The organism is Bradyrhizobium sp. 956_D2_N1_4 (assembly GCF_052076025.1).
GTDB classification, from domain to species: domain Bacteria; phylum Pseudomonadota; class Alphaproteobacteria; order Rhizobiales; family Xanthobacteraceae; genus Bradyrhizobium; species Bradyrhizobium barranii.
The window spans coordinates 1,668,099-1,725,769 of record NZ_CP197237.1 but is presented as its reverse complement, the minus strand read 5'-3'; the positions used below and the strand labels follow the sequence as shown (position 1 = coordinate 1,725,769).

Sequence of the window (57,671 nt, the reverse complement as noted above, 5' to 3'; positions counted from 1 at the left end):
TCGCCCGACGGGGCTCGTGGCGCCGCCAGGCGCGGCGCTGGCTGGAAGCTTTGCGCTCGGTCTGTCCGAGGACCAGGCAACCAGCGCCGTCGCGATCGCGGCCAATACGTCCAGCGGGCTGAACGAGTGGCCGCATGCCGGCGGCTCCGACATGTATTTTCATCCCGGCTTTGCGGCCAGCAACGCGATCAAGGCGATCGGTCTTGCGGCAGCCGGCGCTTTCGGCTCGGAAACCATATTAGAGGGTGAAGCCGGCCTGTTCGCCGCCTATCGCCGCCAGGCCGCGCCCGACAGCATCACGCTCTTCCCCGATGGCGAGAGCGAGATCATGGCCGTCTACAACAAGCCGGTCCCGGCCTGCAATTTCGCGCAGACCGCGGCCCAAGCAGCGCTTCGCGTCTCGCACGAGCTCGCCAGCACTGAGGAGATCGACCGCGTCATCATTCGCGCACCCGATGCCGCCGTTCGCTATCCCGGCTGCGACTCCATGGGGCCCTATCGCAACGCGCTCCAGGCCAAGATGAGCATTCCCTTCAGCGTCGCCGCCACGCTGGCGCGGGGCGAGATCGAGGAAGAGAACTATTCCGAACTCGATGATGCCGACATCATTCGCCTGGTCGCGGTCACCGATCTCGGGGCAGATCCAGGCTTCACCGCCGCCTTCCCCGGCAAGCAGGGCGCGGAGGTGACCGTGCATCTGCGCAGCGGCCGGACCATCCGGCACGCTTTGCCCGACGTCATCGCCGCAACGCCTTCAGAGATTCGTGCGCGCTTCCGCGCCGCCGCCATTCGCGCCCTCGGCGAGGACCGCGCGCACCGGCTCGAGCAACTCATCGACGGCTGCGAGCAGCTCGGCAATGCCGGCGACATCGCAGCGCAGTGTCGTCTGGATGCGCCAGAACGAGTTTTACGATCGGCATCATAAGAAATGCCAAACAATACGGGGGAAACATGGTCGACCGGGAGACCAGCCTAGCAGTGCCGACGACGCACAATCGCCAGCAAGCCGGCGCTCGCGCCGCGCGGAGGCGGGGCTGATGGAAGGCTTCTTTCAAGCGCTCGCTGCGGGCCTTTTGATCGGCGCCGTCTATGGCCTGATGTGCGTCGGGCTCGGCCTGATCTTCGGCGTCATGCGCGTCATCAACTTCGCCCATGGCGATTTCATGATGCTCGGCATGTATGCCGCCTTCTATCTCTTCACCGCCGCCGGCATCCAGGCGCTGTTCGGCAACACAGTGGGGCCGTTCGTCGCCATCCTGCTGGCTGGTCCCGTGCTCGCCGTGTTCGGCTATTTCGTCCATCTGGCCCTGATCTCGCGCGTCTCGGGCACGCGCACCGCCTCGCTTGAAGGCGAAGGCCATTACGCCCAGCTCATCCTCACGCTCGGCATCGCGCTGATCCTGCAGAATGGCGGCCTCATCGTTTTCGGATCGGTGCTGGCCTCGATCCGCACGCCGCTGTCGAGCTCGGCCTGGGAGTTCGTTCCCTTCTTCGACATCAGCATCTTCCTCAACAAGGCGCGCAGCATTGACGCGATCGTTTCGCTCGCGATCATGATTCTGCTCTCGCTGTTGATCACACGGACCCGGATCGGCAAGTCGCTCCGCGCCGCCGCCGACAATCCGACCGCCGCGACCTATATGGGCATCGACGTCGACCGTGCGCACCGCACCGCTTTCGCGCTCGGCTGCGGCATCACCGCGATTGCCGGCGGCCTGCTCGCGACCAACTATCCGTTCCACCCCTTCGTCGGCCTCGAATACGTGATCGTCATGTATGCCGGCGTCGTGCTCGGCGGCATGGGCAGCATCATCGGTGCCTTCTGGGGCGGCATGACGATCGGCCTCGTGCAGCAGATGTCGACGCTGATCCTGCCGACGCAGTTGCAGAATGCCGCGATCTTCGCCGTCTTCCTCCTCATCATCTTCTTCCGTCCGCAAGGTTTCTTCGGGCGCATGGTCGAGAGGACGTGACCATGCTCCGGATGCGTTCACTGCTGCCTCCCCTGCTCTTCACGCTCGCTTACGCCGGGATCTCACTCGGCGTCACCAACTCCTACTACCAGCTCATCCTGACGCTGGTGCCGGTGTGGGCGGTGTTCGGCCTGTCCTGGAATCTGCTCAGCGGCTACACCGGGCTGATCTCGTTCGGCCACGCAGCCTTCTTCGGCATCGGCGCCTATGCGACCGCGCTCGGGCAGATCTATTTTGATATCTCCCCCTGGCTGCTAATCCCGGTCGCCGCCATGCTCGGCGGCATTGCCGGGCTTCTGATCGGATTTCCGACCTTCCGCCTCCAGGGCCACTACTTTGCGCTCGCGATGCTCGCCTACCCGCTCGCGATTCTCTACGTGTTCGAGTGGCTCGGCTTCCAGGAGGTGACGCTTCCGATCAAGCGCGACGCGCCGATCGCCTATATGCAGTTCTCTGATCCCCACATCTACACGCTGCTGGGGCTGGCCATCATGCTTGCCACCATCGTGCTGACGCAGGTGATCGAGCGATCCCGCTTCGGCATGGCGCTGCTCGCGATCAAGCAGAACGAGGCTGCGGCAGAAGCGGCCGGAATCAACACGCTGGCTTGGAAGCTGCGCGCGATCACGTTGAGCGGCGCGATCGCCGCCGCCATCGGCGGATTCTATGTGCAGGTGCTGCTGGTCGTAACCCCGCAATCGGTGTTCGGCATGCTGGTGTCGGCGCAGGCGCTCACGGTCGCGATGTTCGGCGGCGTCGGCACGGTCTGGGGGCCGGTCATCGGCTCCGTGATCCTGATCCCACTCGCCGAGATCCTGCACGCAGAGGCCGGTGCACGGATCCCCGGCATTCAGGGCGTCATCTTCGGCCTTGCTATCGTCTGCGTCATCCTGCTCGCGCCGGAAGGCCTGTTCTGGAAACTGCGCGATCTCCTGCGCAAGCGAAATGCATCCAAGGCCACGGCGAGCGACACTCCGGAAACGGCCGTCGCCAACGTCACGGCGCTGAAGCCCGCCGCGCGGCAGCGTGCGGCCACCGGCGAGGTGATGCTCGAGGTTCGCAATCTCTCGCGCTCCTTCGGCGGACTCAAAGCCGTTCAGGACGTCAGTTTCAAGCTGCACAAGAACGAGATCCTCGGCATCATCGGCCCGAACGGCGCCGGCAAGACCACGCTGTTCAACCTCCTCAACGGTTTTCTGAAGCCGAGCGAGGGCGAGGTGCTGATCGACGGCCGCAACATGTCCGGCCAACGGCCGCACGTGATCTGCGAGGCCGGCATCGGCCGCACCTTCCAGGTGATGCGGCCATTCCTGCGCATGTCGATCCTCGACAATGTCGTGGTGGGGGCCTATGTGCGCGCCCGCTCCGATGCGGAGGCACGCAAGCTTGCCGCCGACGCAGTCGCCCGCGTCGGGCTCTCCGCCGTAGCCAACCATGTCGCCGGCGAACTCTCGACCAAGGAGCTGCGGCTGATGGAGCTCGCCCGCGCGATCGCCGGCCAGCCGCGCATTCTGCTGCTCGACGAAACGCTTGCGGGCCTCGGCCACGGCGAAGCGGACGAGGTCGTCGCCGTGATCCAGCAGCTCGCACGCGACGGCATGACCATCGCCATCATCGAGCACACCATGCAGGCGATGGTCCGCCTGGTGGACAGATTCCTCGTGCTCGACCATGGCGCCGTCATCACCGAGGGCCTGCCCGAAGTGGTGACGCGCGACAACCGGGTGATCGAGGCCTATCTCGGCAAGAAGTGGGCGGGCCATGCTGCGAATTGAGGGATTAAGCGCGGGCTATTCGGCCAAGCCCGTCCTGAACGACGTGTCGATCAATGTCGGCGCGGGCCAGTTCGTCGCGATCGTCGGGCCCAACGGCGCCGGCAAGACGACGCTATTCAAGACAATCTCCGGCATCGTGAAGCCGAGCGGCGGGAGAATTACGTTCGACGGCGTCGATCTCCTCGCGGTGCCGCCGCCGCAGCGCGCCCATCTCGGCATCGCCCATGTCCCCGAGGGCCGCCAGGTGTTCCCGTCGCTGACGGTGATGGAGAACCTCGAAATGGGTGCAATGACCGAAAGCGGCCGGCGCGACTGGCAAACCAACATCGAGCGCATCTTCGAATGGCTGCCGGTGCTGAAGGAACGCCGCAACCAGTTCGCTGGCACGATGTCCGGCGGCCAGCAGCAGATGCTAGCGATCGGCCGCGGCCTCGCCTCCTCGCCGAAGCTGTTGATGCTGGACGAGCCCTCGATGGGGCTCGCACCGTCGACCGCGGACTTCATCTTCGAGCGGCTGATCGATATCCGGCGTCAGTCCGGGCTGACCATGCTGCTGGTCGAGCAGCGCGTGGCGGAAGCACTGGAGTCCGCCGACCACGGCTACGTCCTCGAAGCCGGACACGTCGTGCTCGAAGGCAACAACGACACGCTGCGCGCCGATGATCGCGTGCGCAAAGCCTATCTCGGCATGTGACGAACAAAAAACAAAGAGCAGGGAGACAACAAGGTGAACAAGACATCGAAGGGCAGCATATCAAAAGGACTGACGCGCCGGACCGTGCTGTCGGGCGCCGCCGCCGTCGGCCTCGCCGGCGTGGCACGTGCGCAGGCGCCGGCCGAGGTCAAGGTCGGACTGATCGTCCCGCTGTCGGGCATCTACACCCGCCCCGGCCAGGTGATGAAAATGGGCGCCGAGATGGGCATCGAGCACATCAACGCGCAGGGCGGCATCAAGGCGCTCGGCGGCGCCAAGCTGAAGCTGGTGGTGATCGACTGCGGCGACACCACCGAGAAGGCCAAGAACGCGGCGCAGCGCATGGTGGCACAGGAGCCCGATCTGGTCGCCGCCACCGGCTCTTATCTCTCGTCCTTCACCCTCGCCGTCACCGAGGTGACCGAGCGCGCCGAACTTCCGGTGCTGACACTGTCCTATTCGGACCTGCTGACCGACCGCGGCTTCAAATACATCTTCCAGACCGCCGCGACCGCGAGCCGTCAGTCCGAGCTGGGCCTGCCGACGCTGATGAAGCTCGCCGAGAACGCGTCGGGCAAGAAGCCCAAGACCGTGGCGATGCTGATGGACAACACCGCGACATCCGTCGCCACCGCCAAGGCACTCAAGGAAAAGCTGCTCGCACAGGAAGGCCTCCAGCTTGTCGTCGAGGAAGTCTGGACCCCGCCGCTGTCGGATGCCACCCCGCTGATCCAGAAGGTCCGCTCGGCCAAGCCAGACCTGCTGCTGTTCATGCCGAATGCAGTGTCGGACGCCAAGCTCGGGCTGGAGAAGATCAGCGAGTTCGGCCTCGGCCAAGGCAAGATCCCGACGGTGTCCTTCAGCATCACCATCGCCGAACCCGACATGCTCCAGAGCGTGAGCCCGGAGACCGTGCAGGGCATCATGACCATCGTCGCCAACTGGGGCTCGAAGGGCCACGAAGCGCTGATCGCCGAGCTCAAGGCCAAATACAAGGAGCCCTGGATGACGCAGAACGTCATCTCGACCTACGGCGACATGTGGCTGATGAAGGAAGCGCTGGAGAAGGCCGGCAAGGCCGACCGCAACTCGGTCGCGCAGGCGTTCCGCACCATGGATGCCGGCCCGTCGAAATACTATCCGGGCGGCCAGCTCAAATTCGACGAGAAGGGCCGCCGCGTCGGCGCCGGCGTCGTCATCGTGCAATGGCAATCGGGCGTGCCTGTCACCGTCTATCCGCCCGATCTCGCGCAAGCAGAGCCGTTCTGGCCGAAGAAATCCTAAGCGCCGCGCAATTTTTCAGGGAGGAGAATTGTCATGACTGCAAGAAGCAAGTTCACGATCTCGCGGCGAGCGCTATTGGCCGGCGCGTCCGGCACGCTGATCGCATCTCGCGCCTGGGCGCAGCAACCTTCAGAGGTGAAGGTCGGCCTGCTGGTGCCGATCTCCGGTCTCTACGCCCGCCCGGGAACGGTGATGCGTGAGGGCGCCGAGATGGCGGTCGACCACATCAACGCGCAAGGCGGCATCAAGGCGCTCGGCGGCGCCAAGCTGAAGCTGGTCGTGCTCGATTCCGGCGACACCACGGAGAAGGCCAAGAACGCCGCCCAGCGCATGGTCGCCCAGGAGACCGATCTGGTCGCGGCCAGCGGCGCCTATCTGTCCTCGTTCACGCTCGCGGTGACCGAAGTCACCGAGCGCGCCAGCCTGCCCGTCCTCACCCTCTCCTATTCCGACCTGATCACCGATCGCGGCTTCAAATACGTGTTCCAGACCGCGGCCACTGCAGGTTCGCAGGCACGGCAAGCGTTGCCCCAGATCATCAAGCTGGCGGAGACGGCCTCCGGCAAGCGGCCGAAGACTGTCGCGATCCTGACCGACAACACGGGGGCCTCGATCGCCTCCGCAAAGACGATGCGCGAGGGCCTGCTGGCGGAGAATCAGTTGCAGCTGATCGTGGACGAGACGTTCACGCCGCCGCTGGCGGATGCGACCTCGCTGGTGCAGAAGATCCGCTCGGCGAAACCCGATCTGCTCTTCTTCCTGCCGACGGTGATCTCGGACGCGAAGCTGCTGCTCGAGAAGATGAACGAGTTCGGCCTTGGCCAGGGCAAGGTGCCGACGATCTCGTTTGGCATCGCGATCGCCGAGCCGGACATGCTGCAAACCGTCAGCCCCGAACTGCTCCAGGGCGTGCTGACCTGCGTCGCAAGCTGGGGCGCCAAGGGCCACGAAGCGCTGATCGCCGAGTTGAAGACCCGCTACAAGGAGCCGTGGATGACGCAGAACGCGATCTCCACCTATGGCGACATGTGGGTGATCAAGGACGCGCTCGAGAAGGCCGGCAAGGCCGACCGCGTTGCCGTCGGCGAGGCGCTGCGCACCATGGATGCCGGCCCCTCGAAATACTATCCGCTGGGCGAGATCAAGTTCGACGAGAAGGGCCGCCGCGTCGGCGCCGGCATGACCATCGTGCAGTGGCAGTCCGGCGTGCCGGTGACGGTGTTCCCGCCCCAGCTCGCGCTGGCGCAGCCGTTCTGGCCCAAAAACTGAACTGAGAACTGACCTGAGAACTGACAACGCCCGAAAGAGAAACGGAGAACAACATGGACAAGGCGACTTACGACCGCGGGCTCGAAATCCGCAAGAGCGTGCTCGGCAACGAGTTCGTGGACAAGGCGATCGCATCCGCGGACGAGTTCAACCGTCCGATGCAGGACCTCACCACGGAGTATTGCTGGGGCTACGTCTGGGGCCGCGACGGCCTCACGCGCAAGACGCGCAGCTTCCTCAATCTGGCGATGCTCTGCGCGCTCAACCGCCCACACGAGCTGAAAACCCATGTCCGCGGCGCGCTCGCCAACGGCGCCACCAAGGAGGAGATCCGCGAGGTGTTCATGCAGGTCGCGATCTATTGCGGCGTTCCGGCCGGCGTGGATGCGTTCCGGAACGCGAAGGAAGTCTTCGCCGAGCTCGACAAGAAATAACGGAGCGTGACGACGATGAAGGGCAAATGGGCACTCGTGACCGGTGCGACCGCGGGCCTTGGCCTCGCGGTCGCGGAAGGCCTTGCCGGCGCGGGCGCCAACATCGTCCTTCATGATCTCGTCGCGCCGAAGCAGGCCGCGGATGACCTCCGCGCCCGCTTCGGCGTCGAGGTCGTCGCGGCCGGCGCCGATCTCGCCCAGCGCGAGGCGATCGAGGCCATGATGGCCGATCTGCTCGACTGCTGCGGCGCCATCGACATCCTCGTCAACAACGCTGTGATCAGGCATTTCTCCGCCATCGAGCAATTTCCGCCCGATTGCTGGGAGCAGGCGCTGGCGGTCAACCTGTCGGCGCCGTTCCATTTGATCCGCCTGGCGCTGCCGGCGATGAAGCAGCGCGGCTGGGGCCGGATCATCAACATGGGCTCGATCTATTCGAGCCGCGCGGTCGAGGATCGCATCGACTACGTCACCACCAAGACTGCGATCCTCGGTATCACCCGTGCGGTGGCGATCGAGACGGCGCGGAGCGGCATCACCTGCAACACGCTGTGCCCGGGCACGCTGCCAACGCCCGCGATCCTGAACAAGATCGCAACGATCGCGTCGAACAGCGGCCGTCCGGTCGACGACGTGACCAAGGAATATCTCGGCGAGCGCCAGCCGACGCAGCGTTTCGTCGAAATGAATGCGGTCGCCGCCATGGTCGTCTTTCTCTGTGGGCCCGCGGCAAACGATATCACCGGCGCCAGCCTGCCGATCGACGGCGGCTGGTCGGTCGCATGAAAGCATTGGGAGTGTTACGATGACTGAACAATCGAGCCAGAGCGTCGTGCTGACGGGCGCCGCCGGCGGCATGGGACGCGCCATCACCAAGGCCTTGCTGGAAAGCGGCCGCCGCGTCGTGCTGGTCGATCGCGACGCCAAGGCGCTTGAGGAACTCGCGTCCACGGCGGGCAACGCGGTGTTTCCGATCCAGCTCGACATTAGCAATGGGCAGGCCGTAGATCGCCTGCCGGACGCCATTCCCGCGCAGTTCAAGCCGGTCGACGTCCTCATCAACAACGCCGGACACGATATCGGCGGGCGGACGCGGTTCGATGCCGGCTCCGCCGACGACTGGTCCAACATCATCCAGACCAATCTGATCGGCCTGATGCGCGTCACCCGCGCGATCCTGCCCGACATGGTCAGGCGCAACGCCGGCCATGTCGTCAACATCAGCTCCATCAACGCGGTCCGGATCGTCCCCGATATGGCCGCCTACAGCACCAGCAAGGCGGGCGTCCACATGTTCACCGAGACGCTGCGGGGCGAGCTGGCGGAAACCGCGATCCGGGTCACCGAACTCCAGCCAGGCCTGACCCGGACCAACATCATCCTGACCCGCTACCGCGGCGACAGGCAGAAGGAAAAGGACTATTTCGACCAGTTCAGGATGGCGCTCGAGCCTGCCGATATTGCCCGTTCGATCGTCTTCGCCCTGGACCAGCCCGCGCACGTTCAAATTGCCGAAATGATGATTCTGCCTGTAAACCGGTACTGACTTTTCCCAACCAGGGTCCGGACATGGAAAGACGTAGCGAATTGCAGTCGACACTCCGCATCGAGGACGTCCCGACCGTCCGGGCGATGGTCGCGCAAAAGCTGCGCGAGGCGATCATGTCCGGAACACTCAAACCGGGCCAGCGCCTGGTCGAGCGCGAGCTCTGCGAGATGATGGGCGTCAGCCGGCCTTCGATCCGCGAAGCCCTGCGAGCCCTCGAAGCCGACGGCCTCGTCAACATCGTCCCCCACCGCGGCCCCGTGGTCTCCACGATCAGCCTCGAAGAAGCCCGGCAGCTCTACGCGGCCCGCGCGGTGCTCGAAGGTTTCGCCGGCCGCGAATGCGCCAGACTCCACGATCCGGAAGTGGCTCGACGGATCGGGGAAGCCCTGGCCCGGCTGAAGGCGGCCGCAGCCAAGCAGGACCTCGTCGGGAGCCTCGAAGCCAAGACCGACTTCTACGCCGCGCTGATCGGCGGCTGCCGCAACGCCTTCATCGAGCGCATGCTCAAGCCGCTGCACGACCGGATCCAACTGTTGCGGATCACGTCGATGTCGCAGCCGAAACGGATCAACAAGAGCCTGCGCGAGGTCACCGCGATCTGGCGTGCGATCCAGAACGGCGATCCGGATCTCGCCGAGCGCTGCTGCGTCGATCACATCAATGCGGCTGCGGTGGCCGCGCTCGACATGATTGAACGAAACGCCGCCAAGGAGGCGGCGCCTTCCGACGACTAGAAAAACAAGAATTCAGGGAGTGTTCGATGTTGTCTCTGGTACGATCGCTGATCCTGTGTCTCCTGCTCTTGCCCTGTGGCGCGGCAATCGCAGACGACTACCCCACCCGCCCGGTCACGATGATCGTGCCGTTCTCCGCCGGCGGCCCCGGCGACGTCATCGCGCGAATTCTCGGCAACGCCATGAGCGCGACGCTGAAGCAGTCCATCGTCATCGAGAATGTCGTCGGTGCCGGCGGCACACTCGGCACCGACCGCGTCGCCAAGGCCGCGCCTGATGGCTACACGCTGCTCCTGATGCATGTCGGCCAGGCCACCGCGCCCGCGCTCTATGCCAAGCTGCCGTTCGATCCCGTCGGCGACTTCGCCATGATCGGGCTCGTCACTGATGTCCCGATGATCCTGGTGGCCCGGCCGAATTTCCCGGCCAAGGATCTCGGCGAGATGATCGCCCGCATCCGCAGCGAGGGCGACAAGATGACTTTCGGCAATGTCGGTCTCGGCTCAGCCTCGCAGCTCTGCGGCCTGATGTTCATGAGCACCACCGATACGAAACTCTCGCAGATCTACTACAAGGGCGGCGGGCCCGCGCTGAACGATGTCATAGCCGGCCATATCGACGTCTATTGCGATCCCGCGACGGGACCGACGCCCTATATCCAGTCGAACACGATCAAGGGCTACGCGATCACCAGCAAGACGCGCGTCGCGACACTGCCTGGCGTGCCGACCTCGGCCGAGGCCGGCGTTCCCGAATTCGATGTGACGACCTGGTATGGCCTCTACGCGCCGCGCGGCACGCCGAAGCCCGTGGTCGACCAGCTCGTCGGCGCACTCCAGACGGCGCTCAAGGACCCTGCGTTGATCAGCCGCTTTGCCGAGCTCAGCATGGCTCCGGTTGAAGCCGAGCGCGCGACGCCGGCTGCGCTCGAAGCCTTCCTGAAGGCGGAGATCGCCAAATGGGGGCGGATCATCAAGGCAGCCGGAATCGAGCCGCAGTAGGCCTGCTTCACTCGTCCAGAAGCTCCAGGAATTCCTCGATCCGGCCGAACGGGTCCGCGTGCCCGCGGGCGGCGCAGACGACGCGATCGCCGTCTCGCTGGAGCGATCGCGCCCTGGATTTCCGCAGCCGCCCGGGGAGGAAAGTGGCAGCGACGGCCTCGGGCCCGACATCGAGCCTGACGATGCCACGCCGCTTGCAATCGATCCGGAGCCTCGCGGCCGCAAAGAAATCACGCGCCTCCGGCGGCAGCCTGCCGAAACGCCGCGAAGTCTCCTCCTCCAGGTCTTCCAGATCGTCGTCGCTCCGACATCTGGCGGCGCGGCCATAGATCTCGAGCCGCATTGCTTCCGATTGCACATAACCTTCAGGCAACATGTCGCCGACAGGCAGATTCAGATCCGGCACCCACAGAAAGGCGCCCGAGTCGTTCACTCTTTCCGAGGCGAGCTTCAGGAGATGACTGTAGAGCACCGGCCCGAACACCTGCACGTGCCCGGACTGCTGTTCGGAAAACAGATCGCCGGCGCCCCTGAGGTCCAGGTCGCGCTCGCTGATGGCAAAGCCGGCGCCGGGCTTGCTGAACTCCTCGAGGACGGCCAAACGCTTCTCGGACTGTTCCGAGGTCGACTCCGTCAGCAGATAAGCGAAGGCGCGCGTTCCGCCGCGTCCCACCCGCCCCCTGAGCTGATGGAGCTGTGCGAGGCCGAACTTTTCGGGCCAGCACACCACGATGGTATTCGCGCGCGGGATATCGAGACCGCTTTCCACGATGTTGGTCGCCAGGAGGACGTCCGCTTCGCCATCGACGAAACTCATCATGCGGTCGTCGAGGTCGTCGACGGGCATCTTGCCATGAAGGCAGACGATGCGGAGGTCGGGCGCCAATGATTGCACGCGCGCCAGCATCGGCTCCAGATCCTGGATGCGCGGGCAGATCAGAAAACTCTGTCCATGCCGCCGCCGTTCGCGGAGCAATGCTCCGGCAATGGCCGCATCCGACAGCGGAGCGATCTTGGTCACGATCGGAAGCCGGTGAACCGGCGGCGTTGCGATCACGCTGAGATCCCGGAAGCCCGCAAGACCAGCAGCGAGCGTGCGCGGGATCGGCGTCGCGCTCATCCAGAGCGTATGGGCATTCTTTGCCAGGCCTGAAAGCTTCGCCTTCTCCGCCGCTCCGAAGTGCTGCTCTTCGTCGATGATGACGAGGCCAAGATCGGCGAACTTCACATCCTTTGCAGAGAGCGCCTGCGTGCCGACAACGACTTTCAGCCTGCCGCTTCGCAGGCCCTCCTTGATCCCTCGCGTCTCCGGGCCGGAGGTCGCTCGCGACAGGCTTCCGACGTCGATACCGAGAGGACCGAAGCGCTTGCGGAAGGTTTCGACATGCTGCCGCGCCAGGACCGTGGTCGGCACCGCGATCGCCACCTGTTTCCCGGACAGCGCCACAGCAGCTGCCGCGCGCAACGCGACCTCGGTCTTTCCAAATCCGACGTCGCCGCACACCACCCGGTCCATGGGATGACCTGCCGCGAGATCATCGAGCACGTCCTGAATGGCCTTCGCCTGATCGACGGTCGGGAAATACGGAAAACGCGCAACGAACCTTTCATAGAGCGGCCCGGGTGCGACCAGTTTCGGCGCGCGGCGGCGGTGGCGCTGGCTGATGTGCTTTGCGAGCGCCTTGGCGGCGACCTGAATCTCCGCCTCGGCCTCGGTCCGCCGCGCCCACCATGTGCTTCCGTCCGCCTTGTCCCGCGCCAGCTTGCCGGGCTCGGCCGCATAGGGCCAGATCAAGGCAAGGTCGGCCGGCGGCACGAGAACGGCATTGTCTCCCGCGAACGCAAGCCTGACCATCTCGCGCCGCGATCCCGTCCCCATGGCGAGGGTCTGCAAGCCGTCGAGCAGAGCGAGCCCACGCTGCAAATGGACCACCGCCGCGCCGCGTTCCGGAACGTCAGGATGGTCGAACGCGGCCGTCCAGGCTCTCGCCATCGGCTGCGGATGATGGGCTCTGCTGCCGAGCACGTCGGACGCGGTGACGATGACGAGAGGCTTGCGGCCGGCCCCGACGAAGCCGGCATCGAAGTCGGCCAGGAACGCCGTTTCGCGCTCCCGTCCCTCCGTCGCCTCGCTCCAATCGGCACAGCGCTCCGCCTTGATGCCGCTCATCCGCTCCATCGCGCGAAGGTCATCCTCGACGGCCGCGACGAACAGCACCCGCGACCCGGCGCGTTGCATGTCGTCAATAAATGCGCGGAGGATCTTTCTTGGCGAAGAGGCCTTCGAGAAATCGGGCGTCGGCGTGAAGGCCGATTTTTGCGGAAGTACGCTGATGCTCTTCTTCAGCCGCTTCCAATCCGCCCGTCCGAGATACTCGCGCTCCGCATCCCTGCGGCCAGCGGCCTCCTCGATGGTGCCCAGCCAGATATCGGCGTGGCCCGGTACGCCGGCATCCACGATCCACCGCGCGCGAGCGCAATAATCCGGCAGCGTCGCCCGCTGCCCGCGCTTGCCTCCGAGCGCAATCTGTTCGGACATCGGATCGATCAGCAATTCCCTGGTCTCGTAGACGACCTCATGCTCGACCGGATCGACGGCAACGATCTTACGGATAACACCGTCGGAATGTTCGATCCTGAAAGGACCAAGTCCGCCCGCGGGAAACACCTCGAACGTCTTGCCGTGGAACAGGACGCCGCCCGGATATTCCGCCTCTTCGTCGAGGTCGTAGCCGAGAGCTTCCAGGCGGCGCTCCAGCTCGGCTTCCGAATAGGCCGCGCCCACTTTCAGGCTGAGGCTGGTCTTTGACCAGCTCGCCGGCAGTGGCAGCCGCTCCATGATGGCTTCTGCGGTCGATACGAGGAAGACCGGCTTCCTTGCCTTGGCGAGGCGCCGCAACACCGAGCTCCGCCTGCCCGCGATCTCGCGCGACGGCTCCAGACCATCGAATGGCAGATTGTTCAGTCGCGGGAACACCAGCACGTCGACCGAAGGGTCGAGCGCGTGGATCACGCCACCCAGCCGCTCCGCCCTGTTCTCATTGTCGCAGAGGAACACGAGGCCGTCGCGGCCAGACTTCTCCCACTGCTCGCGCAGATGCAGCGCCAGCATGCCGAGCGGCGATGAGGACGAGACCGTAGAACGCGACGCGCTCTTGCCTTTCGAGCCTTTGCTCTCTGTGCTCTTCGAACCCTTGCTCTTTGAACCCTTGCTCTTCGAGCTCTTGGTCTTCGGGCTCTCGCCTTTCGAGCTTTTGGCCTTGGTCTTTTTCGCGCCGGTCGCGGCCCGGGCTTTTTTGGTGGACGCCAATGTGTATCCAACTTTGTTTCAGAAATAGAGTCGCGCGCCGACGAGCCCTGCCGTAGAGCTCGGTCGACAACGCGGACTGGGCCTAAGCGCCCAAGCACGTCATTACAATTTCACGATTGCGTTGGAAAGCATGGATGCAAGCCCGGGAGGCCGCTTGCACGGCAAAATAAGGCCTACTGCAGGACCTTCGGCAGCACCACGACCACGTCGACGCTCTGCCCGAGGACTTGAGTCGCAACCACCGCGAGGTGATGCGAGAACTCGTCCTCGATCTCGCTCGCGCAGTCTTCGTCCCTGGCAATGGCGAACAGCAGATTGCCGTCGATCTCGTCGAATCGGATGCCGGCGAAGATGCGATCGAACGTCTCGGCGCCCGCGATGCCCGCGATTCGCGCCTGGATGGCCTGGTCTTCGATGAGGGACAGTTTCATCATAATCGGGAACATGGGGGCGCACCTCCCAAATGCAAGAGCAGAAGCGTGCTGGCGCGACCCGCCGGGCGAACTATATTAATCGTGTCGTCCCGCCTGCCCCCGTCTGCCCTTGAGGAAACTCTTGATTCTCTTCCTGCTGCTGGTCTCCGTGCCGATAGGACTGTCGGCCGGACGCTATTATCTGTTCGGCGATGGCCGGGGCAATTGGCAGACGGCGGATCGCTCGAGCGCCGGCCTGTTGCCGCCGGCATCGGCCAATCCGGACGCGCTGATCCGGGTCTTTGCCGCGCGCACGGTGCGGTGGCGCAGCATTTTCGCCGTCCACAGCTGGATCGTCGTCAAGGAGAAAGGTGCCAGCACCTACAGCCGATACGACTACACGGCGTGGGGCGACCCGATCCGGAGCAACGGATTTGCACCCGACGGCCGCTGGTTCGGCGCCATGCCCGAAACCGTCGTGGCGGTCGACGGCGCGCGGGCCGAAGCGCTGATCCCCAAGATCCGCCACGTCGTCGAGACCTACAAGTTCCGCGCCTACGGCGATTACAGCGCCTGGCCCGGACCGAATTCCAACACCTTCGTGCAGGCGGCGCTGGACGCCGTTCCCGAGCTTCGTGCCGTCCTTCCACCCACCGCGGTCGGCAAGGACTATCCGTACAGCGGACGCTGGGCCGGCATCACCCCTTCCCGCACCGGTCTCTACGCCTCGCTGTCGGGTTACCTCGGCATGACGGTCGGCTGGGTCGAAGGGTTCGAGATCAATTTCTTCGGCGCGGTGCTGGGCATCGACATCCGGCGGCCGGCGCTCAAGCTCCCCGGCATCGGCCGCCTGGGCGTCGCCGCCGGCCTGTAGAGCGCCTGCCGACGCCTCGCCAAACAAAAAACTGAAAAACAACCCCATGCACAGTAGAACCGCCCCTGGCCGGTTGGTCGCGGTGGCGCGGCTTAAGTCGAGATGAGGCTTGGGTGAATTGCCTTGCGCGCGCAGAACGAGAGGCATCTCTCCTGCAACGCACGTTGAGCTGCTCGACGAGCCCGATGTCTTCAGACGCCGGTCATTTGACTCGTCGGGCAAAACACCGGCAAAATTGCATCGTGCCCAATCAGGCCATGGATGCGCTCGACCAGGCCGGCCATGGGTCCAGCAAGCCGCCTTGGATCCTAGCCCCCAAGCGCCGGAATATTTTCGCGAAAGATGATCTCGCTGCGCGGCGCCTCGATGCCGTGCATGGCGCTGCGGCCGGCGCGCAGATTGTCGAAGATGCCGACACAGCTCATCATCGTGTTGAGCTGATTTTGAGTGATGACGGCATCCATCGTCCCATCGAGCAGAAAGCTGCGCGTATCCGAGGTCAGACCATGGCCAATGAAGACCACGTCACGCGCCCGGTTCATTTCGTTCAGGGCGCGAGCGACACCATCGGCGGCGCCGCCGATGTTGTAGATTCCGGCAAGATCCGGATGCTGGCCCAGCAGCATGCGCGTCTGGCGATAGTTGCGGTCGGCGTCATCATGGCCTTCGCGCAGGCCCACGACCTTGATGGCCGGGAATAGTTCTTCGAAGACGTGCAGAAAGCCCATTTCGCGTTCTTCGTGCGCGCGGTAGCTGCGGCTGCCCGCGATCATCGCGACCTTGGCCGGACGCTCGCCCAGAAAGCGCGCGATCAGATAGCCGGCGGTGCGTCCGATCGAGCGATTGTCCAGTCCGATATAGGCCGCGCGGCGCGCATTCAGGATATCCGAGATCAGCGTCACCGTCGGCACGCCGTGCTCCGCCAATCGGTCGACGGCTTCCCTCACGACGGGATGCTCGAGCGCCATGAAAGCGATGCCGTCGGCCTTGTCGCGGGCCCGCCAGAGCTGACGTGCCAGCAGGTCGGGATTGAAGCCCTTGATGGTGTCGACCTGACAATGGACGTTGAAGGGCGCGAGCCGGCCGTCGGAATGCGCGATCAGCTGCCCGAGCGTGGACAGGAAGCGGTTGGTGCCGGCCGGCAGCAGGAACAGCAGCCGCATCGGCTTGGGCCGCATCGCCGCCAGGATGTTCTCGGCCGGCATGTAGTCGAGCTCGGACGCGGCGGCGAGCACCCGCTGCTGCGTAATCGCCCGCACACCGGGCCGACGATTCAGCACGCGGTCGACCGTCGCCGTGGAGACGCCGGCCCGGCGCGCCACGTCAACGATGCGGCTCAGCGAAGGAGCCACTGGTTTATTCATTCCGGGGCCCAATCGTCGAATACATCAAAAACCATCATCTTTATCGTTTGACATGCTAGCTCAAAGTCGCAATTTTCGCATCAACATTGTCGCAGAAACATCAAATAACATCAAATCGCTGTTGGAGGAGAAGCCCATGTCCCTGACCCGTCGGCGCGCCTTGCAAGCCCTGTCCGTCCTCCCCGCCGCGGGCTTGATGGGCGGTCTCTCGCGCCCGGCCCGGGCGGCCGAGTTCTCGCTGAAATACGGCAACAACCTGCCGCTGACGCATCCCCTCAACATCCGCGCCCAGGAAGCCGCCGACCGCGTCGCCAAGGAGAGCAATGGCCGGGTCGAGATCGCCATCTTCCCGAACAACCAGCTCGGCGGCGACACCGACATGCTCGCCCAGGTGCGCAACGGCGCGCTGAACTTCTTCACGCCCTCCGCGCTCGTGGTCGCGACCCTGGTGCCGATCGCCGCGATCAATGCGGTCGGCTTTGCCTTTGCCGATTACGATCAGGTCTGGAAAGCAATGGACGGCGGGCTCGGCGCGCATATCCGTGCCGCCATGGCCAAGGTCGGCCTCCATACGTTCGAGAAGATGTGGGACAACGGCTTCCGCCAGATCACCAGCGGCGCCAAGCCGATCGAGAGCGCCAAGGACATGGACGGCCTCAAGATCCGCGTGCCCGTGTCTCCGCTCAGCATCTCCATGTTCAAGGCGCTATCGTCGTCGCCGACCAGCCTGCAATTCAGCGAGGTCTATTCGTCGCTCCAGACACGCATTGTCGACGCGCAGGAAAATCCGCTGCCGATCATCCAGGTGGCGAAGCTCTACGAGGTGCAGAAGTACTGCGCGATCAGCAACCACATCTGGGACGGCTTCTGGTTCATCGCCAACGCCCGCGCCTTCAACGCCCTTCCCGCCGATCTCAGGACCATCGTCAGCAACGCCATCAACGATGCCGGCTTGAAGCAGCGCGAGGACATCAAGACCTTCAATGCGACCGTGCAGGCCGATCTCCAGAGCAATGGAATGAAATTCACCACGCCTTCACCGGACTCGTTCCGCGCAAAACTGCGCGACTCCGGCTTCTACGGCGAATGGAAGGGCCGCTTCGGCGACGAAGCCTGGGCGCTGCTCGAAGGCGCCGTCGGCAAGCTGGCCTGAGCGCGATGACGATCGCAGAGCATCAGATGACGGACTATCTGGCGGCGGCCGGCCACCCTGCTTCCGCTGCGGGCACGCGCAAGCTTGCGAGCGCCTTTGGCACCGTCGACCGCTGGCTCGGTGCGGTGGTCGAGACCGCCGCGGCCGCTGTCGTGCTGGTCGAGATCGGCATCATGCTCGCCGGCGTCATCATGCGATACGTCTTCCACAGCCCGCTGATCTGGTCGGACGAACTGGCCTCGATCCTGTTTCTCTGGCTCTCGATGCTGGGCGCGGTGATCGCGCTGCGCCGGGGCGAGCACATGCGCATGACAGGGCTCGTCAGCCATGTCGGCCCGGGCGCAAGCGCCTTTCTCGACACGATCGCGGCGGTGGCGCCGCTAGCCCTGCTGGCGCTGATCCTGCATCCCGCCTTCGATTATGCGAGCGAGGAACAGGTCATCGTCACCCCGGCGCTGGAGATCAGCAATGCCTGGCGCGCAGCCGCAATTCCCGTCGGGATGACCCTGATGGCCGTCGTCGCCGCGATCCGGCTCGCGACGCATCACCGCCCCGCGCTGATCGTCGCGGCCTTCATCACCATCGCCGTCCTGATCGCCGTATTCTGGCTTGCCGGACCGCTGCTCGCCCCGCTCGGACGCTACAACCTCATCATTTTCTTCGTCGGCGTGGTCGCAGCCAACGTGTTCGCCGGCGTACCGATCGCCTTCTCCTTTGCGCTCGCGACCTTCGGTTATCTGGCGCTGACAACCAGCGTACCGATGATGGTGATGGTCGGCCGTCTCGATGAAGGCATGTCGCACCTGATCCTGCTCGCGGTGCCGCTGTTCATTTTCCTCGGCGCGTTGATCGAGATGACCGGCATGGCGCGGGCCATGATCCAGTTTCTGGCAAGCCTGCTCGGACATGTCAGGGGCGGACTGTCCTATGTGCTGATCGGGGCCATGTATCTGGTCTCCGGCATCTCCGGCTCGAAGATCGCCGACATGGCCGCGATCGCGCCGGTGCTGCTGCCGGAAATGCAGCGGCGTGGCGCCAAGCCTGGCGACCTCGTCGCGCTGCTGTCGGCCACCGGCGCGCAGACCGAGACCATTCCGCCGAGCATCGTGCTGATCACCATCGGCTCGGTGACCGGCGTCTCGATCGCGGCGCTGTTCACGGGCGGGCTGCTGCCGGCCCTGGTCGTGGGCACCGCGCTTTGCGTGGTGGTATGGCGGCGCTACCGGAACGAGGATCTGAGCCATGTGCGGCGTGCCTCGAAGCGCGAGATCGCAAAGCTCACAATGATCGCTCTGCCCGCCATCCTGCTGCCCTTCGTGATCCGCACTGCCGTGGTCGAAGGTGTTGCCACTGCCACGGAGGTCTCGACCATCGGCATCGCCTACGCCGTGCTGATGGGCCTTGTGGTCTACCGCCAGTTTCCCTGGCGGCGGCTGAAATCCATGCTGGTCGAGACGGCCTCGCTGACGGGCGCGATCATCTTTATCATCGGCTGCGCCACGGCGATGGCCTGGGGACTGACGCAATCGGGCTTCTCGCAACAGCTGGCGAAGGCGATGGCGGCGATCCCCGGCGGCGCCTACGGCTTCCTCGCGATCTCGATTGTGGCCTTCGTCGTGCTCGGCAGCGTGCTCGAAGGCATTCCGGCCATCGTGCTGTTCGGCCCATTGCTGTTTCCGATTGCCAAGCAGGCCGGCGTGCATGAAGTGCACTATGCGATGGTCGTGATCCTCGCGATGGGCATCGGCCTGTTCGCGCCGCCGTTCGGCGTCGGCTATTACGGCGCCTGCGCGATCAGCAAGATATCGCCGGACGAAGGCCTCAAGCACATCTGGGGCTATGTCGCGGCGCTCTTCATCGGCCTCGCCATCGTCGCGGCCGTGCCGTGGCTGTCGATCGGCTTCCTCAAATTCTGAAGATCATGGGAATCATGCAATGAGCCGTTTTTTTGGTGAGATCCGGCAAGCCGGCTACGTCGTTGACGACATCGAGAAGGCCATGGATTATTGGAGCCGCGAGCTCGGCATCGGGCCGTGGTTCTATAATCCGCGGGTTCCAATCGTGAACTACCACTATCGCGGCAAGGCCTATGAGCCGCACAATTCGGTGGCGCTGGCCAATTCCGGGCCACTGCAGATGGAGCTGATCCAGATCCGCAACGATGCGCCGTCGATGTATGCCGACTTCCTGAAAGCCGGGCATAAGGGTCTGCAGCACGTCGCCTACTGGACCGAAGACTACGACGCCGATCTCTCCCGTCTCGAAGCCGAGGGTTTCAAGCCGGTCATGAGCGGCGAAGTCGGCGCGCGCGGTCGTTTCGTCTATTTCGACACGGAGTATCATCCGGGAACGGTGATCGAACTGTCTGAAGTCTCCGGACCCAAGGGCAAGATGTTCGACCTCATCCGCGCAGCCGCCAAAGGCTGGGACGGACGCGACCCCGTGCGGCCGTTCCCCGATCTTACCAAGCTCTAGATTGTCTGCACTCCCGTGACGCAAAATCCCGTTCGCATCGAAGCCGACTATCTCATCGAAACGCCGGAAGATCCGCGTCTTGCCGCGGAAACCATGGCGGGCGAGCAGTCGAGCGGCACGTTCGTTGCGGTGCCCGGCGAAACGCCGGAGCTGAAGGCGCGTGCGGCCGCCCGAGTCGAGAGCATCGAGTTGCTTGATGCAATCTCCGCGCCGTCGCTCCCGGTCGCCCGCCCGATCAACCCCGATGGCCCCTGGAATCGCGCGCGCGTGACGTTGTCATGGCCGCTCGACAATATCGGCGCATCACTGCCCAATCTCGTCACGGCGATCGCCGGCAATCTCTGGGAGTTGCGCCAGCTGACCGGCCTGCGGCTGCTCGACCTGCGCCTGCCGCTCGCGTTTGCCGCCGCCTATCCCGGACCGAAGTTCGGCGTCGCCGGCACGCGCGAGCTGACCGGTGTCAGCGGTCGCCCGCTGATCGGCACCATCATCAAGCCGAGCATCGGACTCAGTCCGGCCGAGACGGCCTCTCTCGTCGCCACGCTGTGCGAGGCCGGCATCGACTTCATCAAGGATGACGAGCTGCAATCGGACGGCGCCTATTGTCCGTTCGACGCGCGCGTGCGCGCCGTGATGCGCGTCGTCAACGACCACGCCGATCAAACCGGCAAGAAGGTCATGATCGCCTTCAACCTCACCGGCGAGATCGACCAGATGCGCCGCCGGCATGATCTGGTGCTCCGCGAAGGCGGCACCTGCGTGATGGCGAGCATCAACTCGGTCGGACTCACAGGCATGGTCGAGATCGGCCGCCACACGCAGCTTCCCGTTCATGCGCATCGCAACGGCTGGGGCGCGCTGAACCGTCATCCGGCACTGGGCTGGGACTATACGGCCTGGCACAAGATCTGGCGGCTGGCCGGCGCCGACCACATGCACGTCAACGGCATCGGGAACAAGTTCAGCGAGACCGATGACAGCGTGGTCACATCCGCAAAGGCGGCGCTGACCCCGATGTTCGCGCACAAGCCGTGCATCGCGATGCCCGTGTTCTCCTCGGGCCAGACGCCGGCGCAGGCTGCACCGACCTGGCGCGCACTCGGCTCGACAGATCTGATCTTCGCAGCAGGCGGCGGCATTCTCGCCCATCCCGACGGACCGGCCGCCGGCGTTGCCGATTTGCGCGCAGCATGGGATGCCGCGATGGCGAGTCCGCAGCCGTGAGCGGCGCGTCCGCCCTGCCCGACGGTCCACTCGTTGCCTTCTATGGCGACGATTACACCGGCTCGTCCGCGGCGATGGAGGCCCTCACCTTCGCGGGCCTGCCGACCATCCTGTTCCTCGAACCTCCGACGCCCGAACGTCTCGCTTCTATCGGGCAGTACCGCGGCATCGGCATCGCCGGCACGGCGCGCGCGAAGGATCCGGCCTGGATGGAGCAAAACCTGCCGCCGGCTTTCGCGGTGCTCGCAGGTATCGGCGCGCCGATCGCACACTACAAGGTGTGCTCGACCTTCGACTCCTCGCCGCAGATCGGCTCGATCGGGCGTGCGATCGATCTCGCCGTGCCGCAGCTCGGCGGAAGCTGGCATCCACTGCTCGTGGGATCGCCGGCGATGGGCCGCTATCAGATGTTCGGCCATCTGTTCGCGGCCGTGAATGGCGTCGGCCATCGTCTCGACCGGCACCCGACCATGTCGCGTCATCCAGTGACGCCGATGGACGAGTCCGATCTCGGCCGGCATCTTGCAAAACAGACGGCGCGATCGATCGGACTGATCGACTTCGTCACCATGGCCAATGGCGGCGCGGATCTGGCGCTGATGCGCGCGAGGGGCGCTGGCACCGAGATCATCTCGCTCGACGTGCTCGACCAGGCATCGCTGATCGAAGCCGGCCGCCTGATCTGGGAATATCGCGGCGAACGTCTCTTTGTCGCCGGCTCGCAAGGTGTCGAGCAGGCCCTGGTCGCCTATTGGCGGTCGGCGGGCCTGATTCCCGACAGCAAGCCCGATCTGCGCCTTGCCGGCGTCGAGCGCATCGCCTGCGTCTCCGGCTCCTGCTCGCCCGTCACCGCCGCGCAGATCGCGCATGCCGCGGACAACGGCTACGACGTCGAGCGGCTCGATGCGACGCGCGCCGTCGACGCGGCGGAATGGACCAGGGAGATCGGCCGCGCTGTCGCGCGTGCGCTCGCAGCACTCGCGTCGGGGCGCGATGCGCTCCTGATCACCGCAAGCGGACCGGACGATCCCGCCATCGGCGCACTCAACGCGGCCATCGAGGCGAGCGGCGCAACGGCGAGTGCAGTAAACGAGCGCATCGGCGCGGGGCTCGGCCAGGCGCTGGACTCCATTCTGAAAACCGCGCGGCTCCCGCGCGCCGTGGTCGCCGGCGGCGACACGTCCGGCCATGCGCTGCAGGCAATGGGCATCTATGCGCTGACCGCGATCGCCCCTCTCGCGGAAGGCGCGCCACTCAACCGCGCATCATCGGATCGCGCGCATGCGAACATCGAGATCGCGCTCAAGGGCGGACAGGTCGGCGGGATCGATCTGTTCTGCCGTGCCAGAGACGGCGGTTAGCCGTCACTGCAAGGCGATCGCGATCTGGCCGATATTGGCCGTGAACCGCGGCTTCATCGGGCCGGCGGGATCAGGGCGCGCAGGATGTCGGGCTTCCAGGCCTGACGCGCGCTGTCAAAGGCCGCGAAATCATGGTCGAACTGCCAATAGGCCCATGCCCAGCCACGTCTGTCGGCGCTTCGCGCCACGAACGACAGGTATCTCTGGCGACTCTCGGATGGAGCCCGTTCGTAGACCCCGAACTCGCCGAGATAAACCGGGCGTTTCTCTCGCTCCGACCACCGGCTGACCTTCTCGAAATCAGCGGCCGCCTTGGCTTCATCGTCCGGACTGCCCCAATCCAGCGGCCCGATGCGCGCGAACGTCTCGGACCATGGCGCACCCTGATGCGTGAAGCGTATCGGCGCGTAATAATGAAAGGCGACGATGAGATTCCTGTCGCCGGCGGGGAGAGCCAGATCGTCGATGGGAATCTCGTCCGTGTTGAGAACGGCAGCAATGACCCGCCGCTCGGGGTTGGTGCGGCGGATGATGCCGATACATTCGTTGAGGAGCGAATTCCAGCTGGCGGACGTCATCTGTCCCCCCGGCTCGTTCAAGACCTCGAAGACGAGCCCGGGATATCTTCCGGCATAGCGCTCCGCGATCTGCCGCCAGAATGCCCTGAGCTTCTCGCCGCATTCGGATACATCACGCTGACAGACATGCGTGTCGTGCTCGTCGACGATGGGAACGAGGTTCCTGGCGAGGATTTCCTCGATGACGGCATCAAGCCTTCTCAGCACGGCCTCATCCAGCACATTCCCGCGATCCATGAACTTGAAGCCGAAGAAATTGATCCTGACGTGCGAGAATCCGGCCTTTCTGATCGCCGTCAAATTGTCCAGACGGAACGGCGCGTTCTGACCGCCCTCCCAGATTCCGTCGTAACCGAGAATGTTGATCCCGCGTCCCAACTTTGCCGCATCACGAGGCACGGCCGGCCCGGCGCCATGGGCGTCGGAGCAGAGCGATGCGAAGACGAAAGCCGCTGCGGCAAGATTGAAGCTTCTCGACCAGCGAGCGCGGGGGGCGGTCATCCTGCTTCCATTCCGTAAGGGTTAGAAATCGGTCTCCGGCACCGGCCTGCACGTTGCAAGGAGGAACGCCACGAGGAGCACCGACGTGAACATGGTCGAGCGAAGGAACGTCGTCTCGGTGAAATTGGTCTGAAAGCTGAGGGCGACAAATCCGATGATGAGGGCACAGTGCGCCCGATGGATCGATCGTGCGGAAATCAAATAGAGCACCTTGTTCGAGAACAGAAGAACACTCGCGGCGAAAAGCACGTAGCCCAGAAACCCTGTTTCCATCAGAATCGCGATATAGCCGCTATGATAGTTGTCGAGCACCCAACCGTGGTTCTGCTCGAAATAATCGTAGATCGACGGGATCGTCCAGAAGCCGTTGATTCCGAAGCCGAGCAGCGGCGCATCGTCGAAATGGCTTATCGCGTAGTGCCAGATGAAGGTCCGCTCGGTAAAGTTGACGGTCGCATCGCCAATGTGGATGGCGTCGTATCCGGTCGCATAAAAATAGACGATCAGGAAGCCGGCCATAACGCACATGACGAACGGCAGGATCGCATAGAGCCTCATGCAGCCGACCGACCACATCGAGGTCACGAGCAGCGCACAAGCCGCCAGGGCGACAGCACCGGCGCCGCGCGATTCCGACGCGAGGACGCAGGTCGACGCCAGCAGGAACGCGACGAGGAACGCCAGCCACCCCTGCCCCGTCATCTTCCGGTAGCAGGAGAAAAACATCAGATATGCGCCGACAAAGCCCAGCGTCTGCTTCGATTCATAGACGCCCTGCCATTGACCATTGTGCATCCAGCTATGGTCTACCCCGATATCGGGCACGGCGAGCGCGCAAAGCGCCGATGCGGCGACCAGTATGAAAAGCCCGGAGGATGTCGCCTTCACGACATCGTCGATATCGATCCGCGTGATCATACAGAACGCGCCAAACGTCGTCATTGCAAGAGCGGCGCTCTTCATGATGGCTGCGGCATTCAGAGTGGTCCACAACACCGAGACGACCGCCAGCGTGTAGAATGCGAGGAGCGCGATCAGATCCGGGTTGAACGCCAGCTGCAGACGCGGGCGCACGAACGCGCTTGCGTAGATCAGCACGCTCCACATCAGCAGAGCGACCGCCTGTTGCAGATAAGTCAGTCCAGCCGGCAGTATCGCCGTATTGAATGTCCCCATCGACGCGACGACATTGACGGTGATCGATACGCAGATGACGAGCCTGGCGATCTTCTCGACGCCGGCACTGCGCGTCTTCCAGATCGCGCTCGTGAGTGCCCCGGAGTCTCTCTCGGTCTGCAGGATGGTCATGCGGTGACTTTCCCTTAAGCTTGGTTAATTATCTGCTACTGCGGGTTGATCTGCCGGGCCCCGGCACCACGAAATCTCGAAGCTTCGGGCATTGATAACGATACGGCCCCTGCTCGATGCGTTAATGCAAATCGCACCCCGCTGGTGCCTCGGCCGTCACGACCCTGCTATACAAGCGCGGGATCCGGCTCGATCGACTTCTCCGGACTATCTGGTTTCCGTGGTCACGCATGAATAAGCCGAGCAATACATTCGATATCGCCATCGAGCAGGCGTTCGACTTCCTGTCTCCGGAATACGCGGCGCTGTTCGACAGCTCTGCCGCGACCGCGTTTCAGCATCCGCTCTGGCTGGACAGCCTCTACGCCAGGCTCGCATCCCATGCAGGCGCGACGCCGCTGGTCGTCGTGGTCCGCCGTCGTACGACGGGGGCACTGGCGATGGTGCTGCCGCTACTTCGAATCCGCCGCGGCCCGATCCGCACCATCGAATTCGCCGATCTGCGCGTATCCGACTATCTGGCGCCGGTCTGCAGTCCCGAGGTGTTTGCCAGCCTGCTGGAGGACGAAGCGGCCTGCGCGGAGATCCGGCGCCTCGTCCGCCCGTTCGACCTGCTCCGCATGACCAAGCTGCCCGACGGACGGCTTCCGATCGAGAGCTTACTCGGCGCGCCACGCCGCGTCTCGATGGAGACGAACGCCTACGCGACCGTTCTCGTCGTCCCGTTCGAGCAATGGCGTGCCAGCGCGCTGGATCGCTCCTATCAGAAGGAGCTCGCCAAGAAATATCGCCAGCTCCAGAAGAAGGGAGCATTGAGCTTCTCATGCTGCGACGACAGCGCCTCGATCTCCGAGGCGATGGACGCGATGAAGCAATATCGCGGCCCGCGCTTTCACGCCCAGGGCGACGGCGACCTGCTCCAGCGCCCCGAATATTACAGCTTCTATTCCGACGTGGCGGCCCGCGGTCTCGGCTCGTTCGTCCGACTCTACGCCATGAAGATGGACGGCGGCGTGATCGCCGCCGTGCTCGGACTGCGCCATCGCGGCAGCTTCCTCGTCATCATGAGCGCCTTCGATATCGACGGGTACAAGAGCCAATCCCTGGGCTCTCTGATGTTCGAGCAAGTGGCGAGGGATTGCATCGAGCGCGGCGATCAGATGCTCGACTTCACGATTGGCGACGAGCCGTACAAGAAATTGTTCGGCGGCCAGCCTTCGCCGATGTGGATGGTCACGCAGGCCGGCAGCACCGCGGGCGCCATCAGCCTGTTCGCGCTGAAGCAGGCTCCCTGGCTCAAACTGGCGGCCAAGCGGCTGTCGGATTTCAGGCTCCTGCCGGCCCGCACCCCGACGCCCACGCGCTAACCGAAACGCAAGCGAGCGGGCGCAGAGCTCACGCGCGGAGCGCGCCGCGGACGCGTCCGAGCCAGCCCGGATGCATCTGATCGACACGATGCGTGAGACTGCGCCGCAGGAAGTGCAACCGGCGTCGCACATCCCATTCGATATCGTTGCGGGACGTCAGGGCCTGACGGAAGCGCGCCATTTTCAGCGACCGCTGGTCTGCCGCGAGCTTGTCGGGATCGGAATAGAACTGCGAGATCTTCTCCGTGCCCATGCCGGCGCTTGCGAGCCAGCGCGGTGCGTACTCCGTGCAAAGGCGATCGACGTCCACCAACAGGCGGGCGACGCCCGTGCCGGCGGCGGGACAATTGGTCTGGAACGCATCGCCGATGAGGACGATTCCGGGCTGAAGGTGTCCCTCCACCACGGTCAGATCCATCACCCAGTTCTGCACCTTGTCGGTCACGTGGAAATCGCCGAGGTAAGGCCGCAGTCCCGGCAGCAGCCGCAGGACGGTTGCTTCCGGTTCGCGGCGCAGCTCGCGCATGATCGGATCGGTCGGGTCGCGGAACATGAACAGATTGGCCCGCATGCCTGATGGCACCGGGAACAGGCTGAGATAGTCGATGCCGTCAGCGGTACGCTCGCCGTAACAGGTCAGCGCCTCGAAATCGAACGGCGTGCCATCGCGGCGCGCGATCGTGAAGCCGAACGACACCGAATGGCGCTCGGCCAGCACGCGCCGCTTGATGCCGAGCTTGTAGCCGAGAGCTCCCGCCATGCCTGTGGCGAGCACGACGAGCCGCGCGTCCAGGCGTCGTCCCGACGCAAGCTCGATATGCTGGACATCGTCGCTGGGGCTGATTGCGGTGACTTCGTCGACGATCAGATTGGGCGGATCGGGCAGCTGGCTGCGCGCCACGGCAACGAGGCCGGCATAGGAAAACCCGTAAGCCTGGCCGACGCTGACATCGACGACCTTGCCTTCCCGGATATTGAGCACCCGGTCATACCGGCAGGCGACGTTCGCGAGCGCATGGAGGAAACCCAGCTTGCGGAACATCTCGAGCTGCTGGCCACCGAGCTTCTCGACCCGGAATTCGTCCGGATGCACCGCGCGCTTGTCGACGAGTGCGACGCGATGCCCCGCCCGCGCAAGCACGGACGCGGCGAGCGACCCCGCAAGGCCGCCACCGACGATCGCGATGTCTGCGACGATGGCCGCAGTCGCAGCTGCATCGCTCGGCTCGGTCACGGGTCTATCCGTCGTCATGGTTTAGGGCTCCACGGTTAACGGTGGTTCCATGTGCAATTCCCTCGCCTGATGTCGTATCGCAGAGCCAAACGCGATCATTTCCGGCGATTGAGGTTAACGGGTCGCCGGACACATCCGTCCCGGCACGCGCCTTGCTCAGAACGACCTCGAAATACTGCTGTCTCGTCAGACCAAGCGTCCGAATTCGTTCCAGAGAGGCCATTCCAATGCTCGAACAGCCGCAGGCCGGCCGGCTTCGCCCCGCATCTTGCACCGGCACGACATCGCGCCGCTTTTCGATCGAGCCGGTGCCCGGTCAATCTGGCACATCGGGGACGCGGCTGTTCCGCAGTGAAGCAGCGGCGTACGACCTTCGTCGACGACAGACGACGGGACCTCAAGACCGCGCATTAACACTCGCATTTTTCCGGCATGCTAGGCTCTCGCCGTCCTTGCAACGCCCATCTTCGGGGAACGCTCCGCATCTTCGATGATCGATTCCATTGTTCAATTTCTGCGGCGTGACGTCACGCGCGGTGTCGTCGGGACCATCCTTCTGAAGGTTGGCAGCGGCGCGCTCGCGTTTGCGTTGTTCTCGCTGGCAGCGCGAACGATGACGCCCGATGGATTCGGTATCTTTGCGACCTGGCTTTCGGTTGCCCAGATCGCCGCAGTCGTAGGACTGGTCGGTCAGGAAGCATTGCTGGTGCGATTCCTGAACGAGTATGAGGTCGGCGACAGGCCAGACCTCACCAAGGGCCTCCTGCTCTCCAGCTTCAGGATTTCCGCCGTCGCGATGCTGATCGCGATCGCCGCGGTTGCGTTGGTTGCGCACTTCAGAGGGGATTTGTGGCTGCTGATCCTCGCCGTCTCGGCCTACACCGCCGTGAGCGCCGGATTGATGCTCGGCAGCCAGATCGCGCGCTCGCTGGTCAGCATTATCATGGGCGAAGGCAACCGCGAGTTCTTCTGGCGGGTTTTCGTCGTGCTGTTTCTGCTCGCCATGCTGTTCGGGCATCGGCAGCTCGATCCCGCCGAGCTGATCGCCGCAATGACGATTGCGATGTCGGTGGGCCTCGTCGCACAGATCATTGCGATCGTGCGGGCGCTGCCGGATTTGCGCGCGACCGCAGCGAATTCCGAAGCAACGCGCTGGCGATCGAGCGCGCTGCATTTCTGGCTTGCGTCCATCCTTGAAGTCGCGAACCAGTATTTCGACGTCATTCTGGTCTACTGGATGCTGGATCCGGCGACCGCCGGCATCTACTTCGCGGCGTCACGCCTCGCCAACATCTTCGCCATGCTTTCCGCCGCGCTGTACTCGTTCGGCGCGCGCCGGCTTCCTTCGCTCTACTTCAGCAAAAATCACCACGAATTCGAGCGGACGCTGCAGCTCATGGCGGAAGTGACCGCGCTTTGCGTGGTCGCAGGCCTCGCGATGATCTGGATCGGCGGCCCCTATCTCCTCAACCTGTTCGGGCCTCATTTCACCGAGCAGCACTCGGTGCTGATCGTGCTGGCGATCGGAACGGCCATCCAGGCCGCGGGCGGTCCGTCGGCGGCGATCCTGCAGTTGACCGGCCATGAACGCATCTACGTCCCCGTCGTCGCCGCAAATGTCGCATTGAGACTGGCCGGATTCCTCGTCCTGATCCCCTGGCTCGGCGTGCTTGGCGCGGCGATTGCGGCCACCGTGTCGCTGGCGCTCACGACCATCGCGCTCAATATCTTGTGTCGCCGGCGAACCGGGGTCGATCCCTCGGTTCTCGTGCTGTTGCGCTTCTCGGCGTGGCGACGCGGCCGCTATGCGGTGCGCAGCGCCGACTCCGCCGAATAGGCGTCAACCGTACGATCGGCCTGGTTGATCCGCGACGGCGCGCAGGTCCCGTTGGTTAACGCGCTCGCTGCGCACCACCCGGGAACCAGCAGAATTCCCGCGAGAACGCGGCAATCGGCGGCTCGCGCATTAACTCCGTTTGTTGCTAGTCGGTGTCTGCCCGATGCCTGCATGATAGGTACGGGGTTAAGAAGGTGAAGATTTCGTTTCTTTAGCGGTCGGGATCCGTGCTCCACTACCAGCCGAACAAGGAATTGGGCGAGACGACCGCGACAGAACTGGCGCGGCTGAACGGCAGCGAACGAAAGCTGCACGTCCTTCTCGTACAGACCCAGGCCGAGAACGCGGGTGCGCAGGAGATCTCCAGGCTTCTCGGCGCCGGCCTCTCCGCGCGCGGCCATCGCGTCTCCAACCTGTTTTTCTTCCGCAAATCGGATTCGTTCGACGAGCCGCCCGAGACGTTCTATTGCGCATCGAGCCGGCCGGGCAATCCGGTTGCGCTGCTGCGGATGCTGTGGACGCTTGGCGGTCATATCAGAGCTACGCGCCCCGACGCCGTCCTGACCTTCCAGCATTTCGGCAACGTCATCGGCGCGGGCGTGACGCGCCTCGTCAGCCGCGCCCCTGTCGTCGCCAATCAGGTTTCATCCGCGCTGTCGATGAGCTGGCCGATCCGCACGGCCGACATCGTCATGGGCAGCGTCGGCTTCTTCGACCGCATCACGCTGAACTCAAAGGACATGGAGCGCGAGTATTCGCGCTACCCGCAGGCCTACCGGTCGCGCATGGTGCATGTCCCGCACGGCTTCGAGGACAAGGCTCTCATCCTGCCGAAGGGCGCCGCGCGACAGAAATTCAACCTGCCGCCGGACCGCGTGTTGCTCGGCTGCGCGGCGAGGCTGCATCCGCACAAGCGGCTCGATGCGGCGATACGCCTCCTGCCGGACGAACCGTCGTGGCACCTTGCACTCGCCGGCCAGGGCGCCGACGAGGCACGACTGCGGCAGCTCGCAGACGATTTGAAGGTCTCGGACCGATTGCATCTGCTCGGCGAAATCGCGCCACGCCAGATCGCGGATTTTCTCGCCTGTCTCGACATATTCGTGTTTCCTACGCAGGCCGAGACCTTTGGCCTCGCCGCCGTCGAAGCCGCCAACGCCGGCGTTCCCTCGGTCGTCACGGATCTTCCCGTGCTGCGCGAGGTGCTGTCCTTCGAAGGAAAGCCCACTGCCCTCTTTGTCGATGCTTCAGATCAAGCGAAGCTGTCGGCTGCCGTCTCCAGACTTCTGACCGACCAAGCACTGAGCGACGAACTGCAAAAGAACGCCAAAGGCCTGAGGTTGCGCTATTCGGTCGATGCGATGGTTGAGGAATACGTTCAAATCCTCAACCGGGTCGTCTGAGCCGATGCGTTGGAATAGGTTAGCTCGACATGATCATCGAGTTTCGCTGCGAACGTGACCATGCGCGGCGGTGGATGCACCGCCAGACGCTGTCGATCGACGGCCGGGACGTTCCGGTTCAAATCGCGTTGACTGCAACGGCGGAGCCACGGCCCGCGGGGCTCGACGCCCTGTTCGAGCTCGAGCGCGTGGTGCTGCGTAAAGGCAGGCATAGCGGCGCCGACGGGCTGAAGATCGATCCGGAACAGACGCAGGCCCGCACCGGCACGGCCGATGTAATCGTCGATTTCACGAGCGCCGCGCGCGATCCGGACTGTTCGGCCCGGCTGTATCTCCGCCCGTTGTTCAACGGAACTGCGGGTGAAAACGCGGCACTCGCGGCGATTCTCGCCGGCGACCTGCCCGTCATCGAGATCGTCAACGAGGTCGACGGCGCGGTGCTCGATCGCGGCCATCCCTCCGCAGAGATCGCGGCCGGTTTGAGCGGTGGGCTCGAAACGGTCATGGCGCGAACCCTGACCATGGTGGCGGCCATCCTGTCGGGACGGCCGCGTATCGTGCCGCAGCTGGCACGCCAGGCCCGAGCCGGCAACGGCCGGCCGCCGGCGGCCTATGTCGTGCGCGGCCTCGCCGTATCGATCGCCAAGGAGATCTACCGCCTCTGCTGCTATGCGCCGCATTGGCATGTCGGATGGCGCTTCAATGATGGCGCGGGTGTCTGGCAGACGGGAGATCTCTCCGGGCCTCGCTGGAACGTTCTCGCCGATCCCGGAAATCATTTCTACGCCGATCCCTTCCCGATCACCTGGCAGGGACGAACATTCGTCTACTTCGAAGATCTCGATCATCGGGTTGGAAAAGGCATCATTTCGGCCGTCGAGTTCGGCGACGCCGGCCCGGTCGGCGACGTCGTGCCCGTGCTGGAGGAGCCCTGGCACCTGTCCTATCCGTTCCTGATCGAGGACGATGGCGAGTTGTGGATGATCCCGGAGAGCTCGCTCCACGGGGACGTCGCGCTCTACAAATGCATTCGGTTTCCGGACAAATGGGAGCGACACGCTACGCTGCTCTCGGGCCTCGAACTGGCCGATGTGACCATCACGCAGCACAACGGTCTGAACTACCTGTTCGGAGCCTGGCGAGACGGAACCGGCGGCTATTCGGATTCGCTTGCGATCTATCACGCCGAGCACCTGCTCGGCCCCTGGTTGCCCCATGCCAGCAACCCCGTCCTGATCGATCGCGCAAGTGCGCGACCCGCGGGGAATTTCGTCACCATCGATGGCAAATTGTGGCGGCCGGTGCAGGATTGCGCCGACGGATATGGCGCCGCGCTCGGCCTCGCGGAAGTGGTCGAACTGTCTCCGTCGACGTTCAAGCAGGTCGTGCGCCACTCCCTCAGGCCCGGACCGGCATGGCCCGGCAGAAAGCTGCACACGCTGAACCGCTGCGGCCGGCTCGAGGTGATCGACGGATCGCGCGTTCAACCCAAGACCCGGGCCTTCGCAAGCAAATTTCCATCGCTCGTCTTGTCCCCGCGAACCAGTCCCCACACCGCCTGTTAGCGCGTGGCACGACGGACGGCGTGGATCACAACGCCGCCCGTCATCTCGCGTTTCGACCGCTCCCGCGGGAGGCGACGTTCTACTGAGAACGATCCGAGGTCCAGCCCTTGTAGTCGGCGACGTTGTCCCGGGTCACGAGCTTCGAGGGCAGGAGTTCGACGGTCGAGGCCGGCTTCTGGCCATTGAGAATGCCGACGCCCACCTGCACCGCGCGCCGCGCCATGAAGAACGGGTCCTGCGAAGCGGAAGCCTGGACCTGCGGCGCTGCCGGATCCTTCAGTGCCGCCTCGATGTCGGGCGCGCCATCGACCGCGGTGATGACGATGCCGCTGCGGCCTTGCTGGCGCGCCGCGAGATCGGTGCCGATCGCCTGCGGATCGTTGATGGCGAAGATGGCATCGATCTTGGAAAAGCGCGTCAGATAGCCCTGCGCGATGGTGAGACCGCCTTCACGCGAGCCTTTGCCGTCCTGGTCGCTGGACAACACCTTGATCCCGGGATTCTTCGAGAGAACGTTCTTGCAGCCGACGACGCGGTCGATCACGGCCGAGACCTGCGGCCCGTTCTCGATGATGACGTCGCCGTTGCCCCCCAGCTTGTCGACGATGTACTGGCATGAGATCTCGCCGGCCTGCACGTTGTTCGTGGTTATGGTGGCGTCGGCGCCTTCGGCCGCGGTGTCGACCGCGACGACCACGATGCCCGCCGCCTGCGCCTTCTTGATCGCCGGCCCGATCGCCTTGGGATCGCCGGGGTTCAACAGGATCAGGTCGACGCCGGCGGCAATGAAATTGTCGATCTGGGTGACCTGCTTGCCGAGGTCGTATTCGAAGCCGACTGTCGTGATCTTCACATTGGGGTTGGTCTTCCTGGCCTCGAACTCGGCGCCCTTCGACAGCGCGACGAAGAACGGATTACCCATCGAACCCAGCGAGACGCCAATCGACTTGAGTTCCTTGGCGAAGGATGGCGCGGTGCTTAGGGCAAGCGCCATCGCGGCGCCGGCGAGCGTGATCGTCTTCAACATTGGCTTCCTCCCTGGTCTGTATTCTTATCCGGCACGGCAGACCAGTTGCCGCAGCGGAACCTCGCATCACACCATGCGCACTCAGGTGCGCGCCGAACCCTTTCAGGTTCTGGCGGAGCCTTGCAGCCGATAGCGGTCCAGCGCCACGGCGCCGATGATCACCAGGCCCTTGATCACATATTGCCAGATGTCCGAGACGCCGACGAGGATCAGGCCGTTCGACAGGACGGCGATGATCAGCGCGCCGACCAGCGTGCCCCAGATCGAGCCGATGCCGCCGACGAACGACGTGCCGCCCAGGATCACGGCGGTGATCGCATCGAGCTCGTAGGACTGACCGAGCTGGAGACCGTTGGCCGCATAGAGCCGCGCTGCCTGCATGGCGCCGCCGAGCCCGGCGAAGAGTCCCGAGATGCCGTAGACGAAGATCAGCACGGCCCAGACCTTGATGCCGGCAAGCCGCGCCGCGCTTTCATTGCCGCCCACCGCATAGATGTGCACGCCGAGCACGGTCCGGCGCAGCACCAGCCACGAGACGAGGATGACGAGCAAGGCGATCACCGAGAGCCACGGGATCGACGCGACGCCGGGAACGAGCGTCAGCGAGCCGTTGCCAATGAAGGCATAGGGAATGGAAGGATTGAAGACGGTGGTGTCGGCCCCGAGCAGTCGCGCCAGGCCGCGTACGGCGGTGAGAGAGCCGAGCGTGACGATGAAAGGCGGCAGGCGAAGGAGTGCAATCAGCGCGCCGTTGATGACGCCGAAGCCGAGGCCCGTGAGCAGCGCGGCCGGCAGCCACAGCATCCCGAGCTCCGGCAGCTTGGAGAGCGTCAACCCGGCCATCGCGGACGCCGCCAGGATCGAGCCGACCGAGAGGTCGATGCCGCCGGTGAGGATGACGAAGGTCATGCCTGCGGCGAGCACGGTGTTCACTGCGGCCTGCTGCAACACGATGCCGAGATTTTGTCCGGTGAAGAAGCGGCCCTCCGACAGAAAATGGAAGCCGCCGCACAAGATCAACAACACCGGCAGCATGCCGGCGGCGCGGATCAGAAGCCTTATGCGCTGACGCTTCGTCTCTTGTGCGGCCGCGAGGCCCGCGGCGGCGGCGGTGTCCGTTTTTGGAGAGCCGTCATGCATCGAGTTGCTCCATCCCCGTGGCGAGCGCCATGATGTCTTCCTGGTTCAGGGGCGACGTCGCGCCACGCTCGATTTCACCGGCGATATGCCCTGCCCGCATAACGACGACGCGGTCGCAGATGCCGATGATCTCGGGCAGATCGGACGAGATCACGAGGATCGCGGTGCCGGATTTGGCAAGATTGTCGATGATCGAATAGATCTCGGACTTGGCGCCGACATCCACGCCGCGCGTCGGCTCATCGAGGATCAGGACCTTTGGCGTGGTCGCAAGCAGGCGCGACAGCAGCACCTTCTGCTGGTTGCCGCCGGACAGCGCGCCGACGGTAACGTTGATATCGGCGGCACGAATGCCGAGCGCGGCGAACGCCCTGTTGGCGCGGTCGCGGGCCTTGTCGCGGTCGAGGATGTAACCGATCCGGGCATCCCGGCCGAGCACCGCGAGGTTGATGTTGTCCAGGCATGACATGTCCAGGAACAGGCCGAGCGCCTTGCGGTCCTCGGTCAGATAGGCGACGCCGATGTCGAGCGCCTCACCCGGCGTGCGGATATCGACCAGGCGTCCTTCCAGCTCGACACGGCCGGAGGTCCTGGGCGCTGCGCCAATGATGAGATGCGCAAGCTCGGTGCGACCCGCGCCGATCAGGCCGGCGAGGCCGACCACCTCGCCCGCATGCACGGTCAGCGAGCAGCCCTTGACGCGCCGGCCATCGGCCATGTCGATCGCTGCGAGCACGGGATGCCCCCGCCCCGCCTCCGGATCATGATCCTTCTTGTAGAACGAGGAGACGTCACGCCCGACCATTAGCCGAACGATGGTGTCGGCGCGGATGTCCTGCTTGTCGAGCGCCCCGACCAGCCGGCCGTCGCGCAGCACGGTGACGCGGTCGCCGAGCGCGTAGACCTCGTCCATGCGATGCGAGATGTAGATGATGGCAAGCCCCTCGGCGCGAAGCTGGCGGATCAGCGCGAACAGCCGCGCGCTCTCGCCGGCCGACAACGCCGTGGTCGGCTCATCCATGATCAGGATTTTTGATCTGACGTGCAGCGCACGCGCGATCTCGACCAGTTGCCGCTGGCCCATGGAGAGGTGCGCCACCAGCGTCGACGGCAGGAAGTCTGCGCCCAGCCGTTTCAGGATGGGGCCGACGCCCTCGCGCATGGCGCCGCGTGCCAGCAAACCTGCTCGCGATAGCTCCCGGCCGAGATAGATATTCTCGGCAACAGTGAGATTGGGAGCCAACGACAGCTCCTGGTAGATGATGGAGATGCCCGCCGCGCGGCCGCCGAGCGGACCTTCGATCCGTACCGGGCTTCCTTCGATCCGGATCTCGCCGCCGGGATCGGGCCTGTAGGCGCCGGACAAGATCTTCATCAGCGTCGACTTTCCGGCGCCGTTCTCACCCATCAGGGCATGAATTTCGCCGGCATAGACGGTGAGATCGACGGAACGCAGCGCCTTGATGCCAAAGAAGGATTTTGAGACCCCACGCATCTCGAGGATCGGATCGTTCATCGTGCCTCCCGACGCACAATGCGTTTCCTACCCGCGTCTCAATCATTTTGTCAGCGCGGTTCACGCATTAAACAAAAGGCCGCGGCACAGAGCAATACCGAACACACGGGAATGCAACGTCGAGGCGATGCTAGTGGCGCGGCCGATACAGTTCGCGCCAGGCGGGAAGCCGCTCGGCATAGGCATCGACCAGTCTTGCGTCGGGTTCGAACGTCTCGATGCGCTGCGGCCGCGTGCACACGGCGGCGATCGCCTCACCGGTGACAGCAAGCCGCCCCAATCTCGCCGCACCGAACGCCGCGCCGGTCTCGCCTCCGGCAAAGCGATGGACCGGAACATTCAGCACGTTTGCCAGCACCGAGAGCCAGAACCCGGACCGTGAACCACCGCCAATGGCGTCGGCTTCCGTCATGGCGATGCCGGCATCCGCGAGCGCGTCGCGGCAATCGGCAAGCGCGAAGGCAACGCCCTCGAGCACCGCCTGCACGATCGACCCGCGATCGGTGCCATGGCTCAAACCATCCAGCATGCCGCGCACGGCGGGATCATCGTGCGGTGTCCGCTCACCCGCCAGATAAGGCAGGAAGCTCACAGGCGACGGCGCCTGCGGGCGCAATCCAAGCGGCGCCAGCAACTCGGCCTCGGTGGCGCCGAACAGGCGCGCGATCCAGGCCAGGCAGGAGGCGGCCGAGAGGATCGCGCCGGCCTGAATCCACATGCCGGGAATGGCGTGGCAGAACGTATGCACCGCGCGGTCCGGGTTGGCAGCGATTCTGCTGGTCGGTGCCAGCAAGGCACCCGAGGTTCCCAGAGACACGAACGCGGTTCCCGGCCGGATCGCGCCGATGCCGACGGCGCCTGCCGGATTGTCGCCGGCACCGCCCGCGATCACCGGCTGTCCGGTCATGCCCCAACGCCGCGCCAGCTCGCCGCGCAGCGTGGTCGCGGGCGCGCATCCCTCGACCAGACGCGGCATGTGATCGCGCGACAGGCCGGTCGCTGCGAGTGCTGCGTCCGACCAGTCCCGGCGCGCGGCGTCGAGCCACAGCGATCCCGATGCATCCGAGACGTCCTCGATGGCCTCGCCGCTCAGCACCAGGCGCAGATAGGCCTTTGGCAGCAGAACGAGTTTCGTCGCCGCAAAGATTTCGGGCTCGTGCGTCGCGATCCAGAGCAGCTTCGGCGCGGTGAATCCCGGCATCGCCTTGTTGCCCGATGTCGCGCGCAAGGCGGGCCAGCGTCGCTCCAGGACACGACACTCGGCGGCGGAGCGTCCGTCGTTCCAGAGGATGCAGGGCCGCAACGGTCTTGAGCTCGCATCGAGCAGCGTGGCGCCATGCATCTGGCCGGACAGTCCAATGCCCTCGACGGCCGCCAACTCGCCGGCATGCGTCGCCTTCAAGGCATCCAGCGTGGCGAAGGTTGCATCGATCCACTGCGCGGGGTCCTGCTCGAAATAGCCTGATAGCGGCGACGCCGTCGTCAACGGCCGGCTCTCGCTCGCAATCACACGCTGGGCGCCGTCGACGAGAACGGTCTTGACCGCCGAGGTGCCGAGATCGATGCCGAGATACATGGCTGCTACCCGCTCACTTCGTCGCGTCCATCCAGATGCCCGGCTCCGAATGCTCGCGGATGTGGGTGACGAGGAAGTCGGAAAAGGCCCTGATCTTGGCGGGCAGCCCGGCGCGGTTCTGGTATGCGATGTTCATGGTGAGCAGTGGCAGCTCCCAATCCACCAGCACCGGGACGAGACGGCCCGCCGCGATGTCGCTTTGAACGATGTAGAGCGGCTGGATGAGGATGCCGAGCCCTGCCAGCGCCGCGCCGCGAATGACCTGGCCGTCATTGCTGTCGAGCGTCGGCGTGATGCGGACGGTCTGCGCGCCATGGCTTTTGCGCAGGCGCAGCGAATAGGGATCGTTCGCGAGATTGTAGACCAGCATGTTGTGACGCGCGAGATCGGCGGGCTGCTCCGGCTCGCCGGCGCTTGCGAGATAGGAGGGCGCGGCGGCAAGCACGCGCCTCATCTGGCCGATGCGGCGGACGATGATGTTCGAATCCGGCTCCTGCTCGCGCGTCCGGATCGCCACATCGATGCCGGCCTCGATGAAATCGGGATAGCGGTTGGCGGTCGTGATCTGCATGTTGAGCTTCGGATAGCGCGCGCGGAAGGCCGGCAGCATCGGCGCCAGATAGATCACCGCAAAGGACAGCGAGCTCGTGACCCGCAGCGTGCCCTGCGGCGACAGCGCACGATCGCTGACGATGTCCTCAGCCTCCGCCAGTTCGCTCAGCACCCGGCTGGAGCGCTCCAGCAGCTCCTGCCCCGCCTCCGTCAACCACAGCCTGCGTGTGTTGCGCTCGATCAGCCTGACCGCAAGGCGTTCCTCGAGCGCGCTGAGATGGCGGCTCGCCGCCGCATTCGACATGCGCAAGGCCTCGGCGGCTTTTGACAGGCTGCCGAGCTCGGCCGTCTTGGAGAACACCTCCAATTGCAGCAGGCGATCCATTTTTCCACTTTTAGAAAAAGAGACTTACAAATATTGACCTTTATTTCCACATCCCGCAAGTCAAAATGGCCAGAACACAAGCAAGATAGCAGGCGAGGAAACAGGGAAATGTCGGGCCCGATCAGGCACATCGTGATGTGGCGGCTGCGCGGGGAGACCCCCCAAGAGCGGTCTGCCGCCCGGGTGAAGGTCAAGACCCTGTTCGAGGGCCTGCGCGGCCGGATCGACGGCCTCACCCACATCGAGGTCGGCGTTGACGTCAGCGATGTCGATTACGCCTGCGACGTGGTGCTGTTCTCCGAATTCACCGACCAGGCCGCACTCGCCGCCTATGCCACCCACCCCGAACATTTGCGCGTCCGCGAGGCGCTGGGCGACTTGCGGATCGGACGCTTCCAGGTCGATTATCCCATCAAAGAGACCGGCGCATGATCGGTTCGTTCACCTTTGAAAACCTGCCCTGCCGCGTCGTGTTCGGCAGCGGAACGCTGGCCTCCGCCAGGGCCGAGGTCGAGCGGCTCGGCGGCAAGCGCGCGCTGGTGCTGACGACGCCGCAGCAGGAGGCGCAAGGCAAGAGCCTGGGGGCCGCACTCGGTTCGCTTTTTGCCGGCATCTTTCCCGGCGCGACCATGCATACGCCGGTCGAGGTCACGGAGCGCGCGCTCGCGGCGATGAAGGCATGCGAGGCCGATTGCGTCGTCTCGCTCGGCGGCGGCTCGACCACCGGCCTTGGCAAGGCGCTGGCCTTGCGCACCGGCGTCAACCAGCTCTGCATTCCCACCACCTATGCCGGCTCGGAGATGACGCCGATCGTCGGCCAGACCGAGAACGGCCTGAAGACCACGGTACGCGACGCAGCCGTGCTGCCCGAGACCGTGATCTACGACGTCGATCTCACCCTGACGCTGCCGGCGAGCCTCGCTGCAACATCCGGCATCAACGCGATCGCGCATGCGGTGGAAGCGCTCTATGCGCGCGACACCAATCCCGTGACATCGCTGATGGCGGAAGAAGGCATCCGCGCGCTGGCCCGCGCCCTGCCCGCGATTGCGGCCAAAAGCGATGACCGCGAGGCTCGCACCGAGGCACTCTACGGCGCCTGGCTGTGCGGCGTCTGCCTCGGCACCGTCGGCATGGCGCTGCATCACAAGCTCTGCCACACGCTCGGCGGCACCTTCGATCTGCCGCATGCCGAAACCCACACCATCGTGCTTTCGCATGCGGTGGCCTACAACGCACCGGCGGTGCCCGATGCCATGGCGCGGATCTCGCGCGCGATCGGCGCGGCCGACGCGCCCCAGGGGCTCTACGACCTCGCGAAGCGGCTGGGTGCGAAGCTGGCGTTGCGCGACATCGGCATGCCCGAAAGCGGCATCGACAAGGCGGCTGATCTCGCCGTCACCAACGCCTACTGGAATCCGCGCCCGCTCGAGCGCAACGCGATCCGCGAGCTGATCGCCCGCGCCTGGGCCGGCGAGCCGCCTGTTACCACCAAAGCGGCGGCCTGAAGCGATGCGGCGCACGCTGATCAAATCCGCGGTCATCATCAGCATGGATGATGCGATTGGCGATCTCAACACCGGCGATTTGCTGGTCGAGGGCGGCCGCATCGTCGATGTGCGCCCATCGATCGAGCTCGGCAGCGGCGCTTCCGAAACCGAGATCGTGGACGGCAACGGCCGGATCGTCATCCCCGGCCTGATCAACGCGCATATGCACACCTGGCAGACGGCATTGCGCGGCTATGCCGCGAACTGGACGCTGCTGGAATATTTCCGTCGCATGCATGCCGGGCTCGCGACCGTGTTCCGGCCCAGCGACATCTACATTGCGACCCTCGTCGGTGCGCTGAACCAGATCAATTGCGGCACCACCACGCTGGTCGATTGGTGCCACAACAATCCGACCCCCGCTCATACCGACGCCGCCGTGCGCGGCCTGATCGAGAGCGGCATCCGTGCCGCCTTCTTCCACGGCTCGCCAAAACCCGAGCCGAAGCCCGGCGAGCCGCATTTCTCCGAGATTCCGCATCCGCGCCGCGAAGTCGAGCGGCTGCTGGCAGGTCCCCTCGCCGACCGCGACGGCCTCGTTACGCTCGGGCTTGCCATTCTCGGCCCGCATTATTCGACGCTCGACGTCGCGATGCACGACTTCCGCCTGGCGCGCGAGCTCAACCTGATCGCATCCATGCATCAAGGCGGCGGTCCGGCCAAGACACCCGGCGGCTGGGAGAAGCTGATCGAGGCCGGCCTCGTCGGCGCCGGCATCAACATCGTTCATGGCAACGATCTGCCCGACGATCTCCTCGACAAGATGGTCGACCTCGGCGTCTCCTTCTCGGTGACGCCGGAGAACGAGATGATCCAGGGCCACGGTTTTCCGATCACCGGCCGGCTGCTCAAGCGCGGCGTGCGCCCGACCATCGGGATCGACCTGGAATCCGTGTTGGCCGGCGATCTCTTCTCCGTCGCCCGCGTCGCGCTGTCGATGCAGCGAGCGCTCGACAATGCGGAGTCGCGTCAAGTGAGCGGCACCATTCCGGCGACGACCACGATCCCCGTCCGCGAAGCGCTGCGCTGGATCACGACCGAAGGCGCCCGCATGCTCGGCCGCGAAGGCCAGATCGGCTCGCTGACGCCGGGCAAGCTCGCTGACCTCGTCATCATCAACGCATCCGATCTCAACCTTGTCCCGGTGCACGATCCCGTCGCGACGGTCGTGATGCAGACGAGCCTCGCCAATATCGAGGCAGTCATGATCGGCGGCACCTGGAAGAAGCGGCACGGCCAGCTGCTGATCGAGGGGCTGGAGACGAAGAAGGACCTGCTGGCCCAATCCGGCCGGCGGCTGGTGCAGGACATCGAACGACAGGGACGCGCCGCCTGAAGGCGCCAATGGATGAGATCAATGACCGACGCTTCAAGGAATGTCACTTTCATCGGGATCGGCAAGATGGGCCTGCCGATGTCGGCGCTCGTCGCCAAGGCCGGCTACGCCGTGACCGCATTCGATCAGAGCGCAGCCCGGGTCAACGAGGCGCGTGCGCAAGGCATTTCGATTGCCGCTTCGCCGGCCGAGGCCGTGAGCGGCAAGGCCGCGATCATCACGTCCCTGCCCGATGACGCAGCCTTGCGCGGCGCGTTGCTCGACCCAGCCGGCCTGATCGCCGCGATGGCTGCTGGATCTGTTCTGATCGAGACCAGCACCGTGAGCGTCGAGGCCTCCACCGAAGTTGCGGCCGCTGCACAGGCGCGCGGCATTGCCTATCTGCGTTCGCCGGTCTCGGGCAATGCCAGCATCGTTCATACCGGTGCCCTGACCTGCTTCGTCTCCGGGCCGAAGGATGCCTTCGAGAACGCCAAGACGCTGTTCGCCGCCTTCACCCGCGCCCAGACCTATCTCGGGCCGGCCGAGGAAGCCCGCTACGCAAAGCTCTCGGTCAATCTGATGATCGCGGTCTCGGCGGCGATGATGGCCGAGAGCCTGGCGCTGGCGCGCAAGGGCGGCATCGCCTGGCAGGACATCTTGAAGGTGCTCGACGATAGCGCGGTGGCCTCGCCGATGGTGAAGTACAAGACCGAGCCGCTGCGGACACGCGACTTCGAGTCGACTTTCTCATGCAAGCAGATGGCCAAGGACCTCGATCTCATCCTCGGCGCCGGCCATGCCGTAGGCGTACCCTTGCAGCTCGCAGCGCAGGTGCGCGAGACCTATGGCTCGCTGGTCGCGCAGGGCGACGGCGACACCGACTTCATCGCGACCGTCAAGCACCTGGAACGTCTGTCCGGGCTTGGCGAACCCAAACTCTGATCGCGGAGACACCTATGCGCAACTTCAACGAGACTACGATAACGGACGCGGTGCTGGAGCGGATCAAGGACGCGACCGATCCGCGCATCAAGGAGGTCAGCGAAGCGCTAGTGCGCCACCTTCATGCCTTCGTCCGCGAGGTCCGGCCGACCCAGAAGGAATGGGAATACGGCATCGATTTCCTGACCCGCACCGGGCACATGTGCGACGACAAGCGCCAGGAGTTCATCCTGCTATCCGACACGCTCGGCGTCTCCATGCTGGTCGACGCGATCAACCATCCGGTGCCGGAAGGCGCGACCGAGACGACGGTGCTCGGCCCATTCTTCGTCCAGGCCGCGCCGGAGAAGGACAGCGGCGCCGATATCTCCGGCCCGATGGAAGGCGATCCGATGCTGGTCACAGGCTCGGTCTCGACCGTCGACGGACAACCGCTTGCGGGCGCCATCGTGGATGTCTGGCATTCCGACGATGACGGCTATTACGACGTGCAGCAGCTCGACGACATCGGCGATCTCGCGATGCGCGCGCGCTTCCATACCGACGCCAACGGCCGTTTCCATTTCTGGTCGATCAAGCCGGCGGCGTATCCGATCCCGCATGACGGCCCTGTCGGCGAGATGCTGGAGGTCCAGGGCCGCCATCCCTGGCGTCCCGCGCATGTCCATTTCATGATCTCGGCGCCCGGTTTCGAGCAGCTCGTGACCCATGTGTTCGTCGCCGGTGACAAATACCTCGACAGCGATGTGGTGTTCGGCGTCAAGGACAGCCTGATCCGCGAATTCACAGGCCATCCTGCCGGCCGTGCGCCGGATGGTCGCATGGTGGAGCGCGACTATTTCCACCTCAATTACGATTTCGGCCTGAAGCAGGTCGCGAGCAACGCGAGAGCCGCCTAAGCTTGAGCGACGGCGGACCGAACAAGAGTCCGACGACAGGGAGCAGACGGGAGCTGAGGATGGGACCGCGGGTCAGCACGAGCATATTGGCCGATCGCCTCACCGGCATGATCGGCCCGCGCGCGAGCGTTGCGCGCGGCGTGCTCGATCAGCACGGGCAGAGCGAATCGCATTATCGCAATTTGCCGCCTGATATCGTGGTCTTCCCTGAAACGACGCAGGAGGTCGCCGAGATCGTGAAGCTCTGCGCCAGCGCGGGCATGCCGATCGTTCCGTTCGGCGCGGGCACCTCGCTCGAAGGCAATGCGGCCGCAGTCGCCGGCGGCGTCTGCTTCGACTTCGCGCGCATGAACAAGGTGCTGACGGTGCATGACAGCGACATGGACGTCGTGGTGCAGCCGGGCATCACCCGAAAACAGCTCAATGCCGAGCTGCGCGGCACCGGACTTTTCTTTCCGATCGACCCCGGCGCCGACGCCTCGATCGGCGGCATGACGTCCACGCGCGCGTCCGGCACCATGGCGGTGCGCTACGGCACCATGAAGGACAACGTCATGGCGCTCGAGGTAGTGCTGGCCGACGGCCGCGTGATCCGCACCGCCAGGCGAGCACGCAAGTCGGCCGCCGGTTATGACCTGACGCGGATGTTCGTCGGCGCGGAGGGCACCCTTGGCATCATCACCGAGATCACCCTGAAGGTGCATCCCGTTCCGCAGGCGATCTCGGCCGCGGTCTGCAGCTTCGACACCCTGCACGATGCCGTGAACACCGCGATCTCCGTGATCCAGTCCGCGATCCCCGTGGCACGCATCGAGTTGCTCGACGACGTCATGATGCGCGGCATCAACGCCTACGCAAAGCTCGGCTATCGCGAAGCCCCCACTTTGTTCTTCGAATTCCACGGCTCCGAGACCTCAGTTGCCGAGCAGGCCGAAGCCGCGCAGGCGATCGCGGCCGACCATGGCGGCCATGGTTTTGCCTGGGCGAAGGCGCAGGAAGACCGCAGCCGGCTCTGGCATGCCCGCGACAACACGCTTTATGCGGGCCTGGGCTTGCGGCCCGGCGCGCGCGCCGTGATCACCGATGTCTGCGTGCCGATCTCGCGGCTGGCGGAGTGCCTGACCGAGACCAGACGCGACGCCGACGAGCACGGTTTTACCGCCCCGATCGTCGGCCATGTCGGCGACGGCAATTTCCATATGCTGATCCTGATCGACCCGGCCAAGCCGGATGAGGCCGAGGGCGCCAAGGCGCTTCAGGCCCGCATGGTCGCCCGGGCCATCGCGATGGACGGCACCTGCACCGGCGAGCATGGTATCGGGCTCGGCAAGATCGATTATCTCACCGACGAGCTCGGCGAAGCCGTCGATGTGATGCGATCGATCAAGACCGCGCTCGATCCTGATGGACTGATGAATCCCGGAAAGATCTTCGCGAGCGGAGTGCACGCATGAGCAGCGCCGCATTGGCTATCGAGCCCGCCTCACCCGCGCCTCTGCTGGAGCTGCGCGGCATCAGCAAGGAGTTTCCCGGCGTCAAGGCGCTGGATGATGTTTCCTTTGCCGTCTTCCCCGGCGAAGTCCATATGCTGTTGGGGGAGAACGGCGCCGGCAAGTCGAGCCTGATGAAGGTGCTGTGCGGCGCCTACCGCGCCGATGCCGGCGAGTTCTACTACAAGGGCGACAAGGTCGCGATCTCTTCGACCGCGGATGCGCAGAAGCTCGGCATTGCCGTGATCTTCCAGGAATTCTCGCTGGTCCCCCATCTCGATATCGCCCAGAACATCTTCCTCGGCCGCGAGCCGAAGGGCCGCATTCCCGGCACCATCGACCGCCGCAAGATCCTGGCCGACGCCAGGCGCGTGCTCGGCACGATCGGGTTCGACATCGATCCCTCCACCACCGTCGACAAGTTAGGGGTGGCGCAGCAGCAGATGGTCGAGATCGCGAAGGCGATCAGCCAGGACGCGCGCATCCTGGTCATGGACGAGCCGACGGCGGCGCTGTCCGACCGCGAGACCGAGCTGCTGTTTGCTCTGATCGCGCGGCTGAAGGCCGACGGCGTATCGATCGTCTATATCTCGCACCGCATGGCGGAGGTGTTCGCGCTCGGCGACCGCATCACGGTGATGCGCGACGGCCGCCGCATCGACGGCGTTCGCCCTGCCGACGTCACGCCGGACCAGCTCGTCCGCATGATGGTCGGCCGCAACGTAGACATGACTTACCCGCGCAATTTTGCCGACAAGCCCGGCGAGCTGCTACTCGAGGTCAAGGGCTTGAGCTCGTCGACCGGCATTTCCGACATCAACATCGAGGTGCGCCGGGGCGAGATCGTCGGCCTGTGCGGCCTGGTCGGTTCCGGCCGCAGCGAGGTCGCCCGTGCCATCTTCGGCGCCGATGCCGTGACGTCAGGCGAGATCATTTTCGACGGCAAGGCCATCTCCGGCGAGCCTGATCTTGCCGCCCGCCGCGGCATCGCGCTGATCCCGGAGAGCCGCAAGAGCGAGGGCCTCGCCCTGCTGCGGTCGGTGAGCGACAATCTGGTGGTGTCCGCGCTGCGAAAACTGTTCCCGAGCGGCCTGTTCGACCAGCGCAGCGCGCAGCGCACCTCCGACGGCCTGATCCGGCAGCTCCGCATCGCAACGCCAAGCGCGCGCCAGATTGTCGGCCTGCTCTCGGGCGGCAACCAGCAGAAGGTCGTGATCGGCAAATGGCTGGCGGCCGGCTCAAAGCTCTTCATCTTCGACGAGCCGACGCGCGGCATCGACATCGGCGCCAAGTCCGAGATCTTTGCGCTGATCGACCGGCTGGTCGCCGAAGGCGCGGCGGCCTTGATGATCTCGTCCGAGCAGGTCGAGATCTGCCATGTCTGCGACCGTGCCTATGTGATGCGGGAGGGTCGCATCGCCGGACACCTGACCCGCAGCGAACTGACCGAGGAGAACATCGTGCGACTGGGGATGCATCATGCGTGAAGCCGCGGTCGTCTCTCAACCCAATCCGCTGCAACGCATTCCCGGCGTTGCCATCGTCTTGGTGCTGCTGATCGCCCTGTTCAGCGCGATCGCGCCCGGATTCCTGTCGGTCGCCAACCTCTCCAACGTACTGGTGCAGTCGACCATCCTGACCATGCTGGCGCTGCCGATGACCTTGATCATCATGACCGAGGGGCTGGACCTGTCGATGGGCGCGGTGCTGACGCTGACCTCGCTCTGCGTCGCCATCGTGTCGCTCGCGACCAAGTCGATGCTGCTGGGCCTCGGCGCCGGGCTTCTCGTCGGCGCGGCCTTCGGCGTGGCCAACGGCTGGCTGGTTGCGATCCTTGGCATCCCGCCCTTCGTCGCGACGCTCGGCACGCTCGGCATGGCACAAGGCCTGTCGCTGATCGTCAGCGACGGCCAGAGCGTGGTCGGCATTCCCCACAGCGTGCGCGACATCTATTCGGCGACGCTTCTGGGCGTGCCAGTGCCCATCGTGATGGCGCTGGTGACCTATGCTGCCTTCCACGGACTGCTCTACCATACCCGCTTCGGCACCTACATCTTCGCGCTTGGCGGCAACCGCGAGGCGCTGCGCTATGCCGGCCTCTCGCCGAACAAGCTGCTGATCGCGGTCTACGCGATCGGCGGCGCCATGGCCGGCATTGCCGGCCTGCTGATGACCGCGCGCATGAATTCCGGCCATCCGACCGCCGGCCTCGGTCTCGAATTCGACGCCATCGCCGCGGTCGCGGTCGGCGGTACCTCGTTCGAGCGCGGCAATGGCTGGCTGCTCGGCACGTTGCTCGGCGTGATCGCGGTCGGCGTGCTTCGCAATGGGCTCAACCTGATCTCGATGCCCTCCTCGGTGCAGGTCGCAAGCGTCGGCGTCCTCGTCATCGTCGCTCTCTTCCTCGACGGCCTCCGGAGCCGCGCATGACCGACATCTCCAAAGAGGCCCTCTCGCCGCCCCGCTCGTTCCTGTCGCAGGACGCAATCCAGGTGTTCTACCGCCTGCTCGCAGCGCTGCTGATCTGCGCGGTGCTTGCCGTGCTCAGCGACTCGTTCCTGAGCCTCGGCAACATCCTCAACGTGCTGAGACAAGCGAGCCTGACCTTCTTCATCGCCTCAGGCCTGACGCTGGTGGTGCTCACCGCCGGCCTCGATCTCTCCGTCGGCGCCAATGTCGCGCTGTCGGCCTGCATCGCCGGCACCGTGATCCACAAGACCGGTTCGCCGGCGCTCGGCATCCTCACCGGGCTCGCCTGCGGCGGCATCGTTGGCCTGCTCAACGGCATCATGGTCACCGCTCTGCGCATCCCCTCCTTCATCGCCACCTATGGCATGCTCTGGGTGCTGAACGGCCTCACCTACTGGTACATGGCGGGCGAAACCCTGCACGGCTTCCCGGCAGGCTTCCGCCAGATCGGCAGCGGCTATCTGTTCGGCCTGCCGATCCCGGTCTACCTGCTGCTGGTGTTCCTTGGAATCGGGACGCTGTTTGCGCAGCGAACGATCTGGGGCCAGGAGATCTATGCGATCGGCGCCAATCCGGTCGCCGCCCGCCTCTCCGGCATCCCGGTCGCGCGCCGCCTGCTGCTGGTCTATGCGGTATCCGGCACCATGGCAGGACTGGCCTCGATCATCTTCCTGTCGCGGCTCAATTCCGCCGAAGCCGACATCGGCGAAAGCCTGACGCTGCCCGCGATCGCAGCCGTGCTGATCGGCGGCACCTCGCTGTTCGGCGGTGTCGGCACCGTGTTCGGAACCTTCATCGGCGCGCTGATCCTGACGCTGGTGCTGAACGGCATGAACCTGTTGTCGGTCAGCGCCAACTGGCAGCCGCTCGTCACCGGCATCATCGTCATTCTCGCGGTCTGGCTCGACATGAAGACCCGCCGCCGCGCGCAATGAGCTCTTAGAAATCCAACAAGCAAAATGAGGGATGGAGGCTACATGAAACAGAAAATGGGTTATTTGGCGCTGCCGCTGCTGATGGCGGCCGCGTTCACGACACAGGCGCGCGCCGACGGCGAGACCATCGCCGTGTTCACCAAGAACCAGACCAATCCGTTCTTTCAGACGGTGCGGGTCGGTGCCGACAACATGGCGAAAGCGCTGAACGCGAAGACGCTGCAGTACATCCCGACCAAGCCGGACTCGATCCCCGAGCAGCTCAGCCAGATCGAGGACGTCGTGGTGAAGAAGCCGAGCGCGATCGTGTTCACGCCGGTCGACTACAAGGCGATGGTGCCGGGCGTCGAGAAGATCAACGAGGCGAAAATCCCCGTCGTCAACATCACCGACCGCTCCGCCGGCGGCAAGTTCCTCTCCTTCGTCGGCGCCGACGATTACAGCCTCGGACTCGAAACCGCGCGCTTCCTGCTCAAGACGCTGGGCGGCAAGGGCAACATCGTCATCATCGAGGGCGTCAAGGGCTCGCTGACCAATGTCGATCGCGTCCGCGGCTTCAACGACGCGCTGAAGGAGAATTCGGGCGCCAAGCTGCTGGCCTCGCAGCCCGGCAACTACCAGCGGCTGCAGGCGCTCCAGGTCATGGAGAACCTGATGCAGTCGAACCCGCAGATCGACGGCGTGCTGGCGGCCAACGACGCCATGGCGGTCGGCGCGATCGAGGCGCTCGACGGCGCGAACCGCAAGGCCCAGGTGATCGGCATCAACGGCACCAAGGAGGCGATCGACGCGATCAAGTCCGGCAAGCTGCTCGCCAGCGGCGACTACAACGGATTTGCGCAAGGGTGTCTCGGCACCATGATGGCGATCCGCAGCTTGCGCAACCAGCCTGTCATTTCCGAGATCGTGCTGAAGCCGACCGTCATCACCAAGGACAATTACCAGCCGTTCGACGTACCGCTGGAGCAACGGACCTGCCCGACCTTCGAGGACGCCGGCAAGCTCGGCGCCAAATAGCCCAACCGCTCATCACAAGCACGGACGGCCGCCTTCGCGGCCGTCCCAAGAATCGTCACAAGAAAACCGACACGTCAACGGAGACATCATGCTGTTCGCCATTCACGCCCTCGACCGCGCCGGCGCGCTGCCGACCCGGCTCGCCAATTACGACGCCCACAAGGCCTTTCTGAGCGACACATCGCGCTTCGGCGTCAAGATCGTGATGTCTGGGCCGCTGGTCTCCGACGACGGCGCGACCATGATCGGCAGCCTGTTCCTAATCGAAGCGCCCGGCCGCGCCGAGGTCGAAGCCTTCAACCGCGCCGATCCCTTCGCCGCAGCCGGCATCTGGGAGAAAGTCACGATCACAGGCTTCCTGCGCCGCCAGGGCTGAAGGGCCTACGGCGCCTCTTCGAGGTGACAGGCCACCCATTGCTCGGGTCCGGTCGAACGCAGCGTCGGCTCCTCCGTGCGGCAGCGATCGAAGACGTATGGGCAACGGGTGTGGAAGCGGCACCCGCTCGGCGGGTTGATCGGGCTCGGCACGTCCCCCTTGAGGATGATGGGATTGCGCTGGGCGCCGGGCTCGGGCAGCGGGACCGCGGAGAGCAGCGCCTTGGTATAGGGATGCCTTGGCGCGGCAAAGATCTCGCGGCGCGGCGCCACCTCGACGATCTTGCCGAGATACATCACCGCGACACGATGGGTCATGTGCTCGACGATTGCGAGGTCATGGCTGATGAACAGCAGCGCCAGGCCGAACTCGCGCTGAAGATCCTGCAAGAGATTGACGATCTGCGCCTTGACCGAGACGTCGAGCGCCGAGACCGCCTCGTCGCAGACGATCAGCTCGGGCTCGGCTGCGAGCGCCCGCGCGATACCGATGCGCTGACGCTGGCCGCCGGAGAATTCGTGCGGCCTGCGGTTGAGCGCCTCGCGCGGCAGCCGCACGGTGTCCATCAGCGCCGTCACACGGGTTTCGAGATCGGCGGCGGATTTGGCGAGGCCAAAATTGCGGATCGGCTCGGCCAGGATGTCGCGCACCCGCATGCGCGGATTGAGGCTCGAGAACGGATCCTGGAACACCACCTGCACGCGGCGGCGCATCTGGCGCATCGTGCTCGGATGTGCGTCGTCGATGCGCTGGCCGTCGAGGATCACCTGACCCGCGGTGATGTCGAACAGCCGCAGGATGGCGCGGCCGACCGTCGACTTGCCGCAACCGGACTCGCCGACCAGCGACAGCGTTTCGCCCTTCGCGATCTCGAAGGACACACCGTCGACGGCATAGACATATTCGGACTTGCGGCCGAACAGGCCCTTTTTGACCGGAAAATGCTTCTTGAGGTCGTTGACCTGGAGCAGCGGAGGACTCATGCCGCGATGGCCCCCTTGGCGGAATAGTGGCAGGCGGCGACGTGGCGAGGCGCCTTCTCTTCAAGTCCAGGCGCATATTGGCGGCAGAGATCGGTCGCGAGCGCGCAGCGGCCGGCGAAGACGCAGCCAATGATGGGCTTGCGCAGATCAGGCACCTGCCCCGGGATTTCGGCCAGACGCCGCGCGGTGCCTGTTAGCGAGGAGCCGAGCCGCGGCACGGCGCCGAGCAGGCCCTGCGTGTAGGGATGGCGCGGCGAGCGGAACAGCTCGGCCACGGGCGCCTCCTCGACCTTGCGGCCGGCATACATCACCATGACGCGCTCGGCGATCTCGGCGACGACGCCGAGATCGTGGGTGATCAGGATGATCGCCGCACCGACCCGGCGCTTGAGATCAAGCATCAGCTTCAGGATCTGCGCCTGGATGGTCACGTCGAGCGCCGTGGTCGGCTCGTCCGCGATCAGGAGTTTTGGATTGCAGGCCAGCGCGATCGCGATCATCACGCGCTGGCGCATGCCGCCGGAAAGCTGATGCGGATATTCGCGCACCCGCCGCTTCGGCTCGGGAATGCCGACCAGCGTCAGCATCTCGATCGCATGCGCCTCGGCCGCCTGCTTGTCCAGGCCCTGATGGATCATCAGCGTTTCGCGGATCTGGCGGCCGACCGTCAGAACCGGGTTGAGGCTCGTCATCGGCTCCTGAAAGATCATCGAGATGTCGTTGCCGCGGATGGCGCGCATCTCGCGGTCGGACAGTTGCAGCAGGTCCCTTCCCGCGAAGCGGATCGAGCCGGCGATCCTGCCTGGCGGCTCGGGGATCAGCCGCATCAGCGACATCGAGGTCACCGACTTGCCGCAGCCGGACTCGCCGACGATGGCGAGCGTCTCGCCTTCGTTGACATGGAAGGACACGCCATCGACCGCGCGGTTGATGCCGCTGGGCGTCCGGAAATGGGTCTGAAGGTTCTCGACCTCGAGCAGCGGCATAGCGATCACCCCCTCGACATCAGAGGCTCTTGGCCATGCGCGGATCGAGCGCATCGCGAAGGCCGTCGCCGAGCAGGTTCACGGCGAGAACGGTGACGGAGAGGAACGCCGCCGGGAAGAACACGATGTAGGGCTTGACCTGCCACAGCGCGCGGCCCTCGGCCATGATGTTGCCCCAGGACGGAATGGTGGGCGGCGTGCCCGCACCGATAAAGGACAGGATCGCCTCCGTGATCATGGCGCTGGCGCAGATGTAGGTCGCCTGCACCAGCATCGGCGCCAGCGTGTTGGGCAGGATGTGGCGCAGGATGATCATCGGCGTGCGCGTGCCGCAGGCGACCGCAGCGTCCACATAGGGCTGCTCGCGCAGCGACAGCACTACACTCCGGACAAGACGGGAAACCCGCGGGATCTCGGCGATGGTGATGGCCAGGATGACGTTGCCGACGCTGCCGCGCGTCAGCGCCATCAGCGCGATCGCGAGCAGAATTGGCGGGATCGACATCAAACCGTCCATGAAGCGCATCAAAATGCCGTCGGCCCAGCGGACGAAACCGGAGACCATGCCGATGGCGAGCCCCGCCACGGAGGCGAAGATCGCGACTGACAGGCCGACCGTGAGCGAGACCCGCGCACCGAACAGCACGCGCGAATAGATGTCGCGGCCAAGCACGTCGGTGCCGAACCAGTAGAGTGCCGACGGAGCCCGCGTGCGCTTGGCGGGCGCGAGCGCAGTCGGGTCAACTGTCCAGAGGTACGGCGCGAAGATCGCGATGAAGACGAGTGCCAGCAGCAGTGCGCCGCCGATCGCGACGGTGGGATGGCCGCGCAAGAATCCCAGGAAACCGTGCCTGATCGTGACCGGCCGAAGGATTTCAGGCAGTTGCGGCGCGAGAACGAAGCCGGCCGGCAGCGCTTGCGGATTGACGGTCGTATCGGTCAATAGCGGATCCTCGGGTCAACGAGCGTATAGATGACGTCGATCATCAGATTGACGAGGACGTAGACGAAGCTGAAGAGAAGCACGATGCCCTGGATGACGGGATAGTCGCGGCGCAGGATCGCGTCGATCGTGAGTCGGCCGAGGCCGGGAATCGCGAACACGCTTTCCGTGACGACCGCCCCGCCGATCAGGAGCGCGATGCCGATCCCGATCACGGTCACGATCGGGACCGCGGCATTCTTCAGCGCATGAACGAAGAGGATGCCGCCCTGCCCGAGGCCCTTGGCTCGCGCGGTGCGGATATAGTCCTGCTGCAAGACTTCGAGCATGGTGGCACGCGTGATGCGCGCGATCAGCGCGATGTAGACGCAGCCGAGCGCGATCGACGGCAGGATCAGGTTTTGCAGCCACGGCCAGAAGCCCTCCGTGAGCGGCGTGTAGCCCTGCACCGGAAGCCATTCGAGCTCGAGTGCGAAGACATAGGCGAGGATATAGCCGACGACGAAGACGGGCAGCGAGAAGCCGAACACGGCGAATGCCATGATGACGCGGTCGATCAGGCTCCCCGCCTTCCATGCCGCCACGACGCCAAGCGGCACCGCGACCACGATGGTGAGTAGCAGCGTGACCATCATCAGCGACAGTGTCGGCCCGAGACGCTGTCCGATCATCGTCGAGACCGGAAGGTTGGTGAAGATCGAGGTGCCGAGATCGCCGTGCAGAATGCGCCAGACCCAGCTTCCGAACTGGATCAGGAAAGGACGGTCGAGACCCAGACTCTGGCGAATGCGCTCCACATCCTCCGGGCTCGCCTGATCGCCCGCGATCACCACGGCGGGATCACCCGGCGCGATGTAGAGCAGGCTGAACACGAACAGCGCGACGATCGCCATCACCGGCAAGGTCGAGACGATGCGACGGAGGATGTAAGAGAGCATCTGGCTTCAGCGTACGATCATGCGGATTTCGACACGCCCCAGAAGAACGGTAGCGGCCCCTTGGTGATGCCGGAGACGTTCTTGCGCCATGCCGTGTAGGTCAGGAAGAAGCCGGTCGGCGCGTAGACGACATCCTCGAGCGCCGCCTTGTTGACCTGCCCGATCGCGGCCTTCTCCTCCTCGAGATTCTTGGCGTCGAACCAGGCCGTGATCTCCTTCTCGGTGTTCGGGCTGTTGGGCCAGCCGAACCAGGCCTTGTCGCCATTGGCGCGGATGGCGGTGTAGGCGGCCGGATTGATGCAATCGGCGCCGGCGTGCCAGCTGTGGAACATATTCCAGCCGCCCTGCCCCGGCGGTGTCTTCATCGCGCGGCGCGCGCCCACCGTGCCCCAATCGGTCGCGACGAAATCGACATTCATGCCGAGCTTCTTGAGCAGATCCGCGGTGACGTCGCCCTGCGCCTTCGTGATCGGCTGGTCCTGCGCGACCACGCATGTGACCGGCTGGCCGGAATAGCCGCTCTCGGCGAGCAGCTTCTTGGCCGCATCGAGATCGCGCTTGCCCTTGAGAATCTCTCCGCCCAACTCGGTGTAGAGCGGCGTGTCCGGCGTGAAAAAGCCGGGCAGCGGCTTCCACAGCGTATCGTCGTCGCCGACCAGCGCACGCATATAGTCTTCCTGGCTCAACGCCATCAGTACCGCGCGCCTCGCCTTCACATTGTTGAAGGGTGGGTGCAGATGGTTCATGCGGAAGGAGCCGATATTGCCGAGGGGATCGCCGATATCGACGCTGATGTTCTTGTTCTTCCTCAGCACGGGCACGAGATCGGAGATCGGGTTCTCCCACCAGTCGACCTCACCGTTCTGCAAGGCGGCGGCAGCCGTGGCCGGATCCGGCATCACCAGCCACTCGACGCGATCGACCAAGATGTTCTTGCCGCCGGCAAGCCACGACGCCTTCTCCTGTCGCGGCACGTAATCGGTGAACTTCTCGAACACCGACTTGGCGCCGGGCACCCATTCGCTCTTGGCGAACTTCATCGGACCCGAGCCGACATATTCGGTGATCTGCTTGAACGGATCGGTCTTCGAGATGCGCTCGGGCATGATGAAGGAGCACGGCGCGTTGTTCTTGGCCAACGCGTACAGCATTTTCGGGAAAGGCTGCTTCAGGACCCATTTGAAGGTGCGGTCGTCGACCGCAGTCAATTCCTGCTGGATAGCGAGGATCATCAGACCCATTGGATCGCGCGCGGCCCAGCGCGACAGGCTCGCGACGACATCCTTGCTCAGCACCGGCTCGCCGTCATGGAACTTGAGACCCGGGCGCAGCTTGAAGGTCCAGGTCTTGCCGTCGTCGGTGGTCTCCTCGGACTCGACCATCTGACGCTGCGGCTGGAGCTTGGCATCGACGCCGTAGAGCGTGTCCCAGACCAGCGCCGCCGCGTTGCGCACGACATATTGCGTGCCCCAGATGGGATCGAAATTGGCGAGGTTGGCTTGCGGCACGAAGCGCAGGGTGCGCGCAGAGGCGCCTTGTGCGATCGCCGGGGCCGAGAGGCCGGTCAATGCCAGACCGCCCGCGCCGGCCAGTCCCTTCAAAACGGTCCTGCGATCCATGAAATCCTCCCAGTAGTGCCGTGATGCCGGCCATCGTTGGCCAAAGGCAGGTGAAACCAGAACCCATTGGCGTGCAAATGGTATGCCACTAACCGGGCCTTCGCCAGCGGGATCTCATCGGGATTTCGACCGGTTCAGGTGTCAAAGCGCGGCCGCCAGCACCGGTCCGGTCTCGATATGCGGAATCGCCTCGACCAGCTTGCGCGTGTAGTCGGTCTTGGGATTATCGAACAGCGCCCGGCTCTCCCCCTGCTCCACGATGCCGCCGTTGCGCAGCACGATGGTGCGGTCGCAGAGCATGCGCACGACATTGAGATCGTGGCTGACGAACAGCAGCGCGATGTCGTTCTCGCGGCGCAAGCGGTCGAGCAATTGCAGCACCACCGCCTGCACCGAGACGTCGAGCGCAGCGGTCGGCTCGTCCAGCACCAGCAGCCGCGGCCGGCAGGCGATGGCGCGGGCAATGCCGACGCGCGCCTTCTGGCCGCCGGAGAGCTGGTGCGGAAAACGCGGCAGCAGATCGAGCGGCAAGCCCACCCGCTCCGCACACTCTTCCACCCGCTTGCGCAGCGCATCGCCCGCCCGCATGCCATCGAGCCGCATCAGGGGATGGGCGATGCAGTCAAAGGCCGTGAAGCGCGGGTTGAGGCTCTCGTTCGGGTCCTGGAAGACCATCTGGATGTCTTTGCGCAAGGGCGAACGGTGAAAGTCGCGCGAGGCGACGTGGCCGATCGACTGCCCGTCGAACACGATATCGCCTTCGCTCGGATCGATAAGACGGCAGATCATCCGCGACGTCGTGCTCTTGCCGGAGCCGGACTCGCCAACGAGCCCGACGCTCTCGCCGCCGGCCATCGTCATCGAGAAATCCGCGACCGCAGCGGAGCCCTGGTCAAAACGCTTGGCGAGCTTGCGCACCTCGAGGAGCGGCGGCGTCCCGTGCGGGAGCTGTTGCCTCGGCCTGCTGACGATCGTCGCGTGCCGCTCCCGCTCCTCCTCCGTCACGAGGTCCTCGATCCGCGACGTCGCGGTCGGCGATGCCGCCACCAGGCGGCGGGTATAGGCGTGCTGCGGTGCGCTGAAGAGCTTCTTAGGGCTCGCTTCCTCGACGATGCGGCCGCGCTCCATCACGGCGATGCGGCGGCAATAGCGCGCCGCGAGACCGAGGTCGTGCGTGATCAGGATCGTCGCCATGCCACGCGCGGCGGCAATGTCTGCGAGCAGATCCATCACCACCTTCTGGGTGGTGACGTCGAGCCCGGTGGTCGGCTCGTCGGCGATCAGCAGCGCAGGATTGCAGGAAATCGCGATCGCGATCATGACACGCTGGCACATGCCGCCGGACAGCTCGTGCGGATAGGCGTTCATCCGTGTCTCGGGGTCGCGGATCTGAACCGCGCGCAGCAGCTCGAGCGCCTCGGCGCGCGCGGCGTCCTTCGATATCTTCTTATGCGTGAGGATCGCATCCGCGATCTGCAGGCCGATCGCGCGGATCGGGTTGAGCGCCGCCCGCGGATTCTGGAAGATCATCGACATCGCGGCGCCCTGGAGCTGACGGAGGTCATCGCCCCTGAGTTTTGTGACGTCCTGCCCGCGAAACAGGATCTTGCCGCCGGTGACGCGCCCGGCCGCATCGAGCAGCCGCGTCGTTGCAAAGCCGGTGACCGACTTGCCCGAGCCGCTCTCGCCGACGAGGCCGAGCATCTCGCCCTTCTCGACCGAGAGCGTCACGCCGCGCACGGCCTCGACCATGCCACGCCGCGTCGAGAACGAGACGTGGAGGTCGTTGATCCCTAGCAGCTCCTCGCTCATGTGCGCATCCGCGGGTCGAGAATGTCCCGCATCCCGTCACCGAGGAGATTGAAGCACAGCACCGCCATCATCAGCGCAAGACCCGGAAAGGCCACCAGCCACCACCGCCCGGTCGAGATGAAGCGCGCCCCTTCCGCGACCATGATGCCCCATTCCGGCGTCGGCGGCTTGACGCCGAGACCGATGAAGGACAGGCCGGCCGCGTTGAGAATGGCCCAGCCGAGATTGAGCGAGATCTGCACCGCCATCGCCGGCAGGATATTCGGCAGCAGGAAGCGCAGCACCACCGAGAAATGGCTCTCGCCGCAGGCGCGCGCGGCTTCAACCCAGCCGACATTGCGGCGGACGTTGACCTCGGCGCGCGCGAAGCGGATGTAGAACGGAAGATTGATGATCGCGGTCGCGATCACGATGTTCTCGATCCGGTTGCCCAGGGCGGCAACCATCGCCATCGCCAGCACGAACAGCGGAAAGGCCATCATCACATCGACGAAACGGCCGACACCGCGATCGAGCTT

General features: G+C 64.8%; 50 protein-coding genes (2 of these 50 cut by a window edge). 32 read left to right on the top strand and 18 right to left on the bottom strand.

What is annotated here, in order from left to right; translation table 11 throughout:
- The 11 genes from AB7535_RS07760 to AB7535_RS07710 form a co-directional block, all read left to right on the top strand.
- Positions 1-925, top strand: partial view of an MmgE/PrpD family protein gene (locus tag AB7535_RS07760; RefSeq protein WP_085403190.1) — the 3' portion only. It extends 470 nt beyond the left edge of the window; 925 of the gene's 1,395 nt are visible here — the last part of the coding sequence; its start codon lies beyond the left edge, outside the window; its stop codon occupies positions 923-925.
- A 112-nt stretch (positions 926-1,037) separates the two neighbouring features.
- The gene (locus AB7535_RS07755) at positions 1,038-1,973 is read left to right on the top strand and encodes a branched-chain amino acid ABC transporter permease (RefSeq protein WP_028147199.1); all 936 of its coding nucleotides are present in this window, start codon (positions 1,038-1,040) and stop codon (positions 1,971-1,973) included.
- A gap of 2 nt (positions 1,974-1,975) precedes the next feature.
- Positions 1,976-3,748 (top strand): branched-chain amino acid ABC transporter ATP-binding protein/permease, encoded by a 1,773-nt coding sequence (locus tag AB7535_RS07750; RefSeq protein WP_201266221.1) that lies wholly within the window; start codon positions 1,976-1,978, stop codon positions 3,746-3,748.
- A complete protein-coding gene (locus tag AB7535_RS07745; RefSeq protein ID WP_085403188.1) occupies positions 3,735-4,442 on the top strand; it encodes an ABC transporter ATP-binding protein in 708 nt (235 codons plus the stop codon). The genes AB7535_RS07750 and AB7535_RS07745 overlap by 14 nt, the downstream gene beginning before the upstream one ends.
- A 33-nt stretch (positions 4,443-4,475) precedes the next feature.
- Positions 4,476-5,726, top strand: a complete 1,251-nt coding sequence (locus AB7535_RS07740; protein ID WP_085403187.1) for an ABC transporter substrate-binding protein — start codon at positions 4,476-4,478, stop codon at positions 5,724-5,726.
- Between the two features lie 33 nt (positions 5,727-5,759).
- The gene (locus AB7535_RS07735; RefSeq protein ID WP_439037259.1) at positions 5,760-6,995 is read left to right on the top strand and encodes an ABC transporter substrate-binding protein; all 1,236 of its coding nucleotides are present in this window, start codon (positions 5,760-5,762) and stop codon (positions 6,993-6,995) included.
- Positions 6,996-7,048: 53 nt separating this feature from the next.
- Entirely contained in the window at positions 7,049-7,429 is a 381-nt protein-coding gene (locus tag AB7535_RS07730; RefSeq protein WP_014496467.1) for a carboxymuconolactone decarboxylase family protein, read from the top strand.
- A 15-nt stretch (positions 7,430-7,444) separates the two neighbouring features.
- Positions 7,445-8,215 carry an SDR family oxidoreductase gene (locus tag AB7535_RS07725; RefSeq protein WP_085403185.1) on the top strand — a complete coding sequence of 257 codons (771 nt, stop codon included), beginning with the start codon at positions 7,445-7,447 and terminating at the stop codon, positions 8,213-8,215.
- Positions 8,216-8,234: 19 nt separating this feature from the next.
- On the top strand, positions 8,235-8,975 hold the full coding sequence (locus AB7535_RS07720) for an SDR family oxidoreductase (RefSeq protein ID WP_085403184.1): 741 nt from the start codon (positions 8,235-8,237) through the stop codon (positions 8,973-8,975).
- 23 nt (positions 8,976-8,998) lie between these two features.
- The gene (locus AB7535_RS07715; protein WP_085403183.1) at positions 8,999-9,712 is read left to right on the top strand and encodes a GntR family transcriptional regulator; all 714 of its coding nucleotides are present in this window, start codon (positions 8,999-9,001) and stop codon (positions 9,710-9,712) included.
- Between the two features lie 26 nt (positions 9,713-9,738).
- Positions 9,739-10,713 carry a tripartite tricarboxylate transporter substrate-binding protein gene (locus AB7535_RS07710; RefSeq protein WP_439037258.1) on the top strand — a complete coding sequence of 325 codons (975 nt, stop codon included), beginning with the start codon at positions 9,739-9,741 and terminating at the stop codon, positions 10,711-10,713.
- 7 nt (positions 10,714-10,720) lie between these two features.
- Here AB7535_RS07710 and AB7535_RS07705 read toward each other — a convergent pair whose 3' ends face one another.
- Complete coding sequence (locus tag AB7535_RS07705) at positions 10,721-13,825, bottom strand: DEAD/DEAH box helicase (RefSeq protein ID WP_085403181.1); 3,105 nt, start codon at positions 13,823-13,825, stop codon at positions 10,721-10,723.
- 371 nt (positions 13,826-14,196) lie between these two features.
- Positions 14,197-14,457 carry a hypothetical protein gene (locus AB7535_RS07700; RefSeq protein ID WP_071917581.1) on the bottom strand — a complete coding sequence of 87 codons (261 nt, stop codon included), beginning with the start codon at positions 14,455-14,457 and terminating at the stop codon, positions 14,197-14,199.
- Positions 14,458-14,578: 121 nt separating this feature from the next.
- Between AB7535_RS07700 and AB7535_RS07695 the strand changes: the two genes are divergently transcribed.
- Positions 14,579-15,310, top strand: a complete 732-nt coding sequence (locus AB7535_RS07695) for a DUF3750 domain-containing protein (protein WP_085403179.1) — start codon at positions 14,579-14,581, stop codon at positions 15,308-15,310.
- 308 nt (positions 15,311-15,618) lie between these two features.
- On the opposite strand, the gene AB7535_RS07690 is transcribed toward AB7535_RS07695, so the two are convergent.
- On the bottom strand, positions 15,619-16,674 hold the full coding sequence (locus tag AB7535_RS07690) for a LacI family DNA-binding transcriptional regulator (RefSeq protein WP_071915404.1): 1,056 nt from the start codon (positions 16,672-16,674) through the stop codon (positions 15,619-15,621).
- 136 nt (positions 16,675-16,810) lie between these two features.
- Here AB7535_RS07690 and AB7535_RS07685 point away from each other — a divergent pair, with 136 nt between their 5' ends.
- From AB7535_RS07685 to AB7535_RS07665, 5 genes are read left to right on the top strand one after another with little or no spacing between them, the layout of a single operon-like run.
- On the top strand, positions 16,811-17,827 hold the full coding sequence (locus tag AB7535_RS07685) for a TRAP transporter substrate-binding protein (protein WP_085403215.1): 1,017 nt from the start codon (positions 16,811-16,813) through the stop codon (positions 17,825-17,827).
- Positions 17,828-17,832: 5 nt separating this feature from the next.
- Entirely contained in the window at positions 17,833-19,743 is a 1,911-nt protein-coding gene (locus AB7535_RS07680) for a TRAP transporter large permease (RefSeq protein WP_094184275.1), read from the top strand.
- A 19-nt stretch (positions 19,744-19,762) separates the two neighbouring features.
- Entirely contained in the window at positions 19,763-20,302 is a 540-nt protein-coding gene (locus AB7535_RS07675; protein ID WP_014496479.1) for a VOC family protein, read from the top strand.
- Positions 20,303-20,317: 15 nt separating this feature from the next.
- The gene (locus AB7535_RS07670) at positions 20,318-21,526 is read left to right on the top strand and encodes a ribulose-bisphosphate carboxylase large subunit family protein (RefSeq protein WP_085403178.1); all 1,209 of its coding nucleotides are present in this window, start codon (positions 20,318-20,320) and stop codon (positions 21,524-21,526) included.
- Positions 21,523-22,887 carry a four-carbon acid sugar kinase family protein gene (locus tag AB7535_RS07665; RefSeq protein ID WP_245344193.1) on the top strand — a complete coding sequence of 455 codons (1,365 nt, stop codon included), beginning with the start codon at positions 21,523-21,525 and terminating at the stop codon, positions 22,885-22,887. The genes AB7535_RS07670 and AB7535_RS07665 overlap by 4 nt, the downstream gene beginning before the upstream one ends.
- A gap of 53 nt (positions 22,888-22,940) precedes the next feature.
- Here AB7535_RS07665 and AB7535_RS07660 read toward each other — a convergent pair whose 3' ends face one another.
- Both AB7535_RS07660 and AB7535_RS07655 read right to left on the bottom strand, forming a co-directional pair.
- The gene (locus tag AB7535_RS07660; protein WP_085403176.1) at positions 22,941-23,966 is read right to left on the bottom strand and encodes a glycoside hydrolase family 5 protein; all 1,026 of its coding nucleotides are present in this window, start codon (positions 23,964-23,966) and stop codon (positions 22,941-22,943) included.
- Positions 23,967-23,987: 21 nt separating this feature from the next.
- The gene (locus AB7535_RS07655) at positions 23,988-25,274 is read right to left on the bottom strand and encodes an O-antigen ligase family protein (RefSeq protein ID WP_085403175.1); all 1,287 of its coding nucleotides are present in this window, start codon (positions 25,272-25,274) and stop codon (positions 23,988-23,990) included.
- Between the two features lie 230 nt (positions 25,275-25,504).
- Between AB7535_RS07655 and AB7535_RS07650 the strand changes: the two genes are divergently transcribed.
- Positions 25,505-26,641 (top strand): GNAT family N-acetyltransferase, encoded by a 1,137-nt coding sequence (locus AB7535_RS07650; protein ID WP_085403174.1) that lies wholly within the window; start codon positions 25,505-25,507, stop codon positions 26,639-26,641.
- Between the two features lie 28 nt (positions 26,642-26,669).
- Here the strand turns inward: AB7535_RS07650 and AB7535_RS07645 are convergent, their stop codons facing one another.
- Complete coding sequence (locus AB7535_RS07645; protein ID WP_439037257.1) at positions 26,670-27,893, bottom strand: FAD-dependent oxidoreductase; 1,224 nt, start codon at positions 27,891-27,893, stop codon at positions 26,670-26,672.
- A 472-nt stretch (positions 27,894-28,365) separates the two neighbouring features.
- Between AB7535_RS07645 and AB7535_RS07640 the strand changes: the two genes are divergently transcribed.
- The 3 genes from AB7535_RS07640 to AB7535_RS07630 all read left to right on the top strand — a co-directional run bounded on the left by AB7535_RS07640 (position 28,366) and on the right by AB7535_RS07630 (position 32,680).
- A complete protein-coding gene (locus tag AB7535_RS07640) occupies positions 28,366-29,712 on the top strand; it encodes a lipopolysaccharide biosynthesis protein (protein WP_085403172.1) in 1,347 nt (448 codons plus the stop codon).
- A gap of 227 nt (positions 29,713-29,939) precedes the next feature.
- On the top strand, positions 29,940-31,115 hold the full coding sequence (locus AB7535_RS07635; protein WP_085403171.1) for a glycosyltransferase family 4 protein: 1,176 nt from the start codon (positions 29,940-29,942) through the stop codon (positions 31,113-31,115).
- A gap of 29 nt (positions 31,116-31,144) precedes the next feature.
- Positions 31,145-32,680: a glucosamine inositolphosphorylceramide transferase family protein gene (locus AB7535_RS07630; RefSeq protein WP_085403170.1), complete on the top strand. Its 1,536-nt coding sequence runs from the start codon at positions 31,145-31,147 to the stop codon at positions 32,678-32,680.
- A gap of 79 nt (positions 32,681-32,759) precedes the next feature.
- Here the strand turns inward: AB7535_RS07630 and AB7535_RS07625 are convergent, their stop codons facing one another.
- The 5 genes from AB7535_RS07625 to AB7535_RS07605 form a co-directional block, all read right to left on the bottom strand.
- Entirely contained in the window at positions 32,760-33,707 is a 948-nt protein-coding gene (locus AB7535_RS07625) for an ABC transporter substrate-binding protein (RefSeq protein ID WP_354112460.1), read from the bottom strand.
- Positions 33,708-33,809: 102 nt separating this feature from the next.
- On the bottom strand, positions 33,810-34,847 hold the full coding sequence (locus tag AB7535_RS07620) for an ABC transporter permease subunit (protein WP_085403168.1): 1,038 nt from the start codon (positions 34,845-34,847) through the stop codon (positions 33,810-33,812).
- Positions 34,840-36,363: a sugar ABC transporter ATP-binding protein gene (locus AB7535_RS07615; protein ID WP_085403167.1), complete on the bottom strand. Its 1,524-nt coding sequence runs from the start codon at positions 36,361-36,363 to the stop codon at positions 34,840-34,842. The genes AB7535_RS07620 and AB7535_RS07615 overlap by 8 nt, the downstream gene beginning before the upstream one ends.
- 130 nt (positions 36,364-36,493) lie before the next feature.
- Entirely contained in the window at positions 36,494-37,939 is a 1,446-nt protein-coding gene (xylB, locus tag AB7535_RS07610) for a xylulokinase (RefSeq protein WP_085403166.1), read from the bottom strand.
- A 13-nt stretch (positions 37,940-37,952) separates the two neighbouring features.
- Positions 37,953-38,876: a LysR family transcriptional regulator gene (locus AB7535_RS07605; RefSeq protein WP_028147172.1), complete on the bottom strand. Its 924-nt coding sequence runs from the start codon at positions 38,874-38,876 to the stop codon at positions 37,953-37,955.
- A 108-nt stretch (positions 38,877-38,984) separates the two neighbouring features.
- On the opposite strand from AB7535_RS07605, the gene AB7535_RS07600 reads away from it, so the two are divergent.
- The 11 genes from AB7535_RS07600 to AB7535_RS07550 all read left to right on the top strand — a co-directional run bounded on the left by AB7535_RS07600 (position 38,985) and on the right by AB7535_RS07550 (position 49,872).
- Positions 38,985-39,308 carry a Dabb family protein gene (locus AB7535_RS07600; RefSeq protein WP_085403165.1) on the top strand — a complete coding sequence of 108 codons (324 nt, stop codon included), beginning with the start codon at positions 38,985-38,987 and terminating at the stop codon, positions 39,306-39,308.
- Complete coding sequence (locus AB7535_RS07595) at positions 39,305-40,384, top strand: maleylacetate reductase (protein ID WP_085403164.1); 1,080 nt, start codon at positions 39,305-39,307, stop codon at positions 40,382-40,384. Before AB7535_RS07600 ends, AB7535_RS07595 begins: the two co-directional genes overlap by 4 nt.
- Before the next feature lie 4 nt (positions 40,385-40,388).
- Positions 40,389-41,762, top strand: coding sequence for an amidohydrolase family protein (locus tag AB7535_RS07590; RefSeq protein WP_085403163.1), 1,374 nt, complete (start codon positions 40,389-40,391; stop codon positions 41,760-41,762).
- 21 nt (positions 41,763-41,783) lie between these two features.
- Positions 41,784-42,686 carry an NAD(P)-dependent oxidoreductase gene (locus tag AB7535_RS07585; protein ID WP_085403162.1) on the top strand — a complete coding sequence of 301 codons (903 nt, stop codon included), beginning with the start codon at positions 41,784-41,786 and terminating at the stop codon, positions 42,684-42,686.
- A gap of 14 nt (positions 42,687-42,700) precedes the next feature.
- Positions 42,701-43,585 (top strand): intradiol ring-cleavage dioxygenase, encoded by an 885-nt coding sequence (locus AB7535_RS07580; RefSeq protein WP_028155718.1) that lies wholly within the window; start codon positions 42,701-42,703, stop codon positions 43,583-43,585.
- Between the two features lie 59 nt (positions 43,586-43,644).
- Entirely contained in the window at positions 43,645-45,039 is a 1,395-nt protein-coding gene (locus AB7535_RS07575) for an FAD-linked oxidase C-terminal domain-containing protein (RefSeq protein WP_085403161.1), read from the top strand.
- The gene (locus tag AB7535_RS07570; RefSeq protein WP_085403160.1) at positions 45,036-46,562 is read left to right on the top strand and encodes a sugar ABC transporter ATP-binding protein; all 1,527 of its coding nucleotides are present in this window, start codon (positions 45,036-45,038) and stop codon (positions 46,560-46,562) included. The genes AB7535_RS07575 and AB7535_RS07570 overlap by 4 nt, the downstream gene beginning before the upstream one ends.
- On the top strand, positions 46,555-47,505 hold the full coding sequence (locus tag AB7535_RS07565; protein ID WP_071915425.1) for an ABC transporter permease: 951 nt from the start codon (positions 46,555-46,557) through the stop codon (positions 47,503-47,505). Before AB7535_RS07570 ends, AB7535_RS07565 begins: the two co-directional genes overlap by 8 nt.
- Positions 47,502-48,479: an ABC transporter permease gene (locus tag AB7535_RS07560; protein WP_014496503.1), complete on the top strand. Its 978-nt coding sequence runs from the start codon at positions 47,502-47,504 to the stop codon at positions 48,477-48,479. Before AB7535_RS07565 ends, AB7535_RS07560 begins: the two co-directional genes overlap by 4 nt.
- A 42-nt stretch (positions 48,480-48,521) precedes the next feature.
- Entirely contained in the window at positions 48,522-49,496 is a 975-nt protein-coding gene (locus AB7535_RS07555; protein ID WP_071915426.1) for a sugar ABC transporter substrate-binding protein, read from the top strand.
- 88 nt (positions 49,497-49,584) lie between these two features.
- Positions 49,585-49,872 (top strand): YciI family protein, encoded by a 288-nt coding sequence (locus AB7535_RS07550; RefSeq protein ID WP_085403158.1) that lies wholly within the window; start codon positions 49,585-49,587, stop codon positions 49,870-49,872.
- Positions 49,873-49,877: 5 nt separating this feature from the next.
- Here AB7535_RS07550 and AB7535_RS07545 read toward each other — a convergent pair whose 3' ends face one another.
- The 7 genes from AB7535_RS07545 to AB7535_RS07515 all read right to left on the bottom strand — a co-directional run.
- On the bottom strand, positions 49,878-50,855 hold the full coding sequence (locus tag AB7535_RS07545) for an ABC transporter ATP-binding protein (RefSeq protein WP_014496506.1): 978 nt from the start codon (positions 50,853-50,855) through the stop codon (positions 49,878-49,880).
- On the bottom strand, positions 50,852-51,841 hold the full coding sequence (locus AB7535_RS07540; protein WP_085403157.1) for an ABC transporter ATP-binding protein: 990 nt from the start codon (positions 51,839-51,841) through the stop codon (positions 50,852-50,854). Before AB7535_RS07540 ends, AB7535_RS07545 begins: the two co-directional genes overlap by 4 nt.
- A gap of 19 nt (positions 51,842-51,860) precedes the next feature.
- Positions 51,861-52,784, bottom strand: coding sequence for an ABC transporter permease (locus AB7535_RS07535; RefSeq protein ID WP_085403156.1), 924 nt, complete (start codon positions 52,782-52,784; stop codon positions 51,861-51,863).
- The gene (locus AB7535_RS07530; RefSeq protein WP_063984403.1) at positions 52,781-53,722 is read right to left on the bottom strand and encodes an ABC transporter permease; all 942 of its coding nucleotides are present in this window, start codon (positions 53,720-53,722) and stop codon (positions 52,781-52,783) included. Before AB7535_RS07530 ends, AB7535_RS07535 begins: the two co-directional genes overlap by 4 nt.
- A gap of 17 nt (positions 53,723-53,739) precedes the next feature.
- Positions 53,740-55,341, bottom strand: coding sequence for an ABC transporter substrate-binding protein (locus AB7535_RS07525; RefSeq protein ID WP_354075041.1), 1,602 nt, complete (start codon positions 55,339-55,341; stop codon positions 53,740-53,742).
- A gap of 141 nt (positions 55,342-55,482) precedes the next feature.
- On the bottom strand, positions 55,483-57,153 hold the full coding sequence (nikE, locus tag AB7535_RS07520; protein WP_085403154.1) for a nickel ABC transporter ATP-binding protein NikE: 1,671 nt from the start codon (positions 57,151-57,153) through the stop codon (positions 55,483-55,485).
- Positions 57,150-57,671 carry the 3' portion of an ABC transporter permease gene (locus tag AB7535_RS07515; RefSeq protein WP_008131147.1) on the bottom strand. It continues 327 nt past the right edge of the window, so the window shows 522 of its 849 coding nt (coding positions 328-849); its start codon lies off the right edge, out of view; the stop codon is at positions 57,150-57,152. Before AB7535_RS07515 ends, nikE begins: the two co-directional genes overlap by 4 nt.

Coding starts and splice junctions, on each gene's coding strand:
- AB7535_RS07755 (WP_028147199.1), top strand. CDS start 1,038: ATGGAAGGCTTCTTTCAAGCGCTCGCTGCGGGCCTTTTGATCGGCGCC.
- AB7535_RS07750 (WP_201266221.1), top strand. CDS start 1,976: ATGCTCCGGATGCGTTCACTGCTGCCTCCCCTGCTCTTCACGCTCGCT.
- AB7535_RS07745 (WP_085403188.1), top strand. CDS start 3,735: ATGCTGCGAATTGAGGGATTAAGCGCGGGCTATTCGGCCAAGCCCGTC.
- AB7535_RS07735 (WP_439037259.1), top strand. CDS start 5,760: ATGACTGCAAGAAGCAAGTTCACGATCTCGCGGCGAGCGCTATTGGCC.
- AB7535_RS07730 (WP_014496467.1), top strand. CDS start 7,049: ATGGACAAGGCGACTTACGACCGCGGGCTCGAAATCCGCAAGAGCGTG.
- AB7535_RS07725 (WP_085403185.1), top strand. CDS start 7,445: ATGAAGGGCAAATGGGCACTCGTGACCGGTGCGACCGCGGGCCTTGGC.
- AB7535_RS07720 (WP_085403184.1), top strand. CDS start 8,235: ATGACTGAACAATCGAGCCAGAGCGTCGTGCTGACGGGCGCCGCCGGC.
- AB7535_RS07715 (WP_085403183.1), top strand. CDS start 8,999: ATGGAAAGACGTAGCGAATTGCAGTCGACACTCCGCATCGAGGACGTC.
- AB7535_RS07710 (WP_439037258.1), top strand. CDS start 9,739: ATGTTGTCTCTGGTACGATCGCTGATCCTGTGTCTCCTGCTCTTGCCC.
- AB7535_RS07705 (WP_085403181.1), bottom strand. CDS start 13,825: ATGCTGGCGCTGCATCTGCGCGAGCAGTGGGAGAAGTCTGGCCGCGAC.
- AB7535_RS07700 (WP_071917581.1), bottom strand. CDS start 14,457: ATGATGAAACTGTCCCTCATCGAAGACCAGGCCATCCAGGCGCGAATC.
- AB7535_RS07690 (WP_071915404.1), bottom strand. CDS start 16,674: ATGAATAAACCAGTGGCTCCTTCGCTGAGCCGCATCGTTGACGTGGCG.
- AB7535_RS07685 (WP_085403215.1), top strand. CDS start 16,811: ATGTCCCTGACCCGTCGGCGCGCCTTGCAAGCCCTGTCCGTCCTCCCC.
- AB7535_RS07680 (WP_094184275.1), top strand. CDS start 17,833: ATGACGATCGCAGAGCATCAGATGACGGACTATCTGGCGGCGGCCGGC.
- AB7535_RS07675 (WP_014496479.1), top strand. CDS start 19,763: ATGAGCCGTTTTTTTGGTGAGATCCGGCAAGCCGGCTACGTCGTTGAC.
- AB7535_RS07660 (WP_085403176.1), bottom strand. CDS start 23,966: ATGACCGCCCCCCGCGCTCGCTGGTCGAGAAGCTTCAATCTTGCCGCA.
- AB7535_RS07655 (WP_085403175.1), bottom strand. CDS start 25,274: ATGACCATCCTGCAGACCGAGAGAGACTCCGGGGCACTCACGAGCGCG.
- AB7535_RS07650 (WP_085403174.1), top strand. CDS start 25,505: ATGAATAAGCCGAGCAATACATTCGATATCGCCATCGAGCAGGCGTTC.
- AB7535_RS07645 (WP_439037257.1), bottom strand. CDS start 27,893: ATGACGACGGATAGACCCGTGACCGAGCCGAGCGATGCAGCTGCGACT.
- AB7535_RS07640 (WP_085403172.1), top strand. CDS start 28,366: ATGATCGATTCCATTGTTCAATTTCTGCGGCGTGACGTCACGCGCGGT.
- AB7535_RS07630 (WP_085403170.1), top strand. CDS start 31,145: ATGATCATCGAGTTTCGCTGCGAACGTGACCATGCGCGGCGGTGGATG.
- AB7535_RS07625 (WP_354112460.1), bottom strand. CDS start 33,707: ATGTTGAAGACGATCACGCTCGCCGGCGCCGCGATGGCGCTTGCCCTA.
- AB7535_RS07620 (WP_085403168.1), bottom strand. CDS start 34,847: ATGCATGACGGCTCTCCAAAAACGGACACCGCCGCCGCCGCGGGCCTC.
- AB7535_RS07615 (WP_085403167.1), bottom strand. CDS start 36,363: ATGAACGATCCGATCCTCGAGATGCGTGGGGTCTCAAAATCCTTCTTT.
- xylB (WP_085403166.1), bottom strand. CDS start 37,939: ATGTATCTCGGCATCGATCTCGGCACCTCGGCGGTCAAGACCGTTCTC.
- AB7535_RS07605 (WP_028147172.1), bottom strand. CDS start 38,876: ATGGATCGCCTGCTGCAATTGGAGGTGTTCTCCAAGACGGCCGAGCTC.
- AB7535_RS07600 (WP_085403165.1), top strand. CDS start 38,985: ATGTCGGGCCCGATCAGGCACATCGTGATGTGGCGGCTGCGCGGGGAG.
- AB7535_RS07595 (WP_085403164.1), top strand. CDS start 39,305: ATGATCGGTTCGTTCACCTTTGAAAACCTGCCCTGCCGCGTCGTGTTC.
- AB7535_RS07590 (WP_085403163.1), top strand. CDS start 40,389: ATGCGGCGCACGCTGATCAAATCCGCGGTCATCATCAGCATGGATGAT.
- AB7535_RS07585 (WP_085403162.1), top strand. CDS start 41,784: ATGACCGACGCTTCAAGGAATGTCACTTTCATCGGGATCGGCAAGATG.
- AB7535_RS07580 (WP_028155718.1), top strand. CDS start 42,701: ATGCGCAACTTCAACGAGACTACGATAACGGACGCGGTGCTGGAGCGG.
- AB7535_RS07575 (WP_085403161.1), top strand. CDS start 43,645: ATGGGACCGCGGGTCAGCACGAGCATATTGGCCGATCGCCTCACCGGC.
- AB7535_RS07570 (WP_085403160.1), top strand. CDS start 45,036: ATGAGCAGCGCCGCATTGGCTATCGAGCCCGCCTCACCCGCGCCTCTG.
- AB7535_RS07565 (WP_071915425.1), top strand. CDS start 46,555: ATGCGTGAAGCCGCGGTCGTCTCTCAACCCAATCCGCTGCAACGCATT.
- AB7535_RS07560 (WP_014496503.1), top strand. CDS start 47,502: ATGACCGACATCTCCAAAGAGGCCCTCTCGCCGCCCCGCTCGTTCCTG.
- AB7535_RS07555 (WP_071915426.1), top strand. CDS start 48,522: ATGAAACAGAAAATGGGTTATTTGGCGCTGCCGCTGCTGATGGCGGCC.
- AB7535_RS07550 (WP_085403158.1), top strand. CDS start 49,585: ATGCTGTTCGCCATTCACGCCCTCGACCGCGCCGGCGCGCTGCCGACC.
- AB7535_RS07545 (WP_014496506.1), bottom strand. CDS start 50,855: ATGAGTCCTCCGCTGCTCCAGGTCAACGACCTCAAGAAGCATTTTCCG.
- AB7535_RS07540 (WP_085403157.1), bottom strand. CDS start 51,841: ATGCCGCTGCTCGAGGTCGAGAACCTTCAGACCCATTTCCGGACGCCC.
- AB7535_RS07530 (WP_063984403.1), bottom strand. CDS start 53,722: ATGCTCTCTTACATCCTCCGTCGCATCGTCTCGACCTTGCCGGTGATG.
- AB7535_RS07525 (WP_354075041.1), bottom strand. CDS start 55,341: ATGGATCGCAGGACCGTTTTGAAGGGACTGGCCGGCGCGGGCGGTCTG.
- nikE (WP_085403154.1), bottom strand. CDS start 57,153: ATGAGCGAGGAGCTGCTAGGGATCAACGACCTCCACGTCTCGTTCTCG.